The following is a 43,714-nucleotide window of genomic DNA, read 5'->3' on the forward strand; positions in this document are numbered from 1 at the left end:
CGGCGTCGAGCGGGCCGAAGCGAAGCGGGTCCATCACGGCGACCGGGCGGGCGCCCATGGCGAGGATGTCGCGGACGATGCCACCGACGCCGGTCGCCGCGCCCTGGTAGGGCTCGACGTACGACGGGTGGTTGTGCGACTCGACCTTGAACGTCACCGCGTAGCCCTGGCCGATGTCGATGACGCCGGCGTTCTCCCCGATGCCGGCGAGCATCTTGCCGACCGGCGTCTCCTGGGGAATCTCGGAGAACTGCTTGAGGTGCACCTTGCTCGACTTGTAGGAGCAGTGCTCGGACCACATCACCGAGTACATCGCCAGCTCGGAGCTGGTCGGACGGCGGCCGAGGATCTCGCGGATCCGGGCGTACTCGTCGGCCTTCAGACCGAGATCGGCCCACGGCTGTTCGCGGGTGGGGTCGGCGGCGGCTACGTCGACGGTGTCGAGGACAGGGCGGGGAGTCTCAGGCACGAGGCACATCCTAGGGCGCGTGGTTCGCACGTCACGCCCCGCACTCCGCGATGGTCGCCGCGACTCGCCCACACCCCGTCTGACCTGCATGAATTACAGATTTGTAGTTCAACCGAACCACTGTTACTGGTGTTACTTGTGTGGTTAGGGTGACGCAGTTCCTTCCCCATTGGAGACCAAGATGAGCCCCCTTTCCCAGCCTCGCAAGCGACTGCGGACCCTCTTCGTCAGTGGCCTCGTCGCGACCCTCGCCGGCTTCGGCCTGACCTCCGTCGCCGCGCCCGCACATGCCGACAACCGGGTCACCCCCGGCGACTTCACCGGCTACGGGTTCGACCAGTGCCTCACCCCGACGCAGTCCAAGATGGACGCCTGGATGGAGCACTCGCCGTTCTCGGCGGTCGGCATCTACATCTCTGGTGACTCACGCGCCTGCCGCACCCAGCCCAACCTGACCCCGAGCTGGGTCACGCGCCAGCTGGCCAACCGGTGGGTGCTGCTGCCGATCACACTCGGACCCCAGGCCGACTGCCTCGACCGCTTCCCGCGGTACGGCGACGACGAGACCATCAAGCCGAGCAGCTACCGGAGCTACCAGGCGGCGCGTGGCCAGGGCCGCCGCGAGGCGGACAAGGCGGTCGCCGCGGCGAAGCGCCTGGGCATCGTGCCGGGCAGCACGCTCTGGTACGACCTCGAGGGCTTCAACCACAACATCACGTCGTGCCGCGAGTCGGCGATCTACTTCCTGCACGCCTGGACCGGACGCCTGCACACGCTCGGCTACGTCTCGGGCGTCTACTCCAGCGCCGGCTCGGGCATCAAGATGCTCGACGACGCGCGGGTGAACCGGCCCGGCCGCTTCACCCTCCCGGACCGCATCTGGATCGCCCGCTGGGACGGCGTGGCCAACACCTCGACCGACTACATCCGCGAGGACGGCTGGCAGCCGCACCGCCGCGTCAAGCAGTACCGCGGCGGCCACAACGAGACGTGGGGCGGCACGACCATCAACATCGACAGCAACTTCCTCGACGTGGGCAAGGGCTCCTGGGCCAGTCGCCAGGGCCTGAGCTGCGGGGGCAAGGCAAACATCAACCTGTCGTCGTTCCCGGCGCTCAACAAGCGCCTCGCACCGTCGAACGTGGCTGCGGTGAAGGCGCTGCAGTGCCAGCTGACGCACGTGAAGCTGTACGCCGGGGCGATCAACGGAAGGTATGACACGCCGACCATCAAGGCGATCAACGCCTTCCAGCGCCAGCGTGGACTTCGCGTCGCGGTGACCTGGACCAAGCGCAGCTGGGTGATGCTCAACAGCACCGGCGCCTACCGCACGGTCAAGCGCGGCCACACCGGCCCTCCGGTGCGGCTGGCCCAGCGCGCACTGACCGCGGCCACCGGTCGCTACGTGCCCGTCACCGGCGTCTTCGACGCCCGGACCGAGGCGGTCACCAAGCTGTGGCAGCGCAACCTGGGCGGCGCCGACACCGGCGTGATGAACCGGACGGCCTGGTCCCGGCTGCGCGACGGACGCTACTGAGCACCGCTCCGCTGAAGGACCGGGCACGCTCGGACGTCGGCTGCGGGCAGTCAGCGAACGACGTGTCGGCCACCCGGGCCAAGGCGCTCATTTCAACCTGCAGTTCGCTCGCCGCGACGCTCCGGTCACGCTCAACGGACGCACCCGAGGCGTGAACTGTAGGTCGAAATGAGCAGACGACGCGTCACTCGGTGTCGTCCGGCGGCATCACGGGATTGTTCGTCTCAGAGGTTCAGCTCGCCGGGGGTCCGACGGTGAGGGCCACGGCGGTGAGTACGCCGACGGCGGCGACACCGGCCACGGCCCCGGCGAGCGGGTTGCGCAGCAGCCAGGCGGTGGGCTTCTCGAGGACCCCCGAGGGTCGTTCGCCACGCAGGCGCCACGTCGAGTCGAGGGCACCGGCCTTCTCGGCGTGACGGTCGAACCACACCGTCATGAAGGGCGGCACCGCACTCAACAGGCCGAGCACCAGCCGACCGAACGACCACTTCTGGTCGATCCAGACGACGACGGTGGTCAGGCAGTACGCGACGAAGACGATGCCGTGGACCATGCCGAAGATGCGGACGCCGAGTTCGGTGGTCTCCGTGACGTACTTGAGGAACATCCCGGTGAGCAGCAGCGCCCAGGTGATCGCCTCGGCGATCGCGACCCGGCGGAACAGGGTCAACGGGCTCACGCGAAGGCCCTCTCGACCAGGCCGGTGAAGAAGCCGAGCCCCTCGGTGCCGGGTCCGCACAGGTCCTCGACAGCGTGCTCGGGGTGCGGCATCAGGCCGACCACGTTGCCCGCCTCGTTGGTGATGCCGGCGATGTCGCGCAGCGAGCCGTTCGGGTTGCCGTCGAGGTAGCGGGCGACGACGCGCCCCTCCCCCTCGAGACGGTCGAGCGTCTCGGCGTCGGCGACGTAGGAGCCCTCGCCGTTCTTGAGCACGACGGTGACCTCCGCACCCTCGGCGTAGGACGAGGTCCAGGGGGTGCGGTTGTTCTCGATGCGCAGCCGCTGGTCCCTGCAGACGAACTTGCGGTGGTCGTTGCGGATCAACGCGCCGGGCAGCAGGTGGGACTCGCACAGGATCTGGAAGCCGTTGCAGATGCCGAGCACGGGCAGGCCCTTGCCGGCAGCGGCGACGACCTCGGTCATCACCGGGGAGAAACGTGAGATCGCGCCGCAGCGCAGGTAGTCGCCGTAGGAGAAGCCGCCGGGGAGCACGACCGCGTCGACGCCCTGGAGGTCGTGGTCGCGGTGCCACAGCGCGACGGCCTCATTGCCACCCAGGCGTACGGCGCGGCGCGCGTCGACGTCGTCGAGGGAACCGGGGAAGGTGACCACTCCGACCTTCATCAGGCGCGGCGCTTCCCGGGAGCGGCGTCACCCTCGATGTGGATGGCGTAGTCCTCGATCACGGGGTTGGAGAGCAGCGTCTCGGCGAGCTTGTGCACCTCGGCGAGCCTCTCCTCGGTGAGCTCACCCTCGAGCTCGAGCTCGAAGCGCTTGCCCTGGCGGACGTCGGCAACGCCGTCGAAGCCGAGACGGGGCAGGGCACCGTGCACGGCCTTGCCCTGGGGATCGAGGATTTCAGGCTTGAGCATGACGTCGACGACGACACGGGCCACGGGAGGCTCCTTGGTGCAAGGGGTTCGCGAACGGGGCCCAGTCTAGGGCCGCCCTGCCCCCGGCCCGACGGCGGCTCAGATCCGGGTTCGGCGGGGCAGGCATGATGGAGGCATGCCAGCACCCACCCCGGACCACGCGAACGCCATGGCTCTCGAGTTCCCGCAGTCACTCGCCGTCTACGACAAGTACGCCGACGCCCAGCGGGCCGTCGACTTCCTCTCCGACGAGGAGTTCCCGGTCCAGAACTGCATGATCGTCGGCACCGACCTCAAGCAGGTGGAGCGCATCACCGGCCGGCTCACCACCGGCAAGGTCGCGCTGGCCGGCGCGCTGTCGGGCGCCTGGCTGGGCCTCTTCGTCGGCCTGATCTTCTCGCTCTTCGGCGACGGCAACATACTCGCCATGATCGTGTCGACCGCCCTGATGGGTGCCGTGTTCGGCCTGGTCTGGGGTCTGGTCGGCTTCGCAGGCACCCGCGGCCGCCGTGACTTCTCCTCGGTCAGCGCGGTCGTCGCCACGAAGTACGAGGTGCTCGTCGAGCACAAGCACCTGCAGACCGCGCAGCAGATCCTTGCCCGCCTGCCCGGCGCGCTGCCCAATCCATTCGAGTGACCTGACCCGAGTGACCTGACCGGCCGCCCGGGTCAGTCGTCCTCGAGGAACGGGTCGCCGTACCACGGTGTCTGGGACGTCGAGTCGGCATCGTCGGCCCCGCTGTTCTCCGCCTGGGCGCCGAACACGGTCGCCGCGATCACGCTGGCGCTGGCGGTGAGGCCGGCAGTCATCAGGACCGTACGCCGACGCTTGCGCGGCGGCGGACCAGTGGGCGGCGGCTGAGCGGGGGTCGGTTCAGTCATGCCAGAGAGAGTTGCTCGCATTCCTTGGCGGAACCTGAGCAACAGGTGAGCGGAGCGCATGAAAAGTCGCCGGCCCGGGCAGACTGCGCGCGTGAACACCGTCAGCCGCTCTGTCACGGCACTCGCCCTGGTCGCCGTACTCCTCGGTTTCTCGTCTGCCTGTTCGGACCCCGAGACGGCTGCCGGCCGCAGCAGCGGGACGGGTGCGTCGGCGCCACCTGTCCCTGCGATCGGCGACACCGCCCGTTTCCTTGCCACCACCGCCGCTGAGGAGGCTGTGGTCGGAGTGCTCGCCTACGACCACCAGGACTTCGACGCCGCCTACACGGCAGCCGAGCACCTGCTGACCGAGCGGATGGCCACGGAGATCGAGAAGACTCGGACGACCTTGCGACCGATGGTCAGGAAGCAGCGAGCCAGCCAGGACGTCAGGGTCGTCGAGAGCGGCACGATCACCGGGCAGAACGACACCATCAAGGTGGTCCTGTTCATCGACCAGACGGTGCGCCGCGCCGGAGGCTCCACGAACCGCCAGTCGGCGACCGTGGTGGCCAGCATGGTTCACGACCACGGCGACACGTGGCTGGTCGACGAGCTGGACACGAACGCTTCTGATGCCTCCGGCATCCAGGACCCCGAACCCGGGCGGGCGGCCGCCGTCGACGCGGCCATCGAACTGGCGTCCGCGTTCACGAACCTGGACCACCGCACTCTCGACGCCGACACCCAGGCCGTGCTGGACCTGTCCACGGGCACCTTTCACGACCAGTTCAAGGGAAGTCTGCCCAGCATGAAGAAGACGGTCTCGACCGCCCGTTCCGTGTTCACGAGCGAGGTGACCGTTGCCGCTCTCGACAAGTTCACCGGCGAAGCACCCGGTGACACCGCGACGGTGCTGGTCGCCACCGAGGGAACCGTCACCAACACGAACGCGCCACAAGGTGTCGACCGCGACCAGCGCCTCCTCATCTCGTTGGTCAACGAGGACGGCGAGTGGCTGGCCGACGACGTGACGTTCGTCAGCTGAGCTCGCGCTTGAGGATCTTGCCGGTCGCGGTCATCGGCAGCGCGTCGACGTACTCCACGATGCGGGGGTACTTGTAGGTCGCCATCTGCTCCTTGGCCCATGCGATCAGCTCGTCCTCGCTGGTCGTCGCGCCCTCGTTGCGGATCACGAACGCCTTGATCTCCTCGCCGTGGCTCTCGTGGGGCACGCCGATGACCGCCGCGAGCGAAACCGCGTCGTGGGTCATCAGCACCTCCTCGATCTCGCGCGGGTAGACGTTGAAGCCACCGCGGATGATCATGTCCTTCGAGCGGTCGACGATGTAGTAGTAGCCGTCGGCATCCTTGCGGCCCAGGTCGCCGGTGCGGAACCAGCCGTCGTGGATCGCCTCGGCGGTGGCCTCGGGCCGGGCGTAGTAGCCCTTCATGATGTTGGGCCCCTTGACCGCGATCTCGCCGATCACGTCGTCGCCCGACCCGAGGTCGTTCCACTCGGGGTCGATCAGCTTCATCTCGACACCGGGGATGGGTACGCCGATCGAGCCGACGCGCACCTCACGACCCCACGGCGAGAAGCTCGCCACCGGCGAGGTCTCCGAGAGCCCGTAGCCCTCGAGGATCGTGACGCCGAACTTCGCCGCGAAGTCCTTGTGCACCTCGACCGGGAGCGCGGAGCCACCCGACGCGGCGACGCGCAGGTTGGCGGCGACGGCCGAGACGTCGACGCCCTCCTGGAGTGCACCGAGCAGGCCCCAGTACATCGTCGGGACGCCGGCGAAGAAGGTCACCTTCTCCTTCAGCATGAGCCCGAGGGCTGCCTGTGCCTCGAAGCGCGGCAGCATCACGACGGTGCCGCCGAACGCGAAGGCGCCGTTCTGGATCACGGTCTGGCCGAAGGAGTGGAAGAGCGGCAGCACGCACAGGTAGGTGTCGGGGTTGCCCGCGTCTGCGTTGAAGAGGTCGGCCGAGGCCATCGCGTTGGAGTGCATGTTGCGGTGCATCAGCTCAGCGCCCTTGGGCTGGCCGGTGGTGCCGGAGGTGTAGAGGATCACGGCCGTGTCGTCGGCGTCGGTGGCATGCGTCTCGAAGGCCGGGGACTTGCCGGCGAGTGCCTGGCCCAGGGTCTCGGCGCCCTCGATCGGCGAGGCCGCGGCAGGGTCGGCGGTGATCACGAAGAACCGCGTGCATCCGGGCGTCTGCTCGAAGCCGACCGATCCTTCCTGCGCCATCGGCAGGTCGGGGGTGCCCTCGAAACAGAAGTAGGCGACGGCGTCGGAGTCGTCGAGGTGGTAGGCGATCTCGCGGCCCTTGAGCAGCACGTTGAGGGGAACGACGGTCGCGCCGGACTTGAGGATGCCGTAGTAGACGATCGAGAAGTAGGGCAGGTTCGGGCAGCTGAGCGCGACCTTGTCGCCGGGCTTCACCCCGCGCTCGACCAGCAGGTTGGCCACCTGGCTGGCCGCGCCGTTGACCTGCGCGTAGGTCAGGCGGGTGTCACCGAGGATGATCGCGTCGCGATCCGGGTAGTCGCGCGCGGAGTCGTCGAGGAGCGAGGCGAGGTTCATGCCGCAGAACCTACCCGCCGGTTGTGCGCCCCGTCACAGGGTCGTCCACATGGTGTGCGGGTCAGCCCGCGCGCACCAGGTCGACACCCTTGTTGGCCAGCTCGTCGGCCCGCTCGTTGCCGGGATCGCCGGAGTGTCCCTTCACCCACACCCAGTGGATGGTGTGGCGGTTCACCTCGGCATCCAGGGCCTGCCACAGCTCGACGTTCTTGACCGGCTTCTTCGCCGACGTCTTCCAGCCGTTGCGCTTCCAGCCGTGGATCCACGACTTCATGCCGTTCATGACATACGACGAGTCGACGTGCAGCGTCACCTCGCAGGGCTGGGTCAGCGCCTTGAGGCCCGCGATGACCGCCTGCAGCTCCATCTGGTTGTTCGTGGTCAGTGGCTCGCCGCCGAACAGCTCGCGCTCGTGGCCGCCCGAACGCATCCACGCGCCCCAGCCGCCGATGCCGGGGTTGCCCTTGCACGCGCCATCGGTCCACATCTCCACCACGGGCCGTGCTTGCGTCGAAGGGGCGTCAGTCATGACGCAAACCCTATCCAGCGGCCTCCCCGGTTGAACCGGAGCCCGAGTGGGTAGGCAGCCGTCGCACTGCACGAGGACTCGACGGGGGACCACACATGAACGACGCAACAGGCCGACTGGCCGCTCTCTACTCGGACCCGGCGCGGGAGCGCAGGCTCGGCATCCGCTTCATGCTCGCGGCGATCGTCATGTTCGCGATCGCGGCGCTGGGTGTCTTCTCACTGGTCCAGGGCTCTTCCGTGGCGCGAGCCCTGGTCTGGATCGTGATCGGCGGTCTGGTCGGAGCACTGTGCGCCCTGCTGGCGCTCAACAACTTCATGCTCAGCCGCCGCACGGGCGAGGGCCTGCTGACCGTGGCGGTCGGGCAGGACGGCCTCGTCGGGCCCGAGCTGATCGGACTGCCGTGGTCCCAGATCACGCAGGTGACGGACACGGTGCACGGTGAGTCGAAGCGCGGCCGCACGCCCCGTTCCCTGACTGTCCGTGTCCGTGACCACGACGCACTCCTGGCGACCGTGCCGGAGAAGGTGCGCTGGCTGGTCGACCGCGGGGAGAACGGGGCGGCCCACGTCACCACCGGCCTGGGCGCCGTCACCGACGACGAGTACCGGGGGTTCCTGGACGTGCTCCGGACCGAGCTCGACCGTCGCCAGATCCCGCTCGTCGACGCCCGCGACTGAGCCGAGCCCTGAGGCCGACCCGGAGACCAGCCACTCACAGTGAGGCGAGCAGGCACCTGAGGATGCCGAGGGCACCCAGCGAGAGGCGAGCGTTGGACCCGCGGTAGTACGTCCAGGCGCTGATCGCCGGCGCCAGGGCCTGGCCGCGGGACCGGCGGTACGCCGCTTCGTCCAGGCCGACCGCGTCCCGGTAGACCTCGGACACCGAGACCGGGACGTAGCCCCACATGGCGTTCAGCTCGATCGCCGGGTCGCCCCGCCCGGCCGCACCCCAGTCGATGACGGCCGCGAGTCGTCCGTCACGGACCAGCAGGTTGCCCTCGTGCAGGTCACCGTGGAACCACGTCGGCTCGCCGTCCCACGCCGGGGCGTCCAGCGCGTCGGCCCACAGCGCCAGCACCGCCGACGGGTCGATCTCGGAGGTGTCGGCACGCGCCGTCCAGGTGCGCACCCACTCGTCGAGGGCCGACAGCGGACCACCACGGCCGAGGGTCTTCACCGGGCCACCCATCGCCGGCACGGCGCGGGTGGCCCGGGCGAAGGCGCCGAGACTGGTGGCCCACTCCTCGGGGTCGAAGGAGTCCTCGGTCGGGGTCTCCCCCTCGATCCACGGGACCACGGTCCAGTGCCAGGCGAAGCCGTCGCCCGGCTCCCCGAGCGCCACCGGTGCCGGGATCGGCAATGGCAGGTGCTCCGCGAGCCGGGGCAGCCAGGTGTGCTCCCACTCGCCCGAGCCGGCCACCCAATCGACCCGGGGCATCCGGACCAGCAGGTCGTCACCGAGGCGGAACAGCTGGTTGTTGGTGCCCACCGGGGGCAGACGTCGGAGCGGAAGGGCCGACCATTCCGGGAACTGGTCGGCCACCAGGCCGCGCACCAGCTCGTCACTGATCGTGATCTCGTTGTCGTGCATCCGGCCGGCCATCGCGGCACGAGACTAGCCGCACACCTCGAGCCCGGCACTCACAGCGAGGCGATCAGCGACCGCACCGTCGCCAGGGACTCCTCCGAGATGCGTGGACTGCTGTCGCGGTAGTACGTCCAGCCGCTGATCGACGGCGCCAGGGCATAGCCCCTGGCCCGGCGGTACGCCGCCTCGTCGAGGCCGACTTCTGCCCGGTACAGCTGCGCCACCGACGCGGGGAGGTAGCCCCACATGGCGTTCAGCTCGATCGCCGGGTCGCCTCGCCCGGCCGCACCCCAGTCGATGACGGCCGCGAGTCGACCGTCACGGACCAGCAGGTTGCCCTCGTGCAGGTCACCGTGGAACCACGTCGGCTCGCCGTCCCACGCCGGGGCCTCCAGCGCGTCGGCCCACACCGCCAGCACCGCCGACGGATCGATCTCGGAGGTGTCGGCACGCGCCGTCCATGTGCGCACCCACTCGTCCAGCCCGGACAACGGAGCACCACGCCCCTCGGTCTTCACCGGCGCACCCATCGCGGGCACCTCACGGGTGGCACGGACGAACCTGCCGAGGCTCACCGCCCATTCGTCGGGGTCGAAGGTCTCGGGGGTCGGGGTCTCCCCCTCGATCCACGGCACGACGGTCCAGTGCCACGGGTAGCCCTCCCCAGGCCGTCCGAGCCCGACGGGTGCCGGGATCCGCAACGTCAGGTGCGGCGCCAGCCGGGGCAGCCACCTGTGCTCCCACTCGGCCGACTCGGCCGCCCAGTCGATCCGCGGCATCCGCACGAGCAGGTCGTCACCGAGCCGGAAGAGCTGGTTGTCGGTGCCCTCCGGAGGGAGCCGACGCAGCGGGCGGCCCGCCCACTCGGGGAACTGGCCGGCGACCAGGCTCCGCACCAGGTCGTCGCCGATCTCGATCTCGTTCTCGTGCATGCGGCTCATGGCGGCCTACCCGAGCAGCCGCGCCGCCCGGCGCAGGTCGTCGCGCGCGGCCACCGGACCGAGCAGGCCCAGGCCCCAGCCGAGCGGACGACGCCAGCCCGGGGCGTACGTCGAGGCAGTCGCGCGCACCGTCGTACCGGCGCCGTTCGCGACGAAGTCGAGGGTGAGGTCGACGACGAGGCCGTGCCAGGTGCCACGCTCGGCCCAGCGCACGCCCGGCTCGAACACGGTGATCTCCATGCGCGGGCGCACTCCCGGCCAGGTGACGTCGTGCCAGGCCGTGCCCACTCCGGTCGGCCCGTCGGTGAGCAGCTCGACCGTGCGCAGGCTGGCCTGCCAGGCGGCCCGTCGTGCGGGGTCGCCGAGGTAGGCGAAGACGGCGTCCGGGGCCTGCGCGAAGTCGACCGAGACTGTGAACGTCACCAGGTCGTGCCGGTCAGCCGCTCGAAGGCCTCGACGTACTTCGAGCGGGTCAGCTCGACGACGTCGGCGGGCAGCACCGGGGGCTCCTCACCCGACGTACGGTCCCAGCCGGAGGCCGGGGAGGTCAGCCAGTTGCGGATGACGTCCTTGTCGAACGAGGGCTGCGCCTGCCCGGGCTGCCACTGGTCGGCCGGCCAGAAGCGCGACGAGTCGGGGGTGAGCACCTCGTCGGCGAGCACGATGGCGCCGTCGGCACGACGTCCGAACTCGAACTTGGTGTCGGCCAGGATGATGCCGCGGTCGCGGGCGATGGCCTCGGCGCGGCCGTAGATGTCGAGGGTCCTCTCGCGGAGCGCCGTCGCGTCGTCGGCGCCGATCGTGGCCACCACCGCGTCGAACGAGACGTTCTCGTCGTGGTCGCCGACCTCGGCCTTGGTGGCCGGCGTGAAGATCGCCTCGGGCAGACGGCTGCCGTCCTCGAGACCGGCAGGCAGCGCGATGCCGCACACCTCGCCGGAGCCGGCGTACTCCCGCAGGCCGGAGCCGGTCAGGTAGCCGCGCGCGACGCATTCGACCGGGAACATCTCGAGGGACTCGCAGATCACCGCGCGGCCCTTCACCTCGTCGGGCACGTCGGTCGAGACCACGTGGTGGTCGGCGCCGAGCTGGTCGAACCACCACAGCGACATGCGGGTCAGGATCTCGCCCTTGTCGGGGATGGTGGAGCTGAGCACGAAGTCGTAGGCACTGATCCGGTCGCTGGCCACCATCAGCAGGTTGCCGGCGAACTGGCCCTCGTCGATGCGGTAGAGGTCGCGGACCTTGCCGGAGTGGAGGTGCGTCGTTCCGGCGATGACGGGTGCGTCCGGGATGTTCAGCATGACCCGAGCCTATCCGCGCTCACCGGTGCAGCCACCACGACATCCGTCGGGTGATCCATGGCAGGAAGACGTAGGTCATCAGCGGCGTCATCACCATCACGGACGCGAGTACCCGCGGCACCAGCGGCCAGTCCGCGATCGAGTGGCCGACCACCCAGTTGGCGGCCAGGCTCAGCGGGAAGAAGACCAGGAAGATCGTCACCATCTGCTTCCAGCGAGGAGGCGCCGGCGGGGGCGGCTCTGAGTCTGCACCGTCGGAGACGTCGTACGTCGTGGGCTCGTCGAACCAGCCTTCGATACCGGTTCGGCGCTCGACGTGCGACTCACCGATCCGGCCCTGCGCGGCGGCGAGCCACCAACGGCGTTGCGCCGAGGCCTCCCACACCGCGAGGGCCGCCGCGTCCGCGAACCGGTAGAGCATGTGCCACTCGTCGGAGTCGATCGCCGGGCGGACCCAGCCGACCCCGAGGAATCCGTCGAACCGCTCGGCGAGCGAGGCGCCGGCCTCCACCCACGCGAGCATCTCCGCGTTGTGCTCGGGATCGATGTGGCGGGTGATGGAGACGGTGACGGCAGTCATGCCCCCAGAATGTCAGTCGTCGACCATCGTGCCGTCGTTGCAGCCGTAGAGCCGCATGAGTCGGGTGGCGTCGCGACCCGCGGCCATCGCGTCGCCCTGCTCCCAGATCTGCTCCGGCCACGCGCCCGTCGTGGCCATCTCGTCGAGAATCGCCCATGAGTGGCTCGCCTTCATGGCGTTCGCGGCCCGGTCGACCAGGGTGTCGTCGCCGCGGGCCTGGCCGGCCGCGTACTTGTCGAGCCACACGCAGGCCACCGTGCCGGTGAGCTTCGCGCCGAGCTGGTAGCGGTTGGTGGCGCCGTCGATCCGCACGGTCGTGGGGTCGAACCCGACGGGCGTCTTGACGTCGGAGAGCATCTCCGTGACCACCTCGGCCTGCTCGCCGGGAGTCACCACCTCCGGCGGCAGGCCGGCCGCGAACGCCTTCACGTCGACCGGCTGAAGGTCGTCGAGGAGGGCGCGGAACGCCTGCTCGTCCATGCCCGAACCTCGGATCTCGAGGAAGCCGTCGCCGTCGACCCCACGGATCACGGTGTGGTCGGTGGTGCCATACGCGAACATCAGGGCCGGCTCGCCCCACAGCCGGAGCTCATCGGGGTCACCGGCGTCGCCGCGGTCATCGACCCGGTCGTCGTGCTCGCTGGCCTTGCTCCAATAGACGTCCAGCTGCTGGCCGCCGTTCGCGAAGACGATCTCGCCGTCGGTGCCGTCGACCATGTTGATGACCCGCCAGCCCTCGAGGCCCAGCAGTGCCCGGTCGACCGGCCCCGGCACGGCGGCAGCGAACGCCGGGGCGTCACCGGAGGCGCCGTCGTCGTGAAGGAGGTACGCCGGCACGCCGGCGATCACCGCGATCGACGCGGCCGCTGCGGCCACCGTGATCCAGCGCGGACGGGGTCGCTTCAGGTGGCTCGGTGTGTCGATGACGTCCAGGACGGGCGTGGCCATGATTTCCTCCAGCAGCTCGGCCCGACCCTCGTGAAGCGGGAGCCCGCCGATCGTCTCGTCACTCAGCTTGTGGTTCATGCCCCCTCCTTCCGGGTGGGTTGTGGGTGTCTACTGGGGGAATGTCCGGGCGGCAGCGGATCGTTGCCGAGGATCTCGCGCAACCTCGACCTGGCCCGCGAGAGTCTCGGTCTGACCACCACCGTGGTGAGCCCCAGGACCTCTGCGATCTCGCGCGGTTCGAGCCCCTCCCAGAGATGGAGCTGGAGGACCTCCTGGTCGCGGCCGCTGAGCCGGGAGATGGCCGCGTTGACGTCGGTGCCCTGAACGACCCCGTCGGCGATGTCGGGCACCACCGTGGCCACCTGCTGACGGAGCCGCGTGCCGAGCTGGTGCCGCCGCCCCTCGCCGCGCCGGTGGTTGGCCAGCACCCGGCGTGCCACGCCGTACAACCAGGGGCGGGACTCGCCGCCGGTCGGCATGTGGGAGAGCCGGCGCCAGGCCACCAGGAACGTCTCGGCGGTGACGTCGGCGGCGTCCTCGGCTCGGTCCGCGCGACGCAGCGCGAACCCGAGCACGGCGTCGAAGTGCTCGGCGTACAACGCCCGGAACGTCTCGTCGCGGCCCTGCGAGAACTGGCTCATGACTCCCTCATGTCCGGGCAGGGCCACATCGTTGCACGCGCTCCGGGCCGCTAGTGTCTTGAGCATGCCCGTCGTGAAGATCAACGCAATCAACGTTCCCCCGCAGGCCCACGCCGAACTGGAGCGCCGGTTCGCCGCACGCGCCGGCACGGTCGAGAACTCCCCCGGCTTCCTGGGGTTCCAGCTCCTGCGGCCCACTGCCGGGGAGGAGCGCTACTTCGTGGTGACGCAGTGGACCGACGAGGAGTCCTTCGCTGCCTGGCGTGACGGCGACGCGCGCAGCGCGCACTCCGGCGAGCACGGAAAGCCCGTGGCGCAGGGCGCCGAGCTGCTGGAGTTCGACGTCGTGCTCGACGTCAAGCCCTCCACCTGACCCACACGCCCGGCCCGGATCACACGAGAAGGGGCCGCGACACACCGATCATCCGGTGAGTCGCGGCCCCTTCTGTGCCTGACCAGAGCCCTACTGGGTCTTGTCGGTCGGGGTCGTGTCGGCCGACTCCTCGTCCTCGGACCCCTCCGCCGGCTCGGTCTCCTCGATCGCGATCACGAAGTCGTCACCGTGCTCGGTGACACCCGCGACGACCGCGTCGTGGACCGCCTGGCGGGCGTACGCCGACCGCACGATCAGGGGATCCTGGGAGAGGTCCTTGACCAACGAGACGCACAGGCCGACCATCACGAACACGAACGGCACGGCCGCCACGATCGTGATGTTCTTCAACCCGTTCAAGGCCGTGTCGCCGCCGATCAGCAGCATCACCGCCGCGACCGCTCCGGTGGCCACACCCCAGAAGATGACCGGGGCCCGCTTCGGCTCGAGGGCGCCGTGCTGGGACAGCGAGCCCATCACGATCGACGCCGCATCGGCACCGGAGACGAAGAAGATGCCGACGAGGATGATCACCAGCACCGTGGCGATCGTCGAGAACGGCAACTGGTCGAGGGTGTTGAACAGCTGGGCCTCGGCCCCGCCCTCGAACACCTTCTTGCCGTCCATCTGGAACTTGATCGCGGCACCGCCGAAGACCGCGAACCAGACCAGGCTGACCAGGCTCGGCACCAGAAGCACGCCGGTCACGAACTGGCGGATGGTGCGGCCCTTCGAGATGCGGGCGATGAACATGCCCACGAAGGGGGTCCACGAGATCCACCAGGCCCAGTAGAAGACCGTGTAGTAGGTCAGCCAGGACTCGGTGTAGGCGCCCTGGCCGTTGACCCGGCCGGTCATCTCGGGCATCAGCCCGACGTACTCGGCCATCGCGCTGGGCACGAAGTTCAGGATGAACATGGTCGGGCCGACCACGAAGACGAAGACCGCGAGCACCAGGGCCAGCACCATGTTGATGTTGGAGAGGTACTGGATGCCCTTGGAGACACCGGAGACGGCAGACAGGATGAAGCAGATGGTCAGGAAGACGATGATGCCGACCAGCACCGCGTTGCCGACGTTGTTGATGCCGCCGACGACCTTGACGCCCTCCTTGATCTGGAGGGCACCGAGACCGAGGGACGCGGCGGAGCCGAACAGCGTGGCGAAGATCGCCAGCATGTCGATGACCTTGCCGATCGGGCCGTGCACGCGCTTGCCGAGCAGCGGCTCGAAGGCCGAGCTGATCAGCTGGAGGCGGCCCTTGCGGAACACGCCGTACGAGATGGCCAGGCCGACCACCGCATAGATCGCCCACGGGTGGAGCGTCCAGTGGAACAGGGTCTGCGCCATCGCCTGACGGGCCAGCTCGACCTGGGTGTCGCCGTCGGTGCCGGGGATGCCGGCGGGTGCCGCCGGGTCGGTCGCGTCGCCCGCGAAGAAGGTGAGCGGCTCACTGACGCCGTAGAACATCAGGCCGATGCCCATGCCGGCGGAGAACATCATCGCGATCCACGACGAGGTGCGGAACTCGGGCTCCTCGTCGTCGCGGCCGAGCGGGATGTGGCCGTACTTCCCGAGCGCCAGCCAGATCGCGAAGATCACGAAGCCCGAGGCGGTCAGCACGAAGAACCAGCCGAGGGTCTCCATGGTCCAGCTGAGGGCGTTCGTGGAGGCGGAGCTCAACGAGGCGGTGCTGACGAAGCCCCAGACCAGGAACCCGATCGCGATCGCCGCGGTGACGCCGAAGACCACCTTGTCGAGCTTCGAGGTGTCCTGGGCTTCCTCCAGGACGGGCGGGAAGTCGAGCGCCGGGTGGGACTGACCGCCGGCCGGGCCGGTGTCGGTCAACGACCGGGCCCGGTCGGTTGTCTTCTTCTGTTCCGGTGGATCTTGCTTCGTGGTCACGAGTGGGGCGCCTCCTCGGCGGTCAGGGGTACAGCCCTACGACCGTTTCAGTTCACACCCGATGTCGCAAGCCGGGATGTGCCCCGGGTCACATCGTCACAGGATGTCGCCGGGGGTGTACGCCGCCGCTTCGGGGTGCCGCTCCACGACCTCGGCCACACGTCGTACGACGGCCTCGGTCTGCGCCACTGCCGCACCCGTGAACGTGATCGGCTCCGCCACCAGGGCGGCGATCTGGTCCTTCGTGAGGCCCAGGCGCGGGTCGGCCGCGAGCCGGTCGAAGAGGTCGTTGACGGCGAGTCCTTGGCGCATCTCGAGCGCCACGGCGACGGCGTTCTCCTTGATCGCTTCGTGAGCCGTTTCACGCCCGACGCCGTTGCGCACGGCGCTCATCAGCACCTTCGTGGTGGCCAGGAACGGCAGGTAGCGGTCGAGCTCGCGCTGGATCACGGCCGGGAACGCGCCGAACTCGTCCAGCACGGTGAGGAAGGTCTGGAACAGCCCGTCTGCGGCGAAGAACGCGTCGGGCAGCGCCACCCGGCGTACGACCGAGCAGGACACGTCGCCCTCGTTCCACTGGTCGCCGGCGAGCTCGCCGACCATGGAGAGGTGGCCGCGGAGGATGACCGCGAGGCCGTTGACCCGCTCGCAGGAGCGGGTGTTCATCTTGTGGGGCATCGCCGAGGAGCCGACCTGGCCCTCCTTGAAGCCCTCGGTGACCAGCTCGATGCCGGCCATCAGGCGAATCGTCGTGGCCAGGTTGGACGGGCCGGCGACCAGCTGCACCAGGGCCGAGACCGCCTCGAAGTCGAGGGAGCGCGGGTAGACCTGGCCGACCGAGGTCAGCACGTTGTCGAAGCCGAGGTGGGAGGCCACCCGGGACTCGAGGTCGGCCAGCTTGGCGGCGTCACCGTCGAGCAGGTCGAGCATGTCCTGGGCGGTGCCCATCGGGCCCTTGATGCCGCGCAGCGGGTAGCGGGCCAGCAGCTCGTCGATGCGGGTGATCGCGACCAGCATCTCGTCGGCGATGGTCGCGAAGCGCTTGCCGAGCGTGGTGGCCTGGGCGGCGACGTTGTGGGAGCGGCCGGCCATCACGGTGGTCTCGTGCTCGGTGGCCAGGCGAGCCAGCCGGGCCACGGTGGCGACACCGCGGTCGCGCAGCGTCTCGAGGGACTGGCGCACCTGGAGCTGCTCGACGTTCTCGGTCAGGTCGCGAGACGTCATTCCCTTGTGGATGTGCTCGTGGCCGGCCAGCGCACAGAACTCCTCGATGCGGGCCTTCACGTCGTGCCGGGTGATCCGCTCGCGCTCCGCGATGGAGGCGAGATCGACCTGGTCCACGACCTTCTCGTAGGCCTCGACGACGCCGTCGGGGACGTCGATGCCGAGGTCCTTCTGGGCCTTGAGCACGGCGATCCAGAGCTGCCGCTCGAGCACGATCTTGTGCTCGGGCGACCAGATCGCGGCGAGGTCGGCGGCGGCGTAGCGGGTGGCGAGGACGTTGGGAACGGTCACGAGTCGACATTCTCCCACGTGAGCCGGAGCCTCCCGAATCACGTGCCTGCGGGAGAGACGGGCGTCGGGGCCGTTCCCTCAGTCGCGGGCGGAGGCGCCTTCGACGACACCGAGGGGCTCGGCGGCGATGTCGGAGCGCCGCTGCTGGCCGTCGAAGGTGATCAGGTCGGCAGCGGCGTAGGCGCGGGAGCGGGCGTCGTCGACGTCGTAGCCGAGAGCGCGTACGGCGAGCACCCGGCCGCCCGCCGTGACCAGCTGGTCGTCGACGATCGCGGTGCCGGCGTGGATCACGTCGACGTCGTTGACCCCGTTGGCCGCTCCGACCCCGGTGATCACGTCGCCCTTGGACGACGACTCGGGGTAGCCGGCCGAGGCCAGGACCACGGTCACCGACGCCTGGTCGCTGAAGCGGGGCGCCTCCACCTCGGACAGCCGGCCCTCGGCGGCGGCCATCAGCAGCGTGCCCAGCGGCGACTCGAGGGTGGCCAGCACGGGCTGGATGTCGGGGTCGCCGAAGCGCACGTTGAACTCGATCACCCGGGGGCCGGAGTCGGTCAGCGCCAGGCCGACGTACAGGCAGCCACGGAACGGGTCGCCGCGTCGCGCCATCTCGTCGAGCGTCGGCTGCACGACCGTGTCGATGACGGTGGTGGCCAGGTCGTCGGGCGCCCAGGTCAGGGGTGTGTAGGAGCCCATGCCGCCGGTGTTGGCGCCGCGGCCACCGTCGAAGATCCGCTTGAAGTCCTGGGCCGGGCGCAGCGGGTGGGCCGTCGCACCGTCGCAGACCGCGAAGAGCGAGACCTCGGGGCCGTCGAGGAACTCCTCGACCACCACGGTGCCGCAGGTGGCCGCGTGGGCCAGGGCCTCGTCACGGTCACTGGTGACGACCACGCCCTTGCCGGCGGCCAACGCGTCGTCCTTCACGACGTACGGCGCACCGAAGGCGTCGAGCGCGGCGGCGACCTCGTCGGCGTCGGCGCAGGTGAAGGAGCGGGCGGTCGGCACCTCGGCGGCCGCCATCACCTCCTTGCTGAACGCCTTGGAACCCTCGAGCTGCGCGGCCGCGGCCGACGGGCCGAAGCAGGCGATGCCCCGACCGGTCACGGCGTCGGCGACCCCGGCGACCAACGGTGCCTCGGGCCCGACCACGACCAGGTCGGCGCCGAGGCGTACGGCGAGGTCGGCCACGGCAGGCCCGTCCATTGGGTCGACCTCGTGCAGGGTGGCCGAGGCCGCCATGCCGGGATTGCCGGGAGCCGCGTGCACCTCGGTGACGGCGGGGTCCCGGTCGAGCGCGAGAACCAGGGCGTGTTCGCGGCCGCCGGTGCCGATGACGAGAGTCTTCACGGAGATCGATCCTAGGATGGCGCCACCATGTCGCTGCACTCACCCACACCCGGCACCCGCTTCGGGCGCTATTTGATCGAGGAGCGCATCGGCATGGGCGGCATGGGCGTGGTCTTCCGGGCCACCGACACCCGGCTGAACCGCACTGTCGCGCTGAAGGTGATGGCCGGCCGGCTGCAGGGGGCCGACGAGTTCACCCAGCGGTTCGAGCGCGAGGCCGACATCATGGCCCGCCTCGACTCGCCGCACGTCATCACGATCCACGACCACGGCGTCGAGGACGGCATCCCCTGGATCTCCACCCAGTTCGTGCGGGGCGGCGACCTCAGCGACCTGCTGCGCGCCACCGGGAGGCTGCCGCTCGACCGGGCCGCACAGATCTGCGCGCAGGTCGCCGGCGCCCTCGACGACGCGCACGCGGCCGGTGTGGTGCACCGCGACGTGAAGCCGAGCAACGTGCTGCTCCGCGACCGCGGCACCGAGCCGTTCGCCTATCTCTGCGACTTCGGCATCGCCCACGCCGGCACCACGGGCCTGACCCAGACCGGAGGCGTGGCCGGCAGCTGGGCCTGGCTGGCTCCGGAGCGGACGAAGGGCGACCCTGGCGCGCCGGCCTCCGACATCTACTCCCTCGGGTGCGTCCTGTGGGCCACGCTCACCGGGCACGCGCCGTACGGCGGCTCGGACGTCGAGGTCGCCCTGGCCCAGGTGCAGCAGCCGGTGCCGCAGTTCGTCGGCGACGATCCGGCGACCCGACGGGTCAACGCCGTCCTGTCGCGGGCGCTGGCCAAGGACCCGGCCCGCCGCTACGCGTCGGCCGCCGACTTCCGCACCGACCTGCTGTCGCTCACCCGGTTCGGCGACCGCACCCTCGTGGAGCCCACACCGTCGACACCGCACCGCGAGGACACCGGCACCGCCGTACGCTCCGGCACCGCAGGGGCTCCCCCGCGTCGACACGGCCGGCGACGGTGGATCCCGGTCGCGGTCGCCGTGGCCGTGCTGGCCGGCACGGGTACGGCGTACGCCGTGTGGCGCGACGACGCCCCACAGGACGACGAGAATGACCCCGCCGCGATCCTCGGCGACGTCGACGGAGACGGCAAGGGCGACCTCCTCGTCCGTTGGTACAACTACGGCGACTCCTACAAGGAGGGTCGCAACTTCCTGGTGCGCTCAACCGGAACGGGATTCACCGACCCCGAGCGGCAGCTGCAGCCGGAGGGCTATCTCGTGCGCGGCGACGTCGACGGGGACGGCCTCGACGACGTCCTGGGCATCAACGACAACCTGGAGACCAAGGGGCTCGACGTCGAGGTCATCACCGGCACCGACGACCGGTTCGACGCGGGGTTCCCCAGGCGGGGCAGACGCGACGACGCCTTCCCGCTGCTGGCCGACATCGACGGCGATGGCTTGGACGACCTCGTGCTCACCTGGGCACGAGACTCCTCATCGAGGGACTCCGTGCTGGAGATCGAGGTGGCGCTGAGCAGCGGCGACGACTTCGCCGACCCGGAGCCGGTGGCCACCCTGGAGAACTGGACCTCCTACGGCGAGCAGATCGTCGCCGGCGATGTCGACGGCGACGATCGAGACGACCTCGTGGTGCGCCGGGACGGGGTTCGGCCGGGGACCGACGCCGCGCCTCAGCTGCAGGTGTTGCTCTCCGACGGGTCCGGCTTCCAGACACCGTCGAATCCACGCAACACCCCGAAGAACGGCGTCGTCGCGACCCCTCTCGACGTGGCTGACGTGGACGGTGACGGTGCCGACGAGATCGTCACCCACCTGCGCGGCGCCCCCGGCACGATCCGGGTCCACGAGTTCGAGGACGACACCATCTCGGCCGGCGAGGACTGGGTGGTCGACCTCGTCGACGACCCCGACGACCCCTTGGACACCGCCATGATCGATGTGAACGGGGACGGCAGGGCAGACGTCGTGGTCCAACGTGCCATGACCGACACCGGCGTCCCCTTCGATGTCGCCCTCTCCACCGGGCAGTCCTTCGACTCACCCCTCCGCTGGGGCGAGATCGCCTGTCTCAACAAGGGCTGCGACGAGACCTTCTCGATGCTGACGAACAACATCACATGATCGCGTCGCTGCGGACCGCGAGCTCGGCGGCCGTATGGTTCAGTCCTGTGACCAGGACAATGGTTCTGGCGCCGTCGGCCGGGCATAGTGTCCCCGTGCTCGACGACACGTCTGGAAGACCGCGATGACCTCCGTGCCCCGCGTCGGGCAGAACTTCGGCCGCTATCGCCTCGAGCGCCTGCTCGGGCAGGGCGGTATGGGCATGGTGTTCCTGGCCACCGACACCCTCCTCCAGCGCCAGGTCGCCCTGAAGGTGATGTCGGGCAACATCGCCGGCCAGGAGGAGTTCCTCCAGCGATTCCATCGCGAGGCCAACGTGCTGGCCCGGCTGAACTCGCCGCACATCACCCAGATCTTCGACCACGGGGAGCACGACGGCGTCCCGTTCATCGCCACCCAGTACCTGCCCGGGGGCGACCTCGGCGAGCTGGTCCGGAAGCGCGGGCCGATGCCGGTCGCGATCGCCGTCGACCTCTGCGCCCAGGTCGCCGCGGCGCTCCACGACGCGCACCGCGCCGGCGTCGTGCACCGCGACGTCAAGCCGGCCAACGTGCTGGTCCGCGACCCCGACACGAACCAGCCCCGGGCCTACCTCTGCGACTTCGGCATCGCCCAGACCGAGCAGGAGGGGCTCACCGTCGCGGGTGGGGTGGCCGGCACGTGGGCCTACCTCGCACCCGAACGCTCCCTCGGCGCTCCGGCCACCCCGGCCAGTGACATCTATGCCCTCGGCTGCCTGTTCTGGGCAGCGTTGACGGGGCGCCCGCCGTACGGCGGCACGGACGTGCAGATCGCCCTCGCGCATCGCAACGCCCCGGTGCCGCGGTTCAACGGCACCGACGAGACCGCGGCGGCGGTCAACCGGTTCCTCGACCGGGCGATGGCCAAGGACCCGGCCCAGCGGTTTCCCACCGCGGAGGCGATGGGTCGGGCAATGACCGCGCTCGGCGGCTCCGCACGCACCGGGTTCGATCCTGCCGACGTCGACGAGTACGTCGCCAGGGTCGAGGCGCCCCGACGCACCCGGCGTCGTCGTACGCCGCTGGTGGTCGGCGCGCTCGCGCTCGCCGTACTGGCCGGCGGCGGCATCTGGTGGGCGCAGGCCGGCCCCGGAACCGACGGGGGCGGCGACGAGCCGACGGCCGAACCTGAACCGACGGTGGAGCCGGAACCCGCGCCGGTCGTGGGCGACCTCGACGGTGACGGCTACGGCGACCTCGAGCTCGAGAACGACGACTCCGCGGACATCCTCGGCCTCCGGTTCTCCGGCACCGCAGACGCCACGAAGATGCGCAGCGCGAAGGTCAGCCCGATCGACTCCCGGCAGATCCTGGCCGACTTCGACGGCAACGGCCTGCCCGACATCGGCAAGCAGGCTTCGGAGACCCTCACCGTCACCTTCGACTCCGGTCGCACGGCGGCGTTCCGGCTCACGACCGGTGAGGGCGACGACAGCGCGAGCCTGGTCGTGGCCGGCGACTACGACGGCGACGGCACCGACGACCTGGCGCTGGTCTTCGACGACCTCGACGACGGCCCTGCCCGCATCACGGTGCTGCTCAACCGCGGCAACCGCTTCGCCAAGGGCACGGTGTGGGCGGAGGTGCCGATCTCGACCTTCGACACGGACTTCGCGGTGGGCGACTTCGACGGGGACGGTGACGACGACCTGGCCGCGACCGTCGAGTCCGGGGTCCGCTTCCTCGGCACGACCTCCGACTACGACGCGCGCCTCACCCTGCTGCGCGCCGAGGGCACCCGCTTCGTGCCGGCCGCACGTGCACCCGAGTCGCCCGACCCGTACGACGTCACCCTCGGCGCCGCCGACGTCGACGGCGACGGCTCGTCCGAGCTGCTCGTCTACACCTCGGGGTTCGACGCCGATCGACTGCGCACCTGGCAGGCCGGGGACGAAGGCTTCACACCCGGCAGCATCACCCTCGACGCGGGCACGCAGTCGCAGTCCGTCCTGCTGGCCACCTCCGACGTCGACGGCAACGGGCACCCCGACGTGCTCCTCGTCCCGAAGGGCATGGGACGCCGCAAGGAGATCAGCGTGGCACTGTCCGACGGCACGACCTTCGGCTCCTTCTCCCGTTGGGCAGCGTGCACGCAGTGCGGCTACAGTCCATCACCCCTCGACTCCATCCGATGACGCGCGAAAGGGAGACCCGTGCCCCTGCCTCGCACCGGTGACCTCTTCGGCCGGTACCGGATCGACGCCCAGCTCGGAACCGGCGGCATGGGCGTGGTGCACCGGGCCCACGACACCGAGCTCGGCCGCACCGTCGCGCTGAAGGTGATGTGGCCGCACCTGGCCACCGACGAGGGCTTCCGCACCCGGTTCCTGAACGAGGCCACCACCCTGGCCAAGGTCGACTCGACCCACATCGTCGCGATCTACGACCACGGTGTGCACGACGACGTCCTCTACATCACCACCCAGTACGTCGAGGGCGGCGACCTCGGCGCCGTGCTCGAGCAACGCGGTTCGCTCCCGCGTGCCCTGGCCGCGAGGGTCTGCGTCCAGATCGCCGGGGCCCTGCACGACGCCCACCGGGCCGGCGTCGTGCATCGGGACGTGAAGCCGGCGAACGTGCTCCTCCGCTCCGCCGACTCGTCCGACACCACCGAACCGCAGGCATATCTCTGCGACTTCGGGGTGGCGCAGACCCAGTGGAGCCGGGGACTGACCATGACCGGGACGGTCGCCGGCACGTGGTCATGGCTGGCTCCCGAACGCGCCCAAGGCTCCCCGGGCACACCGGCCAGCGACATCTACTCCCTCGGCTGCGTGCTGTGGGCCTGCCTGAACGCCGGCGCAGCGCCGTACACCGGGCCCGACGTCGAGGTGGCCGCCGCCCACCTGACCGAGCCGATCCCGCAGCTGCCCGGCGACGACCCGCTCACCCGGCGCTTCAACGACCTCCTGGACCGCTCACTGGCCAAGCACCCGAAGGACCGGTTCCGGACCGCGGCGGCGTTCCGCGACCAGTTGCTGGCGGTGGCGCGTGCCGCAGACCAGTCCGGCGCCGCGACGACCACGACCGCACCGCGGAGACGGCGTGGCCGTCTGGTCGCCGCCGTGACCGCTGGCGCGCTGGTGCTGGGCGGCGCAGGGTTCGGCGTCCAGAGGCTGCTGGCGGCCGAGGACGAGCCGACCGCCGACCCCGGCCGCAGCTCCGCGGGCGGTGCCGACCGCCGACCCCTGGTCACGGGCGACGTCGACGGCGACCGGCTGGGCGACCTGATGTTCGACCGGGACCGGCCGGGCAGGACCTCGCTCGAGACCACCATGACCAGCACCGCCGACGGGTTCTCCCGGCCCCGGGGCAGGAAGGCCTCCAAGGGGTCGGTCTACCTGGGCGACGTCGACGGCGACCAGCGCCTCGACCTCGTCGACATCACCCGACTCGGCAAGGTCCAGGACCGCACGGACGTGCCGCTCTCGATCAAGGTCCGGCACGGGGGCAGTGAGACCACCACCCACAGGGTCACCGTGCCGAACACCGGGAAGTACGTCTGGGAGATGCTCGGCGACTTCGACGGTGACGGGCGCGACGACATCGGCCTCTCCACCGACCGGTCCCCGGGAGTGATCGAGCTCTGGGTCGTCCCGGCCACCGACGACGGCTTCGGCGAGCCCGTGTCCTGGGCCCGGATCCGGGGGCTGGGCAAGTCGGTCAGCAACGCGATGCTGCCCGGAGACTTCGACGGCGACGGAAAGTCGGACCTGGCCGTGGAGAGGTCCTACGGTTCGAAGGTCGCCAAGAGCGGCCTGCTGCTGATCCGGTCGAGCGGCACCGCCTTCGGCCAGCCCGGTCCGGCGCGGGTCACCCCCGAGAACACCTTCACCACCGGCAGCGTCGCGCCCGGCGACTTCGACGGCGACGGCACCGACGAGCTGTCACTCCTGGTGGACACGCAGGGCGACCAGGAGGTCCGCGTCTTCCGTGCGTCGGGCGACCGCTTCGACGCCGGCGAGTCATGGGTCGTCACGCCGCCCGGGATCGTCAACGGATCCTTCACCGACACCGTCGCCTCCGACGTGGACGGCAACGGTCGCGACGACCTGGTCCGGTTGGACCGGTGGAACACCGAGCCCTGGCAGATCGACGTGCTCATCTCCGAGGGCACCAACTTCGCGCAGCCGTCACACGCCACGGCGTTCGACTGCGCGAAGACCTGCGAGTGGTACAACGGCTCGATCATCGGGCCGTTCGCCCTGCAGTGACCCGGCCGGCCGGAGCCCGGGTCGTGGTCAGCTGTCGTGGACCACGATCGTCTGCTCGCGACCCGGACCGACCCCGACGCCCCAGAACGGTGCGCCGCTGAGCTCCTCGAGCGCCTTCACGTAGGCCTGCGCGTTCTTCGGCAACTCCTCGAAGGTGCGGCAGCCGGAGATGTCGCTCTTCCAGCCGTCGAAGTACTCGAAGACCGGCTTGGCATGGTGGAACTCGGTCTGCGTCATCGGCATCTCGTCGACCCGCTGGCCGTCGATCTCGTAGGCCACGCAGACCGGGATCTGCTCCCAGTCACCGAGGATGTCGAGCTTGGTCAGGAAGAACTCGGTCAGCCCGTTGACCCGGGTCGCGTAGCGCGCGATCACCGCGTCGTACCAGCCGCAGCGACGGGTGCGGCCGGTGCTCACGCCGATCTCGCCGCCGAGGCGCTGGAGCCGCTCGCCGTTCTCGTCGAACAGCTCGGTCGGGAACGGGCCCGAGCCGACCCGCGTCGTGTAGGCCTTGATCACACCGATCACCCGGTCGATGCGGGTCGGGCCGACACCGGCTCCGACGCACACGCCGCCGGCGACCGGGTTGCTGCTGGTGACGAACGGGTAGGTGCCGTGGTCGACGTCGAGCATCGTGGCCTGGGCGCCCTCGAAGAGCACGGTCTTGCCGTCGTCGAGCGCGTCGTTGAGGAGCAGTGTCGTGTCGGCCACCATCGGACGCAGCCGGTCGACGTACGACAGCAGCTCCTCGACGACGGCCTCCGCCTCGATGGCGCGGCGGTTGTAGACCTTGGTCAGCAGGTGGTTGCGCACGTCGAGCGCGGCTTCGACCTTCTGGGCGAGGATGCCTTCGTCGAACAGGTCGGCGACCCGGATGCCGCAGCGGTTGACCTTGTCGGAGTAGGCCGGCCCGATGCCGCGCCCCGTCGTACCGATCAGGTTCTTGCCGAGGAAGCGCTCGGAGACCTTGTCGATCGTCGAGTGGTACGACGCGATGACGTGGGCGTTCGCGCTGACCTTGAGGTCGGCGACCTCGACGCCGCGCTCGATCAGGCCGTCGAGCTCGCGGAAGAGCGCCTCGGGCGAGACCACGACCCCGTTGGCGATCACGCTGGTGGCGCCGGGGGTCAGGATGCCGCTGGGCAGCAGGTGGGTGGCGAACTTCTCGCCGTTGACCACGATGGTGTGGCCGGCGTTGTGTCCGCCGCTGGTGCGGACCACGAAGTCGATGCTCGTGTCCTGCGCCAACAGGTCGGTCGCCTTGCCCTTGCCTTCGTCGCCCCACTGGGCTCCGAGCACGATGATCGCGGGCACTTGGTTCTCCTTCGGTCGTTCGGACCTTGCGTCCCCGGCGCCGGGGTCCGGATCGCCAGGGAATGCAAAAGGCCCCGGCAACAGCGCACCGGGGCTCTTGCGCACACACGTTACCAAAGGCCGGAGGGGACCACGGGTAGTGTCGCCGACCGTGGACCCACTCCTTGTCATCACCAACGCCGACGCCGGATCCGGCGACCAGGACGCGCTCGAGACCGCCCTGGAGGTGCTGCGCGCCCGGGCGAGCGTCGAAGTTGCGGCCACCTCGAACCCCGGCGAGCTCGACGGGGTCCTCCACCGGGCCGGCTCCCGGCGCATCGTGGTGGCCGGCGGCGACGGCAGCATGCACGCCGTGGTCGCCGCACTGCACCGCCGCAACGAGCTGGCCGGCACGGTGATCGGCCTGATCCCGCTGGGCACCGGCAACGACTTCGCCCGCGGCAACGGCCTTCCCGTCGAGCCGGACGAGGCCGCACGCGTCGTGCTCACCGGCACACCCACGCCCACCGACCTGCTGGTCGACGAGTTCGGCGACATCGTCGTCAACAACGTCCACGTCGGGGCGTCCGCGCAGGCCGGGCGACTCGGCGCCGGCGTGAAGTCCGTGCTCGGCAAGGTGCGGATCGGTCCGATCGGCCTGGGCAAGCTGGGCTATCCGATCGGCGCCCTGATGGCCGCCGTACGACCCCACGTGCTGCACCTCAAGGTCGAGGTGGACGGCGTCGTGGTCAACGACCTCGACCAGCAGGTGCTGATGGTCGCGCTGGGCAACGGGTCCGACGTGGGCGGCGGCACGTCACTCAACCCCGACGCCGACCCGGCCGACGGCAAGGTCGACGTGATGGTCTCGCGGGCGGTCGGCCGCCTCGACCGGATCGCGTACGTCGCCCACCTCAGCCGCGGCGAGCACGAGGGACGCGACGACGTGGTCAGCCTGCGCGGCAGCCAGGTGACCGTGGCCGGCGACGAGTTCTGGGCCAGCGCCGACGGCGAGATCCACGGCCCCGAACGCCGCCGCACCTGGCGCGTGGTGCCCGGCGCCTACTCGTTGCTGCGGCCCGCGAAGTCGCTGGACTAGATCCAGCCGCGGCGTACCGCCTCGACGCCGGCCTGGAAGCGGGTGTCGACCCCGAGCTCGGTCATCAGGTCCGCCACCCGTCGGCGCGTGGTGCGAAGGCTGATGCCGAGGTTCCGGGAGATCTGCTCGTCCTTCGCGCCCAGCGCCAGCTGCTCGAGGAGGAAGCGCCGCAGGTCCGGTCGCGCGTGGCCCAGGTCGAGCTCCGGCACCGGGCTGGCCTGCTCCCACAACGACTGGAACCACAGTCCGAGCGCGGCGACCAGTGCCGACTGCCTGACCAGCAGCCGGGGCTCGTCGGCCACCCCGAGGGGCTCGGGCAGCACCGCGTGGGTCGTGCCGATCACGATCATCCGGGTCGGCAGGTCGGAGATCAGCCGGACCTGTTCTCCGGCCCGGGCCCGGGCGAGGAGGGCGTCGGGCGCCTCCTGCAGCGCGCGGGCGGGATAGATCGCACGTGACCGCCTGCCGGCCGCGACCGCGGACGCGATCACCCGCGCCATCGAGGACTCCCGAGGCAGCTGCCAGGCATCGGGGCGTAGCCACATCAGGTCGCCGCGACTGTTCGCGACCAGCGCCGAGAGCAGTGCCAGGGGGTTGCCCCCGGAGCTGACCTCGCCGTCGATGCGGTCGATGTCGGCGACCTCGTCGTCGGCGGGCCTGCTGGCGGCCGCGGCCAGGAAGGGGACGGCCGCCAGGAGTCCGTCGAGGCTCTCGCCCACTGCGGTCACGGTCGCGGCCTGTCGCTCGAGGACCTTGACGACGGCCTCGGCAGGACGGCGGACCAGCACCACGCCGCCGTCGAGGGCGACCAGCTCCGCGGCGATCAGGGGCTCGAGGCGCCGGCGCAGTTCCTCACCCGACAGGGCGAGTGCCGGACCCACCTCGTCGAGTGGCCGCCGGGAGAAGGGCTGCACCAGCCGGTACAGACGCTCCTCCTGACGGGTCAGGCCCAGCGCAGAGGGAACCGAAGTGGCGAGCGGTCGCGGCATGGTGGCAGTTTAGTGACAGCGGCATGCGTTAGCCACGTGGCAGGGACCGGCCACTGTCATCCTTGCTCTGGAATCTCTGTGTGGGGTCCCGACGTCGGCACCATCCAGGGTCACATCGCGGGGGATGTGATCATGGATGGCACCGCTGTGCCTGCGGACCCGCTCCGGTAGCGTTGGCGGCTCAGTCCAGCGCAGGAACCAGGAGCACACGCAGATGGCACGAGGCGGACCACAGAACCCGAGCGACTGGGTGACCCGCGCTGCCGACGACGCCGTGCGCCACGCCGGACCGGACGCCGAACTGATCACGGTGGCCTCCGGCATCAGCCCGTCGGGGCCCATCCACCTGGGCAACCTGCGCGAGTTCCTGACCGTCCACTTCGTCGCCGAGGAGCTGCGCGGCCGGGGCCTGGCCGTGCGCCACCTGCACAGCTGGGACGACTACGACCGGTTCCGCAAGGTTCCGGCAGGCGTCGACGAGGCCTGGAACGAGCACATCGGCCGCCCCCTGTCCGCCGTACCCGACCCCTGGGACTGCCACCCCAGCTGGGCCGAGCACTTCAAGGAGCCGCTCCGGGAGGCGCTCGCGGCGATGGGCTGCGAGATGGACGAGGTCAGCCAGACCGAGATGTACAACGCCGGCACCTACCGCGAGCAGATCCAGCTGGCTGCCCGCCGTCGTGGCGACATCGAGGCCGTGCTCGCGCGCTACCGCACCAAGGCCGCACCGGTCGCCGAGTCCGAGCAGGAGGCCGCCGCCCTGGCCGACTCCGTGACCGCCGACGACTCCGATGAGGCAGACGGCGCCACCGGCACCGCCGACGACCTGGCCCGCTTCCCGTTCAAGCCCTACTGCCGCGACTGTGGCCGCGACACCACCACCGTCACGTCGTACGACGACGACACCGCCGACCTCGCGTACACGTGCAGCGTGTGCTCGTTCTCGGGCGTCACCAACCTGGCCACCCAGGACGAGGGCAAGCTGGTCTGGAAGGTCGACTGGCCGATGCGCTGGGCCTACGAAGGCGTGAACTTCGAGCCCGCCGGGGTCGACCATGCCTCCCCCGGTTCCTCACACACCGTCGGCAAGGAGCTGGTGAAGACCATCTTCGGCGGGCGCGCCCCGTCGTTCTTCGGCTACTCGTTCGTCGGCGTGGCCGGCATGGCCAAGATGTCGTCGTCCAGGGGCGGCGTGCCCACCGCGGCCGACGCGCTCAAGGTGCTCGAGGCGCCGATCCTGCGTTGGCTCTACGTGCGCCGCCAGCCCAAGCAGGCCTTCAACGTCGAGTTCGGCGACGAGGTCCTGCGGCTGTACGACGAGTGGGACGCGCTGGGACGCAAGGCTGCCGACCCGGCCAAGCGGGACGCCCAGGTGCTCGCCTTCGAGCGCGCCTCGGCCACGACCACCGCCGGACGCCTGACCACACCGCCTGTGGTCGTGCCGTTCCGCACACTGGCCTCCGTGGCCGACGTGACCGCCGGGTCGGCCGACCTGATCAGCGACATCATCAGCAACGTCGGCCACGCGCACGACTCGGTCGACGACCTGCAGCCCCGTCTCGACCGGGCCATGGCCTGGACCGCCGGACGCGACCCCGAGGACCGCACCACGGTGCGCACCGCACCTGACGCCGACCGCCTGGCCGCACTGACCGCCGACGAGGCGCAGTGGATCTCGTTGCTCCTCGAGAACCTGCCGGCCTCACTCGACCTCGACGAGGTGACCTCGGTGGTCTACGGCGTGCCCAAGCTGGCCCACGGGCTGGCGGTCGACGACGCCCCGACCGACGAGGTCAAGGCCGACCAGAAGGCGTTCTTCAAGCTGCTCTACAACCTGCTGGTCGACAAGGACCGCGGCCCGCGGCTGCCCACGCTGATCGTGGCGCTGGGCCTCGACAAGGTGCGCACGCTCCTCGCCCCCTGACCCCGACCTGCACGTGTAACGCGGGGTTATGGTCGCTCCGCACGCGTCGTACGACGTGCGAAGCGTCAACACCACCGCTCAAGAGCCGCCGAGCGGGCGCGTTCAGCTCACCAGGAACACGGCCGGCAGCGCGATGAGCGCGACCAGCACGGAGGCCCCGGCGGCCATGGCGACCTCGCGGCCGCGCAGCGCCGAGAGGCACTTGCGGTCCAGGGCGTGGCCGAGCGCGAACATCGCGGCGGCCAGGGCGAGGGACTGCACCACGCCGGCGACGTCGAGCAGCTGGTCGGGCAGCGGCAGCCAGGTGCGGGCCACGGTGCCGAGGATGAAGACGGCCACGAAGGCGGGCATCAGCGGTGGGCGGACGGCGCCCTCGACCTCGGCGCCCCGTCGGCGGTCGGCCCACGTCAGCGCGGTGAGGACGGGTGCGAGCATCAGGACCCGGCCGAGCTTGACCACCACGGCCACCTGCAGCGCGGCCCCACCCAGCAGGCCACCGGCGACGACGACCTGGCCGACCTCGTGGATCGAGCCACCGGCCCAGGCTCCGGCTCCCACGACGTTCATCCCCAGCGCGGTGGCGATCGCCGGGAGCACCAGCATCGCCGTACTCCCGAACGCCACCACGAGGGCGACCGCCGAGGCGACGTCCCTCTCCTCCGAGCGGCGTACGCCGGCCACGGCGGCGACCGCGGCCGCACCGCAGATCGAGAAGCCGCAGGCGATCAGCAGCCGACGGCCGGGCGGTACGCCGAGCGCCCGCCCCAGGCACAGGCTGCCGGCGATGCCGCCGACCACCACGGCGACGATGACCAGCACCATCGCCCACCCGAGGGCGAACACGTCGGAGAGCACGAGCTGCAGGCCGAGCAGCGCGACGCCGATCCGCAGCACCCGGCGCGAGGCCACGGCGAGACCGGGGGCCGTGGCCGCCGAGGGCTGACGGAGGTTGCCGACCACGACACCGAGCACGATCGCGACGAGCACGGGGCTGAGCTGCGGGACGAGCCGGTGGCCGAGCAGCCCGGCCGCGCCACCCGCCGCCGCCAGCAGCAGACCGGGCCAGATCGTCGCGGGCCGCTGCGCGGTCGTCGACGGCGGGCTGGTCACGATGGCGTCGTTGAGGGAGGTCACCCTTCGAGGGTCGCGCCGGACGGTCGTTCCCGGTAGCCGTCATTTCGACATGGACTCATGCGCTGTTGATATGGCTCTGGGGCAGGTCATATCCTTCTTGCATGCCCACGGACCGTCCCGACCTCACCGCGCTCGAGCTGTTGGTGCGCGTCGGTGAGCTCGGGTCACTCGGTGGGGCGGCCCGAGCCCTCGACATGGCCCAACCCAACGCCAGCCGCGCCATCGCCCGCCTGGAGCGCCAGCTGCGCGTGGTGCTGGTGCACCGTTCGGCCACGGGATCCCGGCTCACCACCGAGGGGAGCGTGGTGGCCGAGTGGGCCCGCGAGGCCCTGGCCGGGGTCGATCGGGTCGTGGTCGGAGCCCGGTCGCTCGCCGACGACCACAAGCCGCACCTGACCGTGGCGGCCAGCCTGACCATCGCGGAGTACCTCGCTCCCAACTGGCTGGCCAGGCTGCGCCGGCACCACTCCGAGCTCCAGGTGAGCCTCGACGTCGGCAACTCCCACGACGTGCTCGACGCGGTGCTCGCCGCCCGGGTGCCCCTGGGTTTCGTCGAGTCGCCGTACGTGCCACGCACCGTCGGGTCGACGATCATCCGGCACGACCGACTGGTGGTGATCGTGGCGCCCGACCACCCGTGGGCGCGGCGGCGCCGGCCGGTCACCGCGGCCGAGCTGTCCGCGACCCACCTGATCCTGCGCGAGGCCGGGTCCGGCACCCGCGACACCCTCGAGGCGGCACTGGCCCGGGCAGGTCACCGGGTCAGCGAACTGGAGATGGAGCTGGCCAGCACCGCCGCGGTGAAGGCCAGCGTCGCTGCCGGCACGGCCCCGGCGGTGCTCAGTGAGCTCGCGGTCGCCTCGGAGGTGTCCAGCGGGTCCCTGGTCTCGGTGCCCCTCGACGAGGAGCTCGACCTCGGACGCCCCTTGCGGGCGGTGTGGCCGCGGTCGAGCCGGCCGACCGGCGTGGCCGCGGACGTCGTACGCATCGCCCGCAGCCGGCGCTGAAGGTCAGCCCAGCAGCTCGTCGTACGCCGTCGGGCTCGAGTCGCGCAGGAACTCCGAGCAGCGGTCCCACTCGGCCTGCTCGCCGATCGCCCGGGCGCTCTTGGCGAGGAGCGCCAGCGAGCGCAGGAAGCCGCGGTTCGGCTCGTGCTCCCACGGCACCGGGCCGTGGCCCTTCCAGCCGTTGCGGCGCAGCATGTCGAGGCTCCGGTGGTAGCCGACCCGCGAGTAGGCGTAGACGGTGACGTCGTCGGCGCCCTGCTCGACGGCCTGCTCGGCCATCGCGGCCCAGGCGAACGGCGACTCCGGGTGGGCGCGTACGACGGTCGCGGGCGGCGTGCCACCGACGAGGTCTGCGGCGGCGGGGTCTTCAGGGAGGTGGGTGGGCGGGGGTCCCGCCATCAGGTCCATGTGGCTCATGCGGCCAGCCTGTCACGCCCGCTCCCGGGACTCTGCCTCAGGACTGGAGGTCGAGGCTCTCGGTCAGGCGACGCAGCTCGGCCACGTGGGCGACGAAGGCGCGCCGGCCCTCCTTGGTGATGCCGGCCCAGGTGCGCACCCGCCCACCACCCGTGGGCTTGTCGAGCTTCACGTAGCCGGCATCGGCGAGCACCTTGAGGTGCTTGCTGACCACGGAGTCGGCCACGCCGAGACTGTCTCGAATCGTGGCGAACTCGGCCTTCTCCACGTTGACCAGCAGCGCGCAGATCTGCAGCCGGTTGGGCGCATGGATGACCTCGTTGAACTCAGGCCCGCCTGTCATCGCGCGACTCTGTCTGCCCGCAGGTCCGTGCGCAGGTCCGTGCGCAGGTCGGCGCGCAGCGCGGCGTCGTACGACCGGCCGGCGACGACGGTGAAGACGAAGACGAACCCGGCCACGCCGAGGACCACGCCCTGGGCCGGCTCGGCGATGATCAGCCACAGCAGGGAGCCGACGAGGCCGACGCCGAGAATCGTCAGCATCAGCTTGCTGCGCGGACCGACCGGGCTGCTGATCGAGATGCCGGTCATGTGCGCGTAGAGCCTGGCCAGGCCGAGGCTGGCGGCGATCACGACCAGTGCGAACGGCACCCGGAACCACGAGTCGCGGAGCTGCTCGAGGCCGTGGACCAGCACCATTCCGGTCATCAGCACCGCGAGCACCGGGTGGTGGAACCACGGCGTGACGAGCCGGTCGGCGAGGTCGGCGCGAGTGTCGCCGATGGCGTCCAGGGCCTCCGAGGCCTGCATCCGCTCATTGTTTTCCATGTTGGAAAGCCAATCACTTTCCGCAACGGAAAGCAATGGAGCACTATTCAAGGAATGGTTTGTGGGTGCAAGGGTGTTGAATCGAGTCGTGACCGACACCAACACCACTCCGGCCCAGGTCTCCGACGACGTCAGCCCGTGGCCGGCGCTCTTCGCCCTCTGCCTCGGCTTCTTCATGATCCTGGTCGACATGACGATCGTGAGCGTCGCGACGCCCGACATCATGAGCGACCTCGACGCCGAGGTGAACTCGGTGGTCTGGGTGACCAGTGCCTACCTGCTGGCCTACGCCGTACCCGTGCTGATCACCGGCCGGCTCGGCGACCGGTTCGGCCCCAAGCGGCTCTACCTGGCCGGGCTCACGGTGTTCACGATCGCGTCGCTGTGGTGCGGGTTGACCGGCACCGTCGAGATGCTGATCGGGGCCCGCGTCCTCCAGGGCTTCGGCGCCGCGATGATGGCCCCGCAGACGATGGCGATCATCACCCGCATCTTCCCGGCCGCCCGTCGCGGCCAGGCGATGTCGCTGTGGGGAGCCACCGCCGGTGTCGCCACCCTGGTCGGCCCACTGCTCGGCGGCGTACTGGTCGGCTCCCTCGGCTGGGAGTGGGTGTTCTTCGTCAACATCCCGGTCGGCATCGTCGCCTTCGTCCTCGCCCAGCGCCTCGTGCCCAATCTCGACACCCACCAGCACTCCTTCGACTGGCTCGGCGTCGCGCTCTCCGGCGTCGGCATGTTCTGCCTGGTCTTCGGCATCCAGGAGGGCCACCAGTACGACTGGTCCGGGATCACCGGCGTGATCACCGTGTGGCGGCTGATCATCGCCGGCCTCGTCGTGCTGGCCGTCTTCGTGTTCTGGCAGTCGCGCAACCGGCGCGAGCCGCTGGTGCCGCTGCGCCTCTTCCGCGACCGCAACTTCTCGGTCTCCAACCTGGCCATCTCGACGATGTCGTTCGCGATCACCTCGATCGGCTTCCCGTTCATGCTCTACGCCCAGCTGGTGCGCGACCTCTCGCCCACCCGGTCCGCACTCCTGCTGGTGCCGATGGCGCTGGTCAGCATCGTGCTCGCCCCCGGGGTCGGCAAGCTCATCGACCGGATCCACCCGCGCACCATCACCGCCCTCGGCTTCCTCGGCGCCTCGGCCTCGCTGTTCTGGCTCTCCCGCGTGATGACGCCCGACTCCTCGACGTGGGAGTTCATCGCACCGATGGCCCTCCTCGGCGCCGGCAGCGCCTGCGTCTGGGCCCCGCTGACCGCCACCGCCACGCGCAACCTGCCGATGAACCTGGCCGGTGCCGGTGCCGGCGTCTACAACGCCACGCGCCAGGTCGGCGCCGTGCTGGGCTCGGCGGCGATCGCCGTACTCATGGATGCCCGGCTCGCCTCTCACCTGCCCGGCGTCGACGCCGGCCCGGAGGCCTCCCTGTCGGGGTCACTGCCCGAGCAGGTGCACGCGCCGTTCAGCCAGGCGATGGCCGACGCGATGCTGTTGCCCCCGGCCGTCCTGCTGGTCGGCTTCGCCGCCGTCCTGTTCTTCGCCAAGCCCAGCCACGAACGCTGACCCCGCCCTCCCCCGTGTAACGCGGGGTTACCGTCGCTCCACACGCGTTCTGACACGGGCGAACCGTCAAGAGCACCGCCCAAGTGCCAGCGTTGACGGATCAGCCCGCCGTACGTTCCAGCCGCTTTCTGTCCACACGCAGGACTGTGCAGCGTTCATCCACAGGTCGCGCGTTCTCCTCAGCACGCACGGCGAGACACGTGGACGCTCACTGCATGCGCCCTGACCTCGCCATCCATGCAAACCTGCAACACGGACTCGTGACTCGCATCCAGGCAATGGCGGCCGGCTACACAGAACGCGAGCTGCGCACACTCACCGGTCACGGCGGCGCGTGGGTGACGGTTCGGCGCGGCGTCTATGTCGCCCGGAACACCTGGGAGTCGCTCGATGATCGTGAAGGGAAGCCCCGACTTCGAGTGCTCGCGGCGCACCTGACCATGAACCGACCGCACGCCGTCAGTCACAGGTCGGCCGGCTTGCTCCACGGGCTGCCGATGCTCGAGGTCCACGACACGTTGGTGCACGTCACTCGCCCGGGTGTCACCGGGTCCCGCACCGAACACGGCGTCAAGCATCACCTCGCCCACTTCGCCCCCGACCAGGTCGTCGACCTCAACGGCGTCCACGTGCTCGATCTCGCGCGCACGGCCGTCGACATCGGGCGAGAGCACGGCTATCGCCACGGCCTGGTCGCCTGTGACTCAGCCATGCAGCTGGGTGCCACCAAGAACGAACTCTGGACGGCAGTGGACGCGATGGAGCACTGGCCCCACGTCGTGCGATCCCGCAGCGCCGTCCAGGACTCCGACTCCGGAGCCGAGTCGGTCGGCGAAACGCTGGCTCGCGAACTCGTCCAGAGTCTTGGTGTCGGCCCCGTCCAGACCCAGTTCTCGGTGGTCACGAACGGGCACGTGTATTGGGTGGACATGCGAGTGGGTCGTCACCTGATCGAGTTCGACGGCAGAGTCAAGTACCGAGGCCGAGCGGAGGGCGGGGTGGCCAACCTGTCCGCGGGTGAGGTGGTGTGGGCCGAGAAGAAGCGCCAGGAATCGGTCTGCGCGGAGGGCTACGGCATGTCGCGCCTCATCTGGGCCGATTTCTGGGGAGATCAGCGCGCATCGGCCGCGGCGCGGGTGCGTCGCGAATTCGCGATCACGACGACCCGGTTCGGCACCGATCTGCCTCCCGGGTACGTGCCGATCCCTCGCCACCCCGTTCAGCGGTCTGCCTGAATTCGACCGGCGTCCGATGGAATGCGCCGTACACCGGCACTTGCGCGGTGCTGTCGACGGTTCGCCCGTGGCACAACGCGTGTGGAGCGACCGTAACCCCGCGTTACTTGCGGGGAGCGGGGGTCAGGAGAGGGAGGTGCCGGCGGAGCGCAGGTTCTCGCAGGCCTCGACCACGCGGGCGGCCATGCCGGCCTCGGCGGCCTTGCCCCAGGCGCGGGGGTCGTAGGCCTTCTTGTTGCCGACCTCGCCGTCGACCTTCAGCACGCCGTCGTAGTGCGCGAACATGTGCGCGGCGGCCGGGCGGGTGAAGGCGTACTGGGTGTCGGTGTCGACGTTCATCTTGATGACACCGAAGTCGACCGCGGCCGCGATCTCCTCGGGCGACGAACCGGACCCACCGTGGAAGACCAGGTCGAACGGCTTGGCACCGGGCTCGAGGCCGAGCTCGTCGACGACCGCCTTCTGGGCGATGTCGAGGATCTCCGGGCGCAGCTTGACGTTGCCGGGCTTGTAGACGCCGTGCACGTTGCCGAAGGTCAGCGCGGTCAGGTAGCGGCCCTTCTCGCCGATGCCGAGCGCCTTCACGGTGGCCAGCGCGTCGGAGGGCGTCGTGTAGAGCTTGTCGTCGATGGCGCCAACCACGCCGTCCTCCTCGCCGCCGACCACGCCGACCTCGATCTCGAGGATGATGCGCGCGGCGACACAGGCCTCGAGCAGCTCCTCGGCGATGACGAGGTTCTCGTCGAGGTCGATCGCCGAGCCGTCCCACATGTGGGACTGGAACAGCGGCTGCTCGCCACGCGCCACCCGCTCCGCGGAGAGCGCGACCAGCGGCCGGACGAAGCCGTCGAGCTTGTCCTTGGGGCAGTGGTCGGTGTGCAGCGCGACGTTGACCGGGTAGTTCTTGGCCACCTCGGCGGCGTACACCGCGAAGGCGACGGAGCCGGTGACCATGTTCTTCACCGACGGGCCGGAGAGATATTCCGCGCCACCGGTCGAGACCTGGATGATGCCGTCGGAGCCCGCGTCGGCGAAGCCCTGGAGCGCAGCGTTGAGCGTCTGCGACGACGAGACGTTGATGGCCGGGTAGGCGAAGCCGTCGGCCTTGGCCCGGTCGATCATCTCGGCGTAGACCTCGGGGGTGGCGATGGGCATCTCTGAGCTCCTCGATTGCGCTGCGGCGGTCGGCCGCCAGCCTAGCCTGCGACGAACGTGCGGTGACCTAAACCCCGAGCGGGGTGCCATGCGTCCTAGGAAGTGACAGGGTCGAAGAAACGAGAGGACCACCTCATGCGCAAGGCCGAACGCGACGCGGCGTTCAGTGAGTACGTCGCCGCACGCCAGGGCTACCTGCGCAGGTTCGCCTACACCCTGACCAGTGACTGGGGTCGAGCCGAGGACCTGCTGCAGACCGCGCTCACCAAGATGTACGTCGCGTGGCCGCGACTGCGCGACGACCGGGCCCACGACGCCTACGCGCGTCGGGTGATCCTCAACGCCCACATCGACGACCACCGAAGACCCGCGCGACAACGCGAGTCGCCGGGCCTCGACGGACTCGATGCACCCGCCCCGCCAGGCAGTGACCCCGACGACCGGTCCAGCCTGCTGGCGGCGCTCGACACCCTGCCGCCGATGCAGCGCAAGGTGGTCGTGCTGCGCCACTGGCTCGACTTCTCCGTCGAGCAGACCGCCCACGAGCTCTCGATCGCGCCCGGCACGGTCAAGGCCCACACCCACCATGCCCTGAACAGCCTGCGCGCCGCCCTGGGTGAAGAACTCCCCGAGATGACGAGGAACTGACATGCCTGACCTCCACGACCGCTTCGACACGCTCTTCGACGACGAGCCGCAGCACCGGCCCCTCGACGTACACCTCACCAACGGCCACAGGGCGCTGCGCCGGCGGCGCCTCTCGACGGGCGCGGCCGCCCTGGCCGTGATGACCGTGATCGGCGGCGGCGCGTACGCCGTCCAGGGTGACCCGGACAAGGGAAACGACCGCGACACCACCACCGTGGCGAGCCAGACCCCCGACACCACACCGCCCGACCCGAACCAGCAGATCGTCGAGACCTGCCACGAGGCCGACGGTCGCAACGGCGGCACCAAGTACCTCTGGCGCGGAGGTGCCCCCGAGGTGATGGCCTCGATCGTCACGTACGACGGCAACACCCGCGCCTACCTGCGCTCGGGCAACCAGAAGTTCTGGGGCGAGTGCTACATCGACAGGGGCAGCTCCGAGGCCTTCGTGATGCCCGCCTATCGGATCGCCCCCGACCCGCAGATCTCGAACCTCGGCTACGGATACGGCGTCGGCCAGGCCTGCGACCCGGACCGTGACGTGGTGCCCGGCTGCGGCAAGTTCGTCGCCACCCATGAGGGTCGACGTGACCCGGCCGTGGCGCGGGTCGAAGTGCGGTTCTTCGACGGCAAGTGGGAGAAGGTCGACGCCAACGAGGGCTACTACTACGTCGAGCACGTCGGCACCCTGCCCGACGACATCACCTGGGCCAAGGACGGCATGCCCCTGCGCAACGGCCAGAACATCGACGACGTGATCAACCGGATCAAGCTGTTCGACGCGGACGGCACGCTGATCGCCTACTGGGACGCCAGCCAGAACCGCAACGGCATCAACGCACCCAACGACGCGGGCGTCGGTGAGCTCGAGGACTACCCGATGATCCAGTCCAAGCTGGCCGGCCCCGACGGCGACCGCAACTTCCCTGGCTGATCCGGAGATTTCCCAACGCTCGTTGACAACCGTCGCCGACATCGCGCCGTACTCCTTGATGAACCACAAGGACCACGGACGGGGAGAGCACCATGGACGACCACCACGACATCTTGGACCGGCTCGAGGACGCCATCGGCGACGGCCCGGCCCATCGCCCGATCGACGCACGACTCTCCGCGGGGCGCGCGGCGCTGCGACGCCGGCGTGCTGCGGTCGGCGTGGGCGCCCTGGCCATGGCCGCGGTGCTCGGCGGCACGGCCTGGGTGGCCCTGCCCGGCAGTGACCCCCAGGTGACCAACCGCGACGACGCACCCGCGTTCGCCGGTGACCCGGAGGCCGACGCCGACACCGCCAAGCCGGTCCTCACTCCCGACCGGGTGATCTACCGGACCCCGGCACCGACGCCCCAGCAACGCGCGGAACTCCTCGGCGGGGGCAGCTTCCTGGCCTTCGCCTGGGAAGGCACGGACCTGCTGGTGCGGCCCGGCTGGACCTTCGTGCGCCGCCTCGACGGCTTCGCGAAGGGACAGGTGTCCGTCGCAGCGACCATGAGGTCGCCGCAGGGCGAGCTCAGCAACATCTTGATGCTCGCGCCCGGCAACGGCATCTGGTCACCCGCCAGGTCGGCCGACCGCCTCGAACCCTGGGCGAGACACCAGCTCAAGCGGCTGCGCGACGACGCCGCCGCGAACACCGACGACTCCGACATGCCCGGCACGGTCGACGGCTCGGGACTCGTCAAGATCACCGGAGAATCCCTTGCCCCGGTTGGGGAAACCACGATCCTCGACCAGCGGACCCAGCCCGACCTCCCAAACAACTTCGCGAAGGCGGACGACCCGAGCTGGGTGGCCCAGGTCCGCGACGACAGCGGCGCGGAGTGGTTCGTTCTGGTCCGCACTGTCGACGGTTCCGACGACTACATGGCGGTCCCGGCCGCCGACGCCGGCAACCCCTCGACCCTCGACGCCTTCCTCGACTGGGCCCGACCCCGCTACGAGTCCGAGGTCGGCGTGCGATGAGCCTGCTCACCGGGCTGACCGCTCGGCGTACCCGCCGCGAGGCGGAGTACGTCGAGTACGTCGCCGCACGTCAGGGCCAGCTGCGCCGCATCGCCTATGCGATCTGCGGCGACTGGCACCAGGCCGACGACCTGCTGCAGGTCGCGCTCACCAAGCTGTACGTCGTGTGGCCGCAGGTGCGCATGAACGAGAACCCGGACGCCTACGTGCGACAGATCCTGGTGCGCACCAACATCGACGAGCACCGGACCCGGCTGAGGCGGCCACAGACCGTCGAGCTGGACGAGGGCATGGACGCCACGGCCCCGACGGGCATCGGGCCCGAGGAACGCTCGGAGCTGTTCGACGCCTTGCAAGGCATGCCGGAGATGCAGCGCAAGGTCGTCGTCCTGCGGCACTGGCTGGGCCTCGACGTGCAGGAGACCGCCGACGAGCTGGGCATCTCGACGGGCACGGTCAAGAGTCACACGTCGCGCGGGCTCGAGGCGCTGCGCGCCCTGTTGGAGCAGACGACCTAGGGCATGCCCTAGCCGCGCCAGGCGGCGTCGCCGGAGAGGTCGGCGTACTCCCGGACCCAGGTGTGCATGGCGATCGCCGCCGCGGCCGAGGCGTTGATCGACCGGGTGGAACCGAACTGCGCGATCGAGAAGGTGCCGTCGACCACCTCGCGCGCGCTCTCGGAGAGGCCGGGGCCCTCCTGGCCGAAGAGGAAGCACACCTCACGCGGCAGCTCCATCGTCTCGAGGTGTGCGGAACCCGGCAGGTTGTCGATGCCCAGGAGCCGCACCGACCTCTCGTGCAGGTAGGCCGCCAGGTCAGCGGGCGTCGCGTGGTGCCTGACGTGTTGGTAGCGGTCGGTCACCATCGCGCCGCGACGGTTCCACCGCTTCCGGCCGACGATGTGCACCTCGGCGGCCAGGAACGCGTTGGCGGTGCGCACGATCGTGCCGATGTTGAAGTCGTGCTGCCAGTTCTCGATCGCGACGTGGAAGCCGTGCCGCCGGGTGTCGAGGTCGGCGACGATCGCCTCCATCGTCCAGTAGCGATAGCGGTCGACGACGTTGCGCCGGTCGCCGTGCTCCAGCAGCTCGGGATCGAGACGGTCGTCGTCGGGCCACTCCCCCTGCCACGGCCCGAGCCCCACCTCCTCGGGCCCGTGCGGCATCGGGTCGTACGGCGCCCGCGCCGGTTCCTCTTCAGCCTCGGGCTGCGCACTGTGATCGGCGTGTTCCACAGCCGAACGGTAGCCGCCCGCGCCGTACGACGGACCTGGCACCACTGGACGATTCACGCACCACTGGCCGCCTCACGCCCCAAAACTCCAAAAGTTACGCCCACGGACGGGTGTTCGTCCCGCGCAACCGGGTGGTTCGTACATGGTCCATTCGAGCCATCTTGACCCGGATCACGGAGATTGCACCTTCAACTGTCTGAGGGGTCCCCTACGGTTGCGGCCAGTGACATCGCCGGGATCGGGAAATCCGGGTGATGTCCGGCGACTTACATCACGACAGTGACGCGCCGGCGCAGCCGGGGGGACCGCAGATCAGTCTGAGCACGAGACACGTCCGGGGCACCTGCCACGGACACACTTGACCGTTGCGCACCCAGTGGGGGACCGCGCTGCGTGTCGGTCTCTTCGCGACCAGCACACTCGGGGCTCGACCGGACGACCACACGGCACCGCATACGTTCTTCAGTGACGCGTGCACACGGAACTGATCCTGGGGGGATCCCGTGGCAAGCTCTTCGGCGCTTCATCGCGCCCACATCGTTCGACGACTCCTGGCCCATCTGGCCGTCGTCCTCCTGATCACGCTGGCCGCCGTGGCCGGCCTGACCGCTCCGGCCTCCGCCGACGACGAGGGCGGCGCGGGCACCGGCGCAGACGGCACCGCCGCTGTCGACGCCGCCGCCGGCGAGACCGCCGCCGGCGAGGCCGCTGCCGACACGTCCACCGAGACGCCTGCCACCGAGGCCTCCGCGCCCGAAGAGGCTGTTGCGGAAGAGGCCGCGCCGGAGCCCGCCAAGGCCGACGCAGAAGACCCCGGACAGGCCGAGCCACAGCAGGCCGAGCCCGCCACCACTCCCAAGAAGTCCGCGCCGACCGCCCGCACCACCACGACGGTGTCGGCGCCCACGACGATCGAGACCACCGACTCCAAGGTCTGGGTGTGCAAGTACTCCCGCACACCCAGCGACAACGAGAAGGCGCAGACCGTCAACTCGGTGGCCTACAACGAGAACCGCGAGCCCGGCACCTGGGGCTTCGAGGACGCCCAGGGGTCCAGCTACGTCTACGGCTTCGACACCGGTGCGGCCTCGAAGCCGACCACGAACGACTGCCCGATCCTGATCGTCCCGCCGGCCGCTCCCACGTGGGGTGAGCCGACCTGTGCCAGCCCGCTCGGAACCTACGTCCTGGCGACGTACCCCTCGACGCGGGCCACCGTCTCGACGTCGGGCAGCCTGTCCCCGGGCGGCACCTTCACCGTCACCTACACCGTGATCCCGCCGTACCGCTTCCTGGTCACCGGCTCGACGCCCGAGACGACGGTGACCTTCAGTCACACGTTCACCACGCCGAAGAACTGTCCCGTGGTGATCGACGACCTTCCGACCGTCGACCCTGCCGACCCCTGCGGTACGGCGAACGACACCGTGACGCTCTCGACGTCGCCGAAGTACACCGGCATCGACAACGGAGACGGCACCGCGACCTTCACAGCCGTCGCGCCGAACGTGTTCCCCGGCAACGCCGCGACCTACACGGTCCACTACACAGAGAACACGGACGTCCCGTGCGTCACCGTGATCCACCCGGCCGCCCCGGTGGCCCAGCCGAGCACCTCGTGTGACGTGCCCTGGTCGATCTCGGTGGCCGACACCGACCACGTCGGCTACGTGATCTCGCCCGCCTCCAGCGGCACCGAGGCCACGACCGTCACGATCACCGCCACACCCGATGCGACGTACGCCTTCGGCCCGACAGCGGGCTGGACGGTGAACCAGGACGGCACGGCGACCTACCAGCACACGTTCGCCGCAGCAACGTCCTGCCTCGAGGTTCCGGCCGCACCCGTGCCGACCGCCCCGACCTGCTTCGACGACGGCTCCCTCAGCGTGACCGTCCCCGCCCACACCGCGGTGACGGTCAACGGGGAGCAGATCACGGACACGACCGTCTACGGCCCCGGCTCGTACGACGTGGTGTACACCGCCGAAGACGGCTACGTCTTCTCGGCCTCGTTCGTCGAGCTGTCGTCCAAGACGTACGACGGCATCACGGTGCTCGCGCAGACCGGTGACTGTGTCATCGACGTCCCGGCCCAGCCGGCCTCGCTCGATGCCTGCAACCCGGCCGGCACCACCACCAACGTCGCCTGGGACACCTTCCCGACGCTG

At 70.2% G+C, this 43,714-nt stretch carries 43 protein-coding genes and 1 pseudogene (1 of these 44 only partly in view); 18 read left to right on the forward strand and 26 right to left on the reverse strand.

All coding sequences use genetic code 11. From position 1 onward, the window contains the following. Nucleotides 1-469, reverse strand: partial view of a phosphoribosylformylglycinamidine synthase subunit PurL gene (gene purL, locus ASH02_RS20980; protein ID WP_235532593.1) — the start only. Its footprint begins 1,808 nt before the window's first position; only the first 469 of its 2,277 coding nucleotides appear in the window; it begins with the start codon at nucleotides 467-469; its stop codon lies off the left edge, out of view. 181 nt (nucleotides 470-650) lie between these two features. Here purL and ASH02_RS20985 point away from each other — a divergent pair, with 181 nt between their 5' ends. Continuing rightward, complete coding sequence (locus tag ASH02_RS20985; protein WP_056682893.1) at nucleotides 651-2,006, forward strand: glycoside hydrolase domain-containing protein; 1,356 nt, start codon at nucleotides 651-653, stop codon at nucleotides 2,004-2,006. A 232-nt stretch (nucleotides 2,007-2,238) separates the two neighbouring features. On the opposite strand, the gene ASH02_RS20990 is transcribed toward ASH02_RS20985, so the two are convergent. Genes ASH02_RS20990 through purS form a run of 3 tightly spaced genes read right to left on the reverse strand, consistent with a single transcriptional unit; the run spans nucleotide 2,239 to nucleotide 3,622 of the window. Beyond that, complete coding sequence (locus ASH02_RS20990) at nucleotides 2,239-2,685, reverse strand: DUF3817 domain-containing protein (RefSeq protein WP_056682897.1); 447 nt, start codon at nucleotides 2,683-2,685, stop codon at nucleotides 2,239-2,241. Next, nucleotides 2,682-3,350 carry a phosphoribosylformylglycinamidine synthase subunit PurQ gene (gene purQ / locus ASH02_RS20995; RefSeq protein ID WP_056682900.1) on the reverse strand — a complete coding sequence of 223 codons (669 nt, stop codon included), beginning with the start codon at nucleotides 3,348-3,350 and terminating at the stop codon, nucleotides 2,682-2,684. Before purQ ends, ASH02_RS20990 begins: the two co-directional genes overlap by 4 nt. Continuing rightward, nucleotides 3,350-3,622 carry a phosphoribosylformylglycinamidine synthase subunit PurS gene (purS, locus tag ASH02_RS21000; protein ID WP_056682903.1) on the reverse strand — a complete coding sequence of 91 codons (273 nt, stop codon included), beginning with the start codon at nucleotides 3,620-3,622 and terminating at the stop codon, nucleotides 3,350-3,352. Before purS ends, purQ begins: the two co-directional genes overlap by 1 nt. 112 nt (nucleotides 3,623-3,734) lie before the next feature. Here purS and ASH02_RS21005 point away from each other — a divergent pair, with 112 nt between their 5' ends. After that, nucleotides 3,735-4,235 (forward strand): general stress protein, encoded by a 501-nt coding sequence (locus ASH02_RS21005; RefSeq protein ID WP_056682906.1) that lies wholly within the window; start codon nucleotides 3,735-3,737, stop codon nucleotides 4,233-4,235. Nucleotides 4,236-4,267: 32 nt separating this feature from the next. Here the strand turns inward: ASH02_RS21005 and ASH02_RS26240 are convergent, their stop codons facing one another. Next, on the reverse strand, nucleotides 4,268-4,480 hold the full coding sequence (locus tag ASH02_RS26240; protein ID WP_156393660.1) for a hypothetical protein: 213 nt from the start codon (nucleotides 4,478-4,480) through the stop codon (nucleotides 4,268-4,270). A gap of 91 nt (nucleotides 4,481-4,571) precedes the next feature. Here ASH02_RS26240 and ASH02_RS21010 point away from each other — a divergent pair, with 91 nt between their 5' ends. After that, nucleotides 4,572-5,507, forward strand: coding sequence for a hypothetical protein (locus ASH02_RS21010; protein ID WP_056682911.1), 936 nt, complete (start codon nucleotides 4,572-4,574; stop codon nucleotides 5,505-5,507). Here the strand turns inward: ASH02_RS21010 and ASH02_RS21015 are convergent. Further along, nucleotides 5,500-7,050, reverse strand: a complete 1,551-nt coding sequence (locus ASH02_RS21015) for a long-chain-fatty-acid--CoA ligase (protein WP_056682913.1) — start codon at nucleotides 7,048-7,050, stop codon at nucleotides 5,500-5,502. The genes ASH02_RS21010 and ASH02_RS21015 overlap by 8 nt on opposite strands. Nucleotides 7,051-7,111: 61 nt before the next feature. Then, the gene (gene rnhA / locus ASH02_RS21020; RefSeq protein ID WP_056682916.1) at nucleotides 7,112-7,579 is read right to left on the reverse strand and encodes a ribonuclease HI; all 468 of its coding nucleotides are present in this window, start codon (nucleotides 7,577-7,579) and stop codon (nucleotides 7,112-7,114) included. 95 nt (nucleotides 7,580-7,674) lie between these two features. On the opposite strand from rnhA, the gene ASH02_RS21025 reads away from it, so the two are divergent. Next, entirely contained in the window at nucleotides 7,675-8,259 is a 585-nt protein-coding gene (locus ASH02_RS21025; protein ID WP_056682919.1) for a hypothetical protein, read from the forward strand. A 34-nt stretch (nucleotides 8,260-8,293) separates the two neighbouring features. Here the strand turns inward: ASH02_RS21025 and ASH02_RS21030 are convergent, their stop codons facing one another. Genes ASH02_RS21030 through ASH02_RS21060 form a run of 7 tightly spaced genes read right to left on the reverse strand, consistent with a single transcriptional unit; the run spans nucleotide 8,294 to nucleotide 13,583 of the window. Further along, nucleotides 8,294-9,184, reverse strand: a complete 891-nt coding sequence (locus tag ASH02_RS21030) for an aminoglycoside phosphotransferase family protein (protein ID WP_056682921.1) — start codon at nucleotides 9,182-9,184, stop codon at nucleotides 8,294-8,296. A 38-nt stretch (nucleotides 9,185-9,222) separates the two neighbouring features. Beyond that, nucleotides 9,223-10,110 carry an aminoglycoside phosphotransferase family protein gene (locus tag ASH02_RS21035; RefSeq protein ID WP_082563853.1) on the reverse strand — a complete coding sequence of 296 codons (888 nt, stop codon included), beginning with the start codon at nucleotides 10,108-10,110 and terminating at the stop codon, nucleotides 9,223-9,225. Between the two features lie 6 nt (nucleotides 10,111-10,116). After that, a complete protein-coding gene (locus ASH02_RS21040) occupies nucleotides 10,117-10,533 on the reverse strand; it encodes an SRPBCC family protein (RefSeq protein WP_162250978.1) in 417 nt (138 codons plus the stop codon). After that, a complete protein-coding gene (locus ASH02_RS21045) occupies nucleotides 10,530-11,414 on the reverse strand; it encodes a phosphoribosylaminoimidazolesuccinocarboxamide synthase (protein WP_056682930.1) in 885 nt (294 codons plus the stop codon). The genes ASH02_RS21040 and ASH02_RS21045 overlap by 4 nt, the downstream gene beginning before the upstream one ends. A 19-nt stretch (nucleotides 11,415-11,433) precedes the next feature. Beyond that, a complete protein-coding gene (locus tag ASH02_RS21050) occupies nucleotides 11,434-11,994 on the reverse strand; it encodes an antibiotic biosynthesis monooxygenase (protein ID WP_056682933.1) in 561 nt (186 codons plus the stop codon). A gap of 12 nt (nucleotides 11,995-12,006) precedes the next feature. Next, nucleotides 12,007-13,020 carry a hypothetical protein gene (locus tag ASH02_RS21055; protein ID WP_056682938.1) on the reverse strand — a complete coding sequence of 338 codons (1,014 nt, stop codon included), beginning with the start codon at nucleotides 13,018-13,020 and terminating at the stop codon, nucleotides 12,007-12,009. Next, the gene (locus ASH02_RS21060; protein WP_056682941.1) at nucleotides 13,017-13,583 is read right to left on the reverse strand and encodes an RNA polymerase sigma factor; all 567 of its coding nucleotides are present in this window, start codon (nucleotides 13,581-13,583) and stop codon (nucleotides 13,017-13,019) included. Before ASH02_RS21060 ends, ASH02_RS21055 begins: the two co-directional genes overlap by 4 nt. A gap of 64 nt (nucleotides 13,584-13,647) precedes the next feature. Here ASH02_RS21060 and ASH02_RS21065 point away from each other — a divergent pair, with 64 nt between their 5' ends. Beyond that, nucleotides 13,648-13,956 carry an antibiotic biosynthesis monooxygenase family protein gene (locus tag ASH02_RS21065; protein WP_056682944.1) on the forward strand — a complete coding sequence of 103 codons (309 nt, stop codon included), beginning with the start codon at nucleotides 13,648-13,650 and terminating at the stop codon, nucleotides 13,954-13,956. A 90-nt stretch (nucleotides 13,957-14,046) separates the two neighbouring features. Here the strand turns inward: ASH02_RS21065 and ASH02_RS21070 are convergent, their stop codons facing one another. The 3 genes from ASH02_RS21070 to purD all read right to left on the reverse strand — a co-directional run bounded on the left by ASH02_RS21070 (nucleotide 14,047) and on the right by purD (nucleotide 18,723). After that, entirely contained in the window at nucleotides 14,047-15,861 is a 1,815-nt protein-coding gene (locus ASH02_RS21070) for a BCCT family transporter (protein ID WP_235532594.1), read from the reverse strand. A gap of 96 nt (nucleotides 15,862-15,957) precedes the next feature. Continuing rightward, nucleotides 15,958-17,376 carry an adenylosuccinate lyase gene (gene purB, locus ASH02_RS21075; protein ID WP_056682947.1) on the reverse strand — a complete coding sequence of 473 codons (1,419 nt, stop codon included), beginning with the start codon at nucleotides 17,374-17,376 and terminating at the stop codon, nucleotides 15,958-15,960. 78 nt (nucleotides 17,377-17,454) lie between these two features. Then, nucleotides 17,455-18,723, reverse strand: coding sequence for a phosphoribosylamine--glycine ligase (gene purD / locus ASH02_RS21080; RefSeq protein ID WP_056682950.1), 1,269 nt, complete (start codon nucleotides 18,721-18,723; stop codon nucleotides 17,455-17,457). Nucleotides 18,724-18,750: 27 nt separating this feature from the next. On the opposite strand from purD, the gene ASH02_RS21085 reads away from it, so the two are divergent. The 3 genes from ASH02_RS21085 (at nucleotide 18,751) to ASH02_RS21095 (ending at nucleotide 25,057) form a co-directional block, all read left to right on the forward strand. Beyond that, complete coding sequence (locus ASH02_RS21085) at nucleotides 18,751-20,823, forward strand: serine/threonine-protein kinase (protein WP_056682955.1); 2,073 nt, start codon at nucleotides 18,751-18,753, stop codon at nucleotides 20,821-20,823. Between the two features lie 124 nt (nucleotides 20,824-20,947). Further along, nucleotides 20,948-22,978 (forward strand): serine/threonine-protein kinase, encoded by a 2,031-nt coding sequence (locus ASH02_RS21090; protein ID WP_056682957.1) that lies wholly within the window; start codon nucleotides 20,948-20,950, stop codon nucleotides 22,976-22,978. Nucleotides 22,979-22,996: 18 nt separating this feature from the next. Continuing rightward, a complete protein-coding gene (locus ASH02_RS21095; RefSeq protein ID WP_056682960.1) occupies nucleotides 22,997-25,057 on the forward strand; it encodes a protein kinase domain-containing protein in 2,061 nt (686 codons plus the stop codon). A gap of 27 nt (nucleotides 25,058-25,084) precedes the next feature. Here ASH02_RS21095 and ASH02_RS21100 read toward each other — a convergent pair whose 3' ends face one another. Beyond that, on the reverse strand, nucleotides 25,085-26,371 hold the full coding sequence (locus tag ASH02_RS21100; RefSeq protein WP_056682963.1) for an adenylosuccinate synthase: 1,287 nt from the start codon (nucleotides 26,369-26,371) through the stop codon (nucleotides 25,085-25,087). A 151-nt stretch (nucleotides 26,372-26,522) separates the two neighbouring features. Here ASH02_RS21100 and ASH02_RS21105 point away from each other — a divergent pair, with 151 nt between their 5' ends. Then, nucleotides 26,523-27,449 (forward strand): diacylglycerol/lipid kinase family protein, encoded by a 927-nt coding sequence (locus tag ASH02_RS21105; RefSeq protein WP_056685068.1) that lies wholly within the window; start codon nucleotides 26,523-26,525, stop codon nucleotides 27,447-27,449. Here ASH02_RS21105 and ASH02_RS21110 read toward each other — a convergent pair. Continuing rightward, nucleotides 27,446-28,438 carry a hypothetical protein gene (locus ASH02_RS21110; RefSeq protein WP_056682967.1) on the reverse strand — a complete coding sequence of 331 codons (993 nt, stop codon included), beginning with the start codon at nucleotides 28,436-28,438 and terminating at the stop codon, nucleotides 27,446-27,448. The genes ASH02_RS21105 and ASH02_RS21110 overlap by 4 nt on opposite strands. A gap of 214 nt (nucleotides 28,439-28,652) precedes the next feature. Between ASH02_RS21110 and lysS the strand changes: the two genes are divergently transcribed. Then, nucleotides 28,653-30,362, forward strand: coding sequence for a lysine--tRNA ligase (gene lysS, locus ASH02_RS21115; protein ID WP_056682971.1), 1,710 nt, complete (start codon nucleotides 28,653-28,655; stop codon nucleotides 30,360-30,362). Nucleotides 30,363-30,464: 102 nt separating this feature from the next. Here lysS and ASH02_RS21120 read toward each other — a convergent pair whose 3' ends face one another. Then, nucleotides 30,465-31,496, reverse strand: a complete 1,032-nt coding sequence (locus ASH02_RS21120; protein ID WP_056682974.1) for a YeiH family protein — start codon at nucleotides 31,494-31,496, stop codon at nucleotides 30,465-30,467. 101 nt (nucleotides 31,497-31,597) lie between these two features. Between ASH02_RS21120 and ASH02_RS21125 the strand changes: the two genes are divergently transcribed. After that, nucleotides 31,598-32,503 (forward strand): LysR family transcriptional regulator, encoded by a 906-nt coding sequence (locus ASH02_RS21125; RefSeq protein WP_056682976.1) that lies wholly within the window; start codon nucleotides 31,598-31,600, stop codon nucleotides 32,501-32,503. A gap of 3 nt (nucleotides 32,504-32,506) precedes the next feature. Here the strand turns inward: ASH02_RS21125 and ASH02_RS21130 are convergent, their stop codons facing one another. The 3 genes from ASH02_RS21130 to ASH02_RS21140 are packed head-to-tail and all read right to left on the reverse strand — an operon-like array spanning nucleotide 32,507 to nucleotide 33,748. Continuing rightward, nucleotides 32,507-32,920 (reverse strand): DUF3151 domain-containing protein, encoded by a 414-nt coding sequence (locus ASH02_RS21130; protein ID WP_056682979.1) that lies wholly within the window; start codon nucleotides 32,918-32,920, stop codon nucleotides 32,507-32,509. 37 nt (nucleotides 32,921-32,957) lie between these two features. Beyond that, nucleotides 32,958-33,263, reverse strand: a complete 306-nt coding sequence (locus ASH02_RS21135; RefSeq protein ID WP_056682982.1) for a transcriptional regulator — start codon at nucleotides 33,261-33,263, stop codon at nucleotides 32,958-32,960. Then, nucleotides 33,260-33,748, reverse strand: coding sequence for a hypothetical protein (locus ASH02_RS21140; RefSeq protein ID WP_156393661.1), 489 nt, complete (start codon nucleotides 33,746-33,748; stop codon nucleotides 33,260-33,262). Before ASH02_RS21140 ends, ASH02_RS21135 begins: the two co-directional genes overlap by 4 nt. An 88-nt stretch (nucleotides 33,749-33,836) precedes the next feature. On the opposite strand from ASH02_RS21140, the gene ASH02_RS21145 reads away from it, so the two are divergent. Beyond that, on the forward strand, nucleotides 33,837-35,312 hold the full coding sequence (locus tag ASH02_RS21145) for a DHA2 family efflux MFS transporter permease subunit (RefSeq protein ID WP_056682989.1): 1,476 nt from the start codon (nucleotides 33,837-33,839) through the stop codon (nucleotides 35,310-35,312). Nucleotides 35,313-35,378: 66 nt separating this feature from the next. On the opposite strand, the gene ASH02_RS27610 is transcribed toward ASH02_RS21145, so the two are convergent. Next, nucleotides 35,379-35,627 carry a HofP DNA utilization family protein gene (locus ASH02_RS27610; RefSeq protein WP_442938239.1) on the reverse strand — a complete coding sequence of 83 codons (249 nt, stop codon included), beginning with the start codon at nucleotides 35,625-35,627 and terminating at the stop codon, nucleotides 35,379-35,381. Here ASH02_RS27610 and ASH02_RS21150 point away from each other — a divergent pair. Next, nucleotides 35,528-36,547 (forward strand): type IV toxin-antitoxin system AbiEi family antitoxin domain-containing protein, encoded by a 1,020-nt coding sequence (locus tag ASH02_RS21150; RefSeq protein ID WP_056682991.1) that lies wholly within the window; start codon nucleotides 35,528-35,530, stop codon nucleotides 36,545-36,547. The two genes, ASH02_RS27610 and ASH02_RS21150, sit on opposite strands and share 100 nt — an antisense overlap. Before the next feature lie 123 nt (nucleotides 36,548-36,670). Here the strand turns inward: ASH02_RS21150 and fbaA are convergent, their stop codons facing one another. Continuing rightward, the gene (fbaA, locus tag ASH02_RS21155) at nucleotides 36,671-37,702 is read right to left on the reverse strand and encodes a class II fructose-bisphosphate aldolase (RefSeq protein ID WP_056682994.1); all 1,032 of its coding nucleotides are present in this window, start codon (nucleotides 37,700-37,702) and stop codon (nucleotides 36,671-36,673) included. A gap of 135 nt (nucleotides 37,703-37,837) precedes the next feature. On the opposite strand from fbaA, the gene ASH02_RS21160 reads away from it, so the two are divergent. The 4 genes from ASH02_RS21160 to ASH02_RS21175 all read left to right on the forward strand — a co-directional run bounded on the left by ASH02_RS21160 (nucleotide 37,838) and on the right by ASH02_RS21175 (nucleotide 40,827). Then, on the forward strand, nucleotides 37,838-38,350 hold the full coding sequence (locus ASH02_RS21160) for a SigE family RNA polymerase sigma factor (protein ID WP_056682997.1): 513 nt from the start codon (nucleotides 37,838-37,840) through the stop codon (nucleotides 38,348-38,350). Between the two features lies 1 nt (nucleotide 38,351). After that, nucleotides 38,352-39,284 carry a hypothetical protein gene (locus ASH02_RS21165; RefSeq protein WP_056683000.1) on the forward strand — a complete coding sequence of 311 codons (933 nt, stop codon included), beginning with the start codon at nucleotides 38,352-38,354 and terminating at the stop codon, nucleotides 39,282-39,284. Nucleotides 39,285-39,376: 92 nt separating this feature from the next. Then, on the forward strand, nucleotides 39,377-40,309 hold the full coding sequence (locus ASH02_RS21170) for a hypothetical protein (protein WP_056683003.1): 933 nt from the start codon (nucleotides 39,377-39,379) through the stop codon (nucleotides 40,307-40,309). Continuing rightward, on the forward strand, nucleotides 40,306-40,827 hold the full coding sequence (locus ASH02_RS21175; RefSeq protein ID WP_056683006.1) for a SigE family RNA polymerase sigma factor: 522 nt from the start codon (nucleotides 40,306-40,308) through the stop codon (nucleotides 40,825-40,827). The genes ASH02_RS21170 and ASH02_RS21175 overlap by 4 nt, the downstream gene beginning before the upstream one ends. Before the next feature lie 8 nt (nucleotides 40,828-40,835). On the opposite strand, the gene ASH02_RS21180 is transcribed toward ASH02_RS21175, so the two are convergent. Next, the gene (locus tag ASH02_RS21180; protein WP_056683009.1) at nucleotides 40,836-41,474 is read right to left on the reverse strand and encodes a TrmH family RNA methyltransferase; all 639 of its coding nucleotides are present in this window, start codon (nucleotides 41,472-41,474) and stop codon (nucleotides 40,836-40,838) included. Between the two features lie 572 nt (nucleotides 41,475-42,046). Between ASH02_RS21180 and ASH02_RS21185 the strand changes: the two are divergent. Continuing rightward, nucleotides 42,047-43,714: pseudogene (locus ASH02_RS21185) on the forward strand (hypothetical protein); the annotation flags it as partial.

Source organism: Nocardioides sp. Soil796 (assembly GCF_001429525.1).
Lineage (GTDB): Bacteria > Actinomycetota > Actinomycetes > Propionibacteriales > Nocardioidaceae > Nocardioides.

Coding starts and splice junctions, on each gene's coding strand:
- ASH02_RS20985 (WP_056682893.1), top strand. CDS start 651: ATGAGCCCCCTTTCCCAGCCTCGCAAGCGACTGCGGACCCTCTTCGTC.
- purQ (WP_056682900.1), bottom strand. CDS start 3,350: ATGAAGGTCGGAGTGGTCACCTTCCCCGGTTCCCTCGACGACGTCGAC.
- ASH02_RS21005 (WP_056682906.1), top strand. CDS start 3,735: ATGCCAGCACCCACCCCGGACCACGCGAACGCCATGGCTCTCGAGTTC.
- ASH02_RS26240 (WP_156393660.1), bottom strand. CDS start 4,480: ATGACTGAACCGACCCCCGCTCAGCCGCCGCCCACTGGTCCGCCGCCG.
- ASH02_RS21015 (WP_056682913.1), bottom strand. CDS start 7,050: ATGAACCTCGCCTCGCTCCTCGACGACTCCGCGCGCGACTACCCGGAT.
- rnhA (WP_056682916.1), bottom strand. CDS start 7,579: ATGACTGACGCCCCTTCGACGCAAGCACGGCCCGTGGTGGAGATGTGG.
- ASH02_RS21025 (WP_056682919.1), top strand. CDS start 7,675: ATGAACGACGCAACAGGCCGACTGGCCGCTCTCTACTCGGACCCGGCG.
- ASH02_RS21030 (WP_056682921.1), bottom strand. CDS start 9,184: ATGGCCGGCCGGATGCACGACAACGAGATCACGATCAGTGACGAGCTG.
- ASH02_RS21035 (WP_082563853.1), bottom strand. CDS start 10,110: ATGAGCCGCATGCACGAGAACGAGATCGAGATCGGCGACGACCTGGTG.
- ASH02_RS21045 (WP_056682930.1), bottom strand. CDS start 11,414: ATGCTGAACATCCCGGACGCACCCGTCATCGCCGGAACGACGCACCTC.
- ASH02_RS21050 (WP_056682933.1), bottom strand. CDS start 11,994: ATGACTGCCGTCACCGTCTCCATCACCCGCCACATCGATCCCGAGCAC.
- ASH02_RS21055 (WP_056682938.1), bottom strand. CDS start 13,020: ATGAACCACAAGCTGAGTGACGAGACGATCGGCGGGCTCCCGCTTCAC.
- ASH02_RS21060 (WP_056682941.1), bottom strand. CDS start 13,583: ATGAGCCAGTTCTCGCAGGGCCGCGACGAGACGTTCCGGGCGTTGTAC.
- ASH02_RS21065 (WP_056682944.1), top strand. CDS start 13,648: ATGCCCGTCGTGAAGATCAACGCAATCAACGTTCCCCCGCAGGCCCAC.
- ASH02_RS21085 (WP_056682955.1), top strand. CDS start 18,751: ATGTCGCTGCACTCACCCACACCCGGCACCCGCTTCGGGCGCTATTTG.
- ASH02_RS21090 (WP_056682957.1), top strand. CDS start 20,948: ATGACCTCCGTGCCCCGCGTCGGGCAGAACTTCGGCCGCTATCGCCTC.
- ASH02_RS21110 (WP_056682967.1), bottom strand. CDS start 28,438: ATGCCGCGACCGCTCGCCACTTCGGTTCCCTCTGCGCTGGGCCTGACC.
- lysS (WP_056682971.1), top strand. CDS start 28,653: ATGGCACGAGGCGGACCACAGAACCCGAGCGACTGGGTGACCCGCGCT.
- ASH02_RS21125 (WP_056682976.1), top strand. CDS start 31,598: ATGCCCACGGACCGTCCCGACCTCACCGCGCTCGAGCTGTTGGTGCGC.
- ASH02_RS21130 (WP_056682979.1), bottom strand. CDS start 32,920: ATGAGCCACATGGACCTGATGGCGGGACCCCCGCCCACCCACCTCCCT.
- ASH02_RS21135 (WP_056682982.1), bottom strand. CDS start 33,263: ATGACAGGCGGGCCTGAGTTCAACGAGGTCATCCATGCGCCCAACCGG.
- ASH02_RS21140 (WP_156393661.1), bottom strand. CDS start 33,748: ATGGAAAACAATGAGCGGATGCAGGCCTCGGAGGCCCTGGACGCCATC.
- ASH02_RS21150 (WP_056682991.1), top strand. CDS start 35,528: ATGCGCCCTGACCTCGCCATCCATGCAAACCTGCAACACGGACTCGTG.
- fbaA (WP_056682994.1), bottom strand. CDS start 37,702: ATGCCCATCGCCACCCCCGAGGTCTACGCCGAGATGATCGACCGGGCC.
- ASH02_RS21160 (WP_056682997.1), top strand. CDS start 37,838: ATGCGCAAGGCCGAACGCGACGCGGCGTTCAGTGAGTACGTCGCCGCA.
- ASH02_RS21165 (WP_056683000.1), top strand. CDS start 38,352: ATGCCTGACCTCCACGACCGCTTCGACACGCTCTTCGACGACGAGCCG.
- ASH02_RS21170 (WP_056683003.1), top strand. CDS start 39,377: ATGGACGACCACCACGACATCTTGGACCGGCTCGAGGACGCCATCGGC.
- ASH02_RS21175 (WP_056683006.1), top strand. CDS start 40,306: ATGAGCCTGCTCACCGGGCTGACCGCTCGGCGTACCCGCCGCGAGGCG.
- ASH02_RS21180 (WP_056683009.1), bottom strand. CDS start 41,474: ATGCCGCACGGGCCCGAGGAGGTGGGGCTCGGGCCGTGGCAGGGGGAG.